Origin of the sequence: Lacibacterium aquatile, from assembly GCF_042683105.1 — a bacterium.
In the GTDB taxonomy this organism is placed as follows: Bacteria; Pseudomonadota; Alphaproteobacteria; order Elsterales; family Elsteraceae; genus Lacibacterium; species Lacibacterium aquatile.
Window position 1 is genome coordinate 230,583 of record NZ_JBHUIP010000012.1, and the last position, 54,745, is coordinate 285,327.

At 61.8% G+C, this 54,745-nt stretch carries 61 protein-coding genes (2 of these 61 only partly in view); 37 read left to right on the plus strand and 24 right to left on the minus strand.

All coding sequences use genetic code 11. The annotated features are described in order from the left end of the window. Positions 1-800, minus strand: the 5' portion of a protein-coding gene (locus ACFSM5_RS12665) for an FAD-binding oxidoreductase (protein ID WP_379876787.1). Its footprint begins 610 nt before the window's first position; 800 of the gene's 1,410 nt are visible here — the first part of the coding sequence; its start codon is at positions 798-800; its stop codon lies off the left edge, out of view. 111 nt (positions 801-911) lie between these two features. On the opposite strand from ACFSM5_RS12665, the gene ACFSM5_RS12670 reads away from it, so the two are divergent. Then, positions 912-1,799: a LysR family transcriptional regulator gene (locus ACFSM5_RS12670; RefSeq protein ID WP_379876790.1), complete on the plus strand. Its 888-nt coding sequence runs from the start codon at positions 912-914 to the stop codon at positions 1,797-1,799. A gap of 319 nt (positions 1,800-2,118) precedes the next feature. On the opposite strand, the gene ACFSM5_RS12675 is transcribed toward ACFSM5_RS12670, so the two are convergent. Next, complete coding sequence (locus ACFSM5_RS12675; protein ID WP_379876793.1) at positions 2,119-2,730, minus strand: DUF1013 domain-containing protein; 612 nt, start codon at positions 2,728-2,730, stop codon at positions 2,119-2,121. 75 nt (positions 2,731-2,805) lie between these two features. After that, a complete protein-coding gene (locus ACFSM5_RS12680) occupies positions 2,806-3,810 on the minus strand; it encodes an NAD(P)H-quinone oxidoreductase (RefSeq protein WP_379876795.1) in 1,005 nt (334 codons plus the stop codon). A gap of 70 nt (positions 3,811-3,880) precedes the next feature. Between ACFSM5_RS12680 and ACFSM5_RS12685 the strand changes: the two genes are divergently transcribed. The 3 genes from ACFSM5_RS12685 to ACFSM5_RS12695 all read left to right on the plus strand — a co-directional run bounded on the left by ACFSM5_RS12685 (position 3,881) and on the right by ACFSM5_RS12695 (position 5,783). After that, positions 3,881-4,057, plus strand: coding sequence for a DUF1192 family protein (locus ACFSM5_RS12685; protein WP_379876796.1), 177 nt, complete (start codon positions 3,881-3,883; stop codon positions 4,055-4,057). Between the two features lie 96 nt (positions 4,058-4,153). Next, positions 4,154-4,561 (plus strand): hypothetical protein, encoded by a 408-nt coding sequence (locus ACFSM5_RS12690; RefSeq protein WP_379876797.1) that lies wholly within the window; start codon positions 4,154-4,156, stop codon positions 4,559-4,561. A 4-nt stretch (positions 4,562-4,565) separates the two neighbouring features. Beyond that, a complete protein-coding gene (locus ACFSM5_RS12695) occupies positions 4,566-5,783 on the plus strand; it encodes a TIGR03862 family flavoprotein (protein WP_379876798.1) in 1,218 nt (405 codons plus the stop codon). On the opposite strand, the gene ACFSM5_RS12700 is transcribed toward ACFSM5_RS12695, so the two are convergent. Then, on the minus strand, positions 5,767-6,591 hold the full coding sequence (locus ACFSM5_RS12700) for a hypothetical protein (RefSeq protein ID WP_379876799.1): 825 nt from the start codon (positions 6,589-6,591) through the stop codon (positions 5,767-5,769). The genes ACFSM5_RS12695 and ACFSM5_RS12700 overlap by 17 nt on opposite strands. 144 nt (positions 6,592-6,735) lie before the next feature. On the opposite strand from ACFSM5_RS12700, the gene ACFSM5_RS12705 reads away from it, so the two are divergent. Continuing rightward, entirely contained in the window at positions 6,736-7,104 is a 369-nt protein-coding gene (locus ACFSM5_RS12705) for a nuclear transport factor 2 family protein (RefSeq protein ID WP_379876800.1), read from the plus strand. Positions 7,105-7,121: 17 nt separating this feature from the next. Continuing rightward, complete coding sequence (locus ACFSM5_RS12710; protein WP_379876801.1) at positions 7,122-8,042, plus strand: 2-hydroxyacid dehydrogenase; 921 nt, start codon at positions 7,122-7,124, stop codon at positions 8,040-8,042. Between the two features lie 99 nt (positions 8,043-8,141). Here the strand turns inward: ACFSM5_RS12710 and ACFSM5_RS12715 are convergent, their stop codons facing one another. Continuing rightward, the gene (locus tag ACFSM5_RS12715) at positions 8,142-9,173 is read right to left on the minus strand and encodes a metallophosphoesterase family protein (RefSeq protein WP_379876802.1); all 1,032 of its coding nucleotides are present in this window, start codon (positions 9,171-9,173) and stop codon (positions 8,142-8,144) included. A gap of 192 nt (positions 9,174-9,365) precedes the next feature. Between ACFSM5_RS12715 and gloB the strand changes: the two genes are divergently transcribed. Then, positions 9,366-10,130, plus strand: a complete 765-nt coding sequence (gloB, locus tag ACFSM5_RS12720; RefSeq protein ID WP_379877300.1) for a hydroxyacylglutathione hydrolase — start codon at positions 9,366-9,368, stop codon at positions 10,128-10,130. Positions 10,131-10,153: 23 nt separating this feature from the next. Continuing rightward, on the plus strand, positions 10,154-10,750 hold the full coding sequence (locus ACFSM5_RS12725) for a glutathione S-transferase N-terminal domain-containing protein (protein WP_379876803.1): 597 nt from the start codon (positions 10,154-10,156) through the stop codon (positions 10,748-10,750). Between the two features lie 312 nt (positions 10,751-11,062). Here ACFSM5_RS12725 and ACFSM5_RS12730 read toward each other — a convergent pair whose 3' ends face one another. Both ACFSM5_RS12730 and ACFSM5_RS12735 read right to left on the minus strand, forming a co-directional pair. After that, positions 11,063-11,752 carry a glutathione binding-like protein gene (locus ACFSM5_RS12730; protein WP_379876804.1) on the minus strand — a complete coding sequence of 230 codons (690 nt, stop codon included), beginning with the start codon at positions 11,750-11,752 and terminating at the stop codon, positions 11,063-11,065. Positions 11,753-11,823: 71 nt separating this feature from the next. Continuing rightward, a complete protein-coding gene (locus tag ACFSM5_RS12735; protein WP_379876805.1) occupies positions 11,824-12,294 on the minus strand; it encodes a MarR family winged helix-turn-helix transcriptional regulator in 471 nt (156 codons plus the stop codon). 239 nt (positions 12,295-12,533) lie between these two features. Between ACFSM5_RS12735 and ACFSM5_RS12740 the strand changes: the two genes are divergently transcribed. From ACFSM5_RS12740 to ACFSM5_RS12755, 4 genes are all read left to right on the plus strand, one after another. Beyond that, the gene (locus ACFSM5_RS12740) at positions 12,534-12,953 is read left to right on the plus strand and encodes an organic hydroperoxide resistance protein (RefSeq protein ID WP_379876806.1); all 420 of its coding nucleotides are present in this window, start codon (positions 12,534-12,536) and stop codon (positions 12,951-12,953) included. Between the two features lie 243 nt (positions 12,954-13,196). Continuing rightward, positions 13,197-14,174: a TRAP transporter substrate-binding protein gene (locus tag ACFSM5_RS12745; RefSeq protein ID WP_379876807.1), complete on the plus strand. Its 978-nt coding sequence runs from the start codon at positions 13,197-13,199 to the stop codon at positions 14,172-14,174. An 83-nt stretch (positions 14,175-14,257) separates the two neighbouring features. Beyond that, positions 14,258-14,752 carry a TRAP transporter small permease gene (locus tag ACFSM5_RS12750; RefSeq protein WP_379876808.1) on the plus strand — a complete coding sequence of 165 codons (495 nt, stop codon included), beginning with the start codon at positions 14,258-14,260 and terminating at the stop codon, positions 14,750-14,752. After that, entirely contained in the window at positions 14,743-16,038 is a 1,296-nt protein-coding gene (locus ACFSM5_RS12755) for a TRAP transporter large permease (protein WP_379876809.1), read from the plus strand. Before ACFSM5_RS12750 ends, ACFSM5_RS12755 begins: the two co-directional genes overlap by 10 nt. Positions 16,039-16,090: 52 nt before the next feature. Here the strand turns inward: ACFSM5_RS12755 and ACFSM5_RS12760 are convergent, their stop codons facing one another. Then, a complete protein-coding gene (locus ACFSM5_RS12760; RefSeq protein ID WP_379876810.1) occupies positions 16,091-16,891 on the minus strand; it encodes a DUF3658 domain-containing protein in 801 nt (266 codons plus the stop codon). 258 nt (positions 16,892-17,149) lie between these two features. Next, the gene (gene araD, locus ACFSM5_RS12765; protein ID WP_379876811.1) at positions 17,150-18,874 is read right to left on the minus strand and encodes an L-arabinonate dehydratase; all 1,725 of its coding nucleotides are present in this window, start codon (positions 18,872-18,874) and stop codon (positions 17,150-17,152) included. 153 nt (positions 18,875-19,027) lie between these two features. On the opposite strand from araD, the gene ACFSM5_RS12770 reads away from it, so the two are divergent. From ACFSM5_RS12770 to ACFSM5_RS12780, 3 genes are all read left to right on the plus strand, one after another. Further along, complete coding sequence (locus tag ACFSM5_RS12770) at positions 19,028-19,948, plus strand: dihydrodipicolinate synthase family protein (RefSeq protein WP_379876812.1); 921 nt, start codon at positions 19,028-19,030, stop codon at positions 19,946-19,948. A gap of 266 nt (positions 19,949-20,214) precedes the next feature. Continuing rightward, positions 20,215-20,634 carry a GNAT family N-acetyltransferase gene (locus ACFSM5_RS12775; RefSeq protein ID WP_379876813.1) on the plus strand — a complete coding sequence of 140 codons (420 nt, stop codon included), beginning with the start codon at positions 20,215-20,217 and terminating at the stop codon, positions 20,632-20,634. Continuing rightward, positions 20,631-21,434: an endonuclease/exonuclease/phosphatase family protein gene (locus ACFSM5_RS12780; protein ID WP_379876814.1), complete on the plus strand. Its 804-nt coding sequence runs from the start codon at positions 20,631-20,633 to the stop codon at positions 21,432-21,434. Before ACFSM5_RS12775 ends, ACFSM5_RS12780 begins: the two co-directional genes overlap by 4 nt. A gap of 3 nt (positions 21,435-21,437) precedes the next feature. Here the strand turns inward: ACFSM5_RS12780 and ACFSM5_RS12785 are convergent, their stop codons facing one another. Then, a complete protein-coding gene (locus tag ACFSM5_RS12785) occupies positions 21,438-22,151 on the minus strand; it encodes a FadR/GntR family transcriptional regulator (protein ID WP_379876815.1) in 714 nt (237 codons plus the stop codon). A gap of 79 nt (positions 22,152-22,230) precedes the next feature. After that, positions 22,231-22,953, minus strand: a complete 723-nt coding sequence (locus tag ACFSM5_RS12790) for a ribonuclease activity regulator RraA (protein ID WP_379876816.1) — start codon at positions 22,951-22,953, stop codon at positions 22,231-22,233. Between the two features lie 298 nt (positions 22,954-23,251). Here ACFSM5_RS12790 and ACFSM5_RS12795 point away from each other — a divergent pair, with 298 nt between their 5' ends. Further along, positions 23,252-23,887 carry a LysE family translocator gene (locus tag ACFSM5_RS12795; RefSeq protein WP_379876817.1) on the plus strand — a complete coding sequence of 212 codons (636 nt, stop codon included), beginning with the start codon at positions 23,252-23,254 and terminating at the stop codon, positions 23,885-23,887. Between the two features lie 108 nt (positions 23,888-23,995). Next, positions 23,996-24,784, plus strand: a complete 789-nt coding sequence (locus ACFSM5_RS12800) for an NAD-dependent epimerase/dehydratase family protein (protein WP_379876818.1) — start codon at positions 23,996-23,998, stop codon at positions 24,782-24,784. 306 nt (positions 24,785-25,090) lie between these two features. On the opposite strand, the gene kdgD is transcribed toward ACFSM5_RS12800, so the two are convergent. Then, positions 25,091-26,002, minus strand: coding sequence for a 5-dehydro-4-deoxyglucarate dehydratase (gene kdgD, locus ACFSM5_RS12805; protein ID WP_379876819.1), 912 nt, complete (start codon positions 26,000-26,002; stop codon positions 25,091-25,093). Positions 26,003-26,168: 166 nt separating this feature from the next. After that, positions 26,169-26,876, minus strand: a complete 708-nt coding sequence (locus ACFSM5_RS12810; protein ID WP_379876820.1) for a FadR/GntR family transcriptional regulator — start codon at positions 26,874-26,876, stop codon at positions 26,169-26,171. Positions 26,877-27,145: 269 nt separating this feature from the next. Between ACFSM5_RS12810 and ACFSM5_RS12815 the strand changes: the two genes are divergently transcribed. Further along, positions 27,146-28,033 carry an SMP-30/gluconolactonase/LRE family protein gene (locus tag ACFSM5_RS12815; protein ID WP_379876821.1) on the plus strand — a complete coding sequence of 296 codons (888 nt, stop codon included), beginning with the start codon at positions 27,146-27,148 and terminating at the stop codon, positions 28,031-28,033. 114 nt (positions 28,034-28,147) lie between these two features. Continuing rightward, positions 28,148-29,578: an aldehyde dehydrogenase family protein gene (locus ACFSM5_RS12820; protein WP_379876822.1), complete on the plus strand. Its 1,431-nt coding sequence runs from the start codon at positions 28,148-28,150 to the stop codon at positions 29,576-29,578. A 69-nt stretch (positions 29,579-29,647) separates the two neighbouring features. Here the strand turns inward: ACFSM5_RS12820 and ACFSM5_RS12825 are convergent, their stop codons facing one another. Continuing rightward, on the minus strand, positions 29,648-30,649 hold the full coding sequence (locus ACFSM5_RS12825; RefSeq protein WP_379876823.1) for a dienelactone hydrolase family protein: 1,002 nt from the start codon (positions 30,647-30,649) through the stop codon (positions 29,648-29,650). Between the two features lie 198 nt (positions 30,650-30,847). Further along, positions 30,848-31,822: an alpha/beta hydrolase family protein gene (locus ACFSM5_RS12830; RefSeq protein ID WP_379876824.1), complete on the minus strand. Its 975-nt coding sequence runs from the start codon at positions 31,820-31,822 to the stop codon at positions 30,848-30,850. 429 nt (positions 31,823-32,251) lie between these two features. Here ACFSM5_RS12830 and ACFSM5_RS12835 point away from each other — a divergent pair, with 429 nt between their 5' ends. After that, a complete protein-coding gene (locus tag ACFSM5_RS12835) occupies positions 32,252-32,620 on the plus strand; it encodes a group I truncated hemoglobin (RefSeq protein WP_379876825.1) in 369 nt (122 codons plus the stop codon). Between the two features lie 45 nt (positions 32,621-32,665). Further along, positions 32,666-33,655: an FAD-binding oxidoreductase gene (locus ACFSM5_RS12840; protein ID WP_379876826.1), complete on the plus strand. Its 990-nt coding sequence runs from the start codon at positions 32,666-32,668 to the stop codon at positions 33,653-33,655. A gap of 11 nt (positions 33,656-33,666) precedes the next feature. Here the strand turns inward: ACFSM5_RS12840 and ACFSM5_RS12845 are convergent, their stop codons facing one another. Next, complete coding sequence (locus ACFSM5_RS12845; RefSeq protein WP_379876827.1) at positions 33,667-34,440, minus strand: helix-turn-helix transcriptional regulator; 774 nt, start codon at positions 34,438-34,440, stop codon at positions 33,667-33,669. A 625-nt stretch (positions 34,441-35,065) separates the two neighbouring features. On the opposite strand from ACFSM5_RS12845, the gene ACFSM5_RS12850 reads away from it, so the two are divergent. The 9 genes from ACFSM5_RS12850 to ACFSM5_RS12890 all read left to right on the plus strand — a co-directional run bounded on the left by ACFSM5_RS12850 (position 35,066) and on the right by ACFSM5_RS12890 (position 42,918). Next, positions 35,066-35,242: a Flp family type IVb pilin gene (locus ACFSM5_RS12850; RefSeq protein WP_379876828.1), complete on the plus strand. Its 177-nt coding sequence runs from the start codon at positions 35,066-35,068 to the stop codon at positions 35,240-35,242. Positions 35,243-35,322: 80 nt separating this feature from the next. Further along, positions 35,323-35,778, plus strand: coding sequence for an A24 family peptidase (locus ACFSM5_RS12855; protein ID WP_379876829.1), 456 nt, complete (start codon positions 35,323-35,325; stop codon positions 35,776-35,778). Position 35,779: 1 nt separating this feature from the next. Beyond that, positions 35,780-36,568 carry a Flp pilus assembly protein CpaB gene (gene cpaB, locus ACFSM5_RS12860; protein ID WP_379876830.1) on the plus strand — a complete coding sequence of 263 codons (789 nt, stop codon included), beginning with the start codon at positions 35,780-35,782 and terminating at the stop codon, positions 36,566-36,568. Then, positions 36,565-37,875 (plus strand): type II and III secretion system protein family protein, encoded by a 1,311-nt coding sequence (locus ACFSM5_RS12865; protein ID WP_379876831.1) that lies wholly within the window; start codon positions 36,565-36,567, stop codon positions 37,873-37,875. The genes cpaB and ACFSM5_RS12865 overlap by 4 nt, the downstream gene beginning before the upstream one ends. Next, complete coding sequence (locus ACFSM5_RS12870; RefSeq protein WP_379876832.1) at positions 37,862-38,491, plus strand: CpaD family pilus assembly lipoprotein; 630 nt, start codon at positions 37,862-37,864, stop codon at positions 38,489-38,491. Before ACFSM5_RS12865 ends, ACFSM5_RS12870 begins: the two co-directional genes overlap by 14 nt. A gap of 4 nt (positions 38,492-38,495) precedes the next feature. Next, a complete protein-coding gene (locus ACFSM5_RS12875; RefSeq protein ID WP_379876833.1) occupies positions 38,496-39,686 on the plus strand; it encodes an AAA family ATPase in 1,191 nt (396 codons plus the stop codon). Next, positions 39,683-41,089: a CpaF family protein gene (locus ACFSM5_RS12880; RefSeq protein ID WP_379876834.1), complete on the plus strand. Its 1,407-nt coding sequence runs from the start codon at positions 39,683-39,685 to the stop codon at positions 41,087-41,089. The genes ACFSM5_RS12875 and ACFSM5_RS12880 overlap by 4 nt, the downstream gene beginning before the upstream one ends. Continuing rightward, positions 41,089-42,042: a type II secretion system F family protein gene (locus ACFSM5_RS12885; RefSeq protein WP_379876835.1), complete on the plus strand. Its 954-nt coding sequence runs from the start codon at positions 41,089-41,091 to the stop codon at positions 42,040-42,042. Before ACFSM5_RS12880 ends, ACFSM5_RS12885 begins: the two co-directional genes overlap by 1 nt. 3 nt (positions 42,043-42,045) lie before the next feature. After that, entirely contained in the window at positions 42,046-42,918 is an 873-nt protein-coding gene (locus ACFSM5_RS12890; RefSeq protein WP_379876836.1) for a type II secretion system F family protein, read from the plus strand. Here ACFSM5_RS12890 and ACFSM5_RS12895 read toward each other — a convergent pair. After that, positions 42,878-43,477, minus strand: coding sequence for a tetratricopeptide repeat protein (locus tag ACFSM5_RS12895; protein ID WP_379876837.1), 600 nt, complete (start codon positions 43,475-43,477; stop codon positions 42,878-42,880). The genes ACFSM5_RS12890 and ACFSM5_RS12895 overlap by 41 nt on opposite strands. Positions 43,478-43,572: 95 nt before the next feature. Here ACFSM5_RS12895 and ACFSM5_RS12900 point away from each other — a divergent pair, with 95 nt between their 5' ends. Genes ACFSM5_RS12900 through ACFSM5_RS12925 form a run of 6 tightly spaced genes read left to right on the plus strand, consistent with a single transcriptional unit; the run spans position 43,573 to position 47,662 of the window. Further along, the gene (locus ACFSM5_RS12900; protein ID WP_379876838.1) at positions 43,573-43,962 is read left to right on the plus strand and encodes a pilus assembly protein N-terminal domain-containing protein; all 390 of its coding nucleotides are present in this window, start codon (positions 43,573-43,575) and stop codon (positions 43,960-43,962) included. Then, a complete protein-coding gene (locus ACFSM5_RS12905) occupies positions 43,962-45,254 on the plus strand; it encodes a pilus assembly protein TadG-related protein (RefSeq protein ID WP_379876839.1) in 1,293 nt (430 codons plus the stop codon). The genes ACFSM5_RS12900 and ACFSM5_RS12905 overlap by 1 nt, the downstream gene beginning before the upstream one ends. Next, a complete protein-coding gene (locus ACFSM5_RS12910) occupies positions 45,251-45,676 on the plus strand; it encodes a TadE/TadG family type IV pilus assembly protein (protein ID WP_379876840.1) in 426 nt (141 codons plus the stop codon). The genes ACFSM5_RS12905 and ACFSM5_RS12910 overlap by 4 nt, the downstream gene beginning before the upstream one ends. Next, positions 45,666-46,175 (plus strand): TadE/TadG family type IV pilus assembly protein, encoded by a 510-nt coding sequence (locus ACFSM5_RS12915; RefSeq protein ID WP_379876841.1) that lies wholly within the window; start codon positions 45,666-45,668, stop codon positions 46,173-46,175. The genes ACFSM5_RS12910 and ACFSM5_RS12915 overlap by 11 nt, the downstream gene beginning before the upstream one ends. A 26-nt stretch (positions 46,176-46,201) precedes the next feature. Further along, positions 46,202-46,888, plus strand: coding sequence for a Crp/Fnr family transcriptional regulator (locus tag ACFSM5_RS12920; RefSeq protein ID WP_379876842.1), 687 nt, complete (start codon positions 46,202-46,204; stop codon positions 46,886-46,888). A 60-nt stretch (positions 46,889-46,948) separates the two neighbouring features. Next, a complete protein-coding gene (locus tag ACFSM5_RS12925) occupies positions 46,949-47,662 on the plus strand; it encodes a hypothetical protein (RefSeq protein ID WP_379876843.1) in 714 nt (237 codons plus the stop codon). 32 nt (positions 47,663-47,694) lie between these two features. On the opposite strand, the gene ACFSM5_RS12930 is transcribed toward ACFSM5_RS12925, so the two are convergent. From ACFSM5_RS12930 to ACFSM5_RS12960, 7 genes are all read right to left on the minus strand, one after another. Further along, on the minus strand, positions 47,695-48,450 hold the full coding sequence (locus tag ACFSM5_RS12930) for a substrate-binding periplasmic protein (RefSeq protein WP_379876844.1): 756 nt from the start codon (positions 48,448-48,450) through the stop codon (positions 47,695-47,697). 172 nt (positions 48,451-48,622) lie between these two features. Then, a complete protein-coding gene (locus tag ACFSM5_RS12935; protein WP_379876845.1) occupies positions 48,623-49,111 on the minus strand; it encodes an L-2-amino-thiazoline-4-carboxylic acid hydrolase in 489 nt (162 codons plus the stop codon). Further along, on the minus strand, positions 49,101-49,892 hold the full coding sequence (locus ACFSM5_RS12940; RefSeq protein WP_379876846.1) for an ATP-binding cassette domain-containing protein: 792 nt from the start codon (positions 49,890-49,892) through the stop codon (positions 49,101-49,103). Before ACFSM5_RS12940 ends, ACFSM5_RS12935 begins: the two co-directional genes overlap by 11 nt. Then, entirely contained in the window at positions 49,889-50,830 is a 942-nt protein-coding gene (locus tag ACFSM5_RS12945) for an ABC transporter ATP-binding protein (protein WP_379876847.1), read from the minus strand. Before ACFSM5_RS12945 ends, ACFSM5_RS12940 begins: the two co-directional genes overlap by 4 nt. Further along, a complete protein-coding gene (locus ACFSM5_RS12950) occupies positions 50,827-51,648 on the minus strand; it encodes an ABC transporter permease (protein WP_379876848.1) in 822 nt (273 codons plus the stop codon). Before ACFSM5_RS12950 ends, ACFSM5_RS12945 begins: the two co-directional genes overlap by 4 nt. Continuing rightward, positions 51,645-52,637, minus strand: a complete 993-nt coding sequence (locus tag ACFSM5_RS12955; RefSeq protein ID WP_379876849.1) for an ABC transporter permease — start codon at positions 52,635-52,637, stop codon at positions 51,645-51,647. The genes ACFSM5_RS12950 and ACFSM5_RS12955 overlap by 4 nt, the downstream gene beginning before the upstream one ends. A gap of 178 nt (positions 52,638-52,815) precedes the next feature. Further along, positions 52,816-54,426, minus strand: coding sequence for an ABC transporter substrate-binding protein (locus ACFSM5_RS12960; RefSeq protein ID WP_379876850.1), 1,611 nt, complete (start codon positions 54,424-54,426; stop codon positions 52,816-52,818). Between the two features lie 147 nt (positions 54,427-54,573). Here ACFSM5_RS12960 and ACFSM5_RS12965 point away from each other — a divergent pair, with 147 nt between their 5' ends. Further along, positions 54,574-54,745, plus strand: the 5' end (the start) of a protein-coding gene (locus tag ACFSM5_RS12965; protein ID WP_379876851.1) for an ANTAR domain-containing response regulator. Its footprint extends 419 nt past the window's final position; only the first 172 of its 591 coding nucleotides appear in the window; it begins with the start codon at positions 54,574-54,576; its stop codon lies beyond the right edge, outside the window.

Genomic DNA, 54,745 nt, shown 5'->3' on the forward strand with positions numbered 1-54,745 from the left:
TGGATATCGTCCAGCAGTTCCACGCGAGCCACCGGGATGCCGGACTGGATCGTCTCGATACAGGTCCGCACCGCCCCTTCGATGCTCTCGAACGCGACCACCGCCGCCGACACCGCTTCCGGCTGGCCATAGAGGCGCACGGTCACTTCGGTGATGATGCCGAGGGTCCCTTCGGAGCCGACGAACAGCCGGGTCAGATCATAACCGGCCGAGGATTTGCGGGCGCGCTTGGAGGTGCGGATGATCCGCCCGTCGGCCAGCACCACGGTCAGCGCCAATACATTCTCGCGCATCGTGCCATAACGCACGGCGTTGGTGCCGCTGGCGCGGGTCGCGCTCATGCCACCCAAGGACGCATCGGCGCCGGGATCGATGGGGAAGAAGAGGCCGGTGTCGCGGATATATTCGTTGAGCTGCTTGCGGGTGACACCCGCCTGCACCGTCACATCCATATCGTCGGGCGAGACGCGCAGCACCTCGTTCATCTGCGAAACATCGACCGTGATGCCGCCTTCCAGCGCCGCCACATGGCCTTCCAGCGAGGTGCCGGTGCCGAAGGGGATGATCGGCACGCCGTGTTCGGCGCAGATCTTGACGATGGCCGAGACTTCCTCGGTCGATTTCGCAAAGGCGACGGCATCGGGCGCATGGGACGGATGAAAGCTTTCGTCCCGCCCATGCAGATCGCGCACAGCCTGACTGAGGGTCAGCCGGTCGCCGATCAGCGCGGATATCGCCGCGATTGCGGCCTCGGTGGCGCTGCTGGATGCGCGGCGCTCGAATTTGACGGCGTGAGCCATGGTAACCCTCCCCAGAACATACTGGCCCCGAAACATACCGGGCGAGAATGGCCCCCGCCGCGCCTGGAAACAAGCCTTTCCCCCAGCAATCAGAGGCTTTACCGTCCGCCCATGGATTTGAAGGACCTCGACCTAAACCTGCTGAAACTCTTCGATGCCGTCTGGCAGGAGCGCCATGTCGGCCGCGCCGCCATGCGCCTCGGCCTGACTCAGCCCGCCGCCAGCAACGGCCTTGCCCGGTTGCGCACGGCCCTGGGCGATCCGCTCTTCATCAAGACGCCCTCCGGTATGGTGCCGACCACAAGGGCCGAGGAACTGGCGCCCATCGTGGCCGAAGTGCTGTTGCGTCTGCGCTCCGCCCTGCGCACATCGGCCGATTTCGATCCGGCATCGGCCAGCGGCAGCGTCACCTTCGGCCTGTCCGACCATGCCGAGTTCCTGCTGGCGCCCGAATTGGCGGCGCATCTGGCCTCTGCCGCCCCCGGCCTCGCCCTGCGGCTGCGCCATACCGATAAGCGCGACGCCCTGGATCTGCTGGAGCGGGGCGAGCTGGACCTTGCCATCGGCGTGCTGCCACCGGGTCCGGCCCATGTGACCCGGCAGATCCTCTATCGTGACAGCTTCGCGGTTCTGACCAGCGGCCCCGATGTCTCGACCCTCGACAGCTTCTGCGCGGCCGAACATCTGCTGGTATCGGCGGCGGGCTCATCCAAGGGAGCCGTGGATACGGTCCTGGAAGCCCAGGGGCGCAGCCGCCGGATCACCCTCACCGTCGCCCACTATGGCGTGGTGCCTGCCATCCTGAGGGCCCGCCCACTGATCTGCACCCTGCCCCGGCGTCTGGCCGAGAGGGTCGCCAGCGGCTGCACGGTTCATGACCTGCCGCCGGGGCTGGAGATATCGGCTGTCCCGCTGACCATGCTCTGGCACTCCCGCGCCGATGCCGATCCGCTGCATATCTGGATCCGACGCCTGATCGCGGAAATGGCGCGGGGGTAGCTTTTCCTCCAACCTCCGTCATCCCGGTGCTCGACACCGGGATCTCCAGTCATTTGTGTTTGTCGTCATCCCGGTGCTCGACACCGGGATCTCCAGTCATTTGTGTTTGTCGTCATCCCGGTGCTCGACACCGGGATCTCCTCCGGGAGATTGTCCAGAAGAATTGAGACCGCGTTGAAAGGCCCCCGGAGGGGATCCCGGGATCAAGTCCCGGGATGACGTGTCTTTATTTTGCTTTGGTCTCAAGCAGTGCAAAGCGCGGTAGGCCAACGCAAAAGAGTCACCAACAAAAAAGCCCAGGTTTCCCTGGGCTTTTTGGTTAGTCGTCGTTGCCATCGAAGAAGGGGCGGCGATCTTCCTCGACTTCCTCTTCCATCCCATGCAGCGAGATGTTGTCGGGGATGATCTTGCCCTGGCGGCGCAGGGTGTCGAGCGCTTCCTGCAGCTGCATCGCGGTGCAGAGACCCAGCTGAACCGGGTGACGCGCCTTGATGTTGGCGATGTTCCAGTGGCTGCGATCACGGATCGACGCGATGGTCGTCTTGGTCGTGCCGAGCAGCTTGGAGATCTGCGCGTCCGAAAGATCCACGAAGTTCCGCACCAGCCAGGCAATCGCGTCTGGCTTATCCTGACGCTTGGCGATCGGGGTATAGCGGCCGCCCTTGGTCTTGGGCTGGGGCTGCGGCAGGTTGGTGACCGTCAGCTTCAGACGCAGCTTGGTGTCACCTTCGCAACGCTGGATTTCGGCGCGGGTCAGCTGGCCGTTGATGACCGGGTCGAGGCCCTGCATGCCGGTTGCGACTTCACCGTCCGCAATCGCCTGGATCTCAAGCGAATGCAGGCCGCAGAATTCGGCGATCTGCTCGAACGTAAGCGACGTATTTTCGACCAACCAAACAGCGGTCGCCTTGGGCATCAACGGTAGCGCCATGGACCTCTCACCTCAGAATCGATTGGGCGCCGATCCCATCGGCGCCATTCGTGCGTTTGTCCTATACCAGTCAGATTACGGCAAACCCAAGACGATTTTACCGATATGACGACCATCTTCGAGTTCCCGATGGGCTTCAGCTGCCTTTTCAAGCGGTAAAACCGAATGAATCACGGGCTTTATCCGTCCTGCTTCGAAAAGCGGCCAAACTTTTTCTTTCAACGCTTTTGCGATGGCACCCTTGGCCGCGACCGGTCTGGCGCGCAGGGTCGATCCCGTCAATGTGAGCCGCTTCAGCATGATCGGCTGCAGATTGACCTCGACCTTGGCGCCTTCCAGGAAAGCGATATTGACGATCCGGCCATCGGGCGCCGCCACCTCGATATTCCGTGCGACATAGCCGCCGCCGACCATATCCAGGATCACGTCGGCGCCGCGCCCCTCGGTCATATCCTTGATCACCGCGACGTAATCTTCCGATTTATAGTCGATGGCGCGGAACGCCCCCAGTGTCTCCACCGCCTTGCACTTATCGGCCCCGCCTGCGGTCGCGAAGACCTTGGCCCCGAAGGCGGACGCAAGCTGGACCGCCGTGGTCCCGATGCCGGACGCACCGCCATGGATGAGGGCAACGTCCCCGGCAGCCAACCGACCGCGCTCGAACAGATTGGTCCAGACGGTGAAGTATGTTTCCGGGATCGCCGCGCCCTGGATCATGTCGAAGCCGTCCGGCAAGGGCAGGGCCTGCGGAGCCGGGACGGCGCAATATTCCGCATAGCCACCGCCCGCTACCAGGGCGACCACCTTGTCGCCGATCTTCCAGCCGGTCACATCGGGCGCCAGATCCACCACCTCGCCCGCGATCTCCAGGCCGGGGATCAGGCTGGCACCGGGCGGCGGCGGATATTTACCCTGGCGCTGGAGCAGATCGGGCCGATTGACCCCGGCGGCGGCGACTTTCACCAGGATCTCGCCCGCGCTCAAAACCGGCACCGGCTGGCGCGACGGGCGCAGGACATCGGGCCCGCCGGGAGCGGTGATTTCAATAGCGGCCATCGTGCTGGGTATTACGCGCGGCATGACATCTCCCTTTTATCCGGCATGCCAGTATGATGGAAATCAGGTCATTCAATGGCAAGAGGAGAGGCCGATGGTCTGGGACGCAGAAGACAAGCCGACACCAAAGCCCCTGAAGCTGGACATGCTGGGCGTTGAAGAACTGCGGGCCTTTATTGCCGACCGCCAAGCCGAGATTGCGCTGGCGGAAGCAGAAATCCAGAAGAAACAAGCACATCGCACTGGCGCGGAAGCGCTGTTCAAGCGATAGTCGGCCTATCTAATTTATGGCCTCAAGTAGGGCAAAGCCCGATAGGCCAACACTAACCCGGCCCCGAGAAGGGGCCTACGCCCGGAGAGCTTGCCCGTGACGCGAAACAGTGTCGTTCCCCGCTACGTCCCCGCCAATGCCGTCGAGGATAAGCTGGGCTTCCTGCTGACCGCCCTGACGTTAGAGGACAAGCGCGTCTATCTTTCGCGCATCGGCAAGTGGAGCGGGATCGGCGAGGCGCTGTTCTTCTTCGATCCAGTCGATGCCGCCGACAGCCTGAAGGCCGCCAAGGAAGCCAATATGGAAGAGCTGGGCATCAAGGCCGACTCGGTCCTGCTGGTGCGCTGCCACGGCTTCCTGATCCCGACCGAGATCAGCGAGGCGGACCTCCGGCGCAAGCGCCGCGAAAGCGGCATGAAGAAGCTGACCGAGGACGAGATCGAAGCCCTCGGCCTCACCCCCAAGGAAGACGACCGGGCTTCCTTCGCAAAGACCCCGCGCTGACACCATGACGGCAACACTCGCCTGCGACGTCGCCATCGTCGGCGGCGGTCCGGCGGGTTTGATGGCTGCCGACCGCCTGCTCAAAGCCGGTCGCTCGGTCCATCTGTTCGATGCCATGCCGTCGCTGGGGCGCAAGTTCCTGCTCGCCGGGCGTGGTGGACTTAACCTTACGCATTCCGAACCGCTCGACCGCTTCAAGACCCGCTATCGCGCAGCCGCCCCTATTGTCGGCGCCTGGGTCGAGGATTTTACGCCAGGCGACCTCCGCGTTTTTGCAGCCGATCTGGGCATCGAGACTTTCATCGGTACCTCCGGCCGGGTTTTTCCCAAGGAATTCAAAGCCGCTCCCCTGCTGCGGGCATGGCTTGCGAATTTGCGGGCGCGTGGTCTGCAGATCCATGTCCGCCATCGCTGGACCGGCGGCAGCCTGCCGAATACGGTGTCATTCGAGACGCCCGATGGTCCGCTGCAGGTCACGGCGAAGGCTCTGCTGCTGGCATTGGGCGGGGCAAGCTGGCCGTCGCTCGGCTCCGACGGCTGTTGGACCGCACCGCTTGCCGCCATCGGTATCCCCAGCACGGCGCTGCAACCGGCCAACTGCGGGTTCGAGGCGGATTGGTCCCCGCATCTCAAAGGATTTGCCGGAACCCCCTTCAAGAATGTCGCCCTGCGTGTCGGCGAAGAAGAAGCGCGCGGCGAGATGATTCTGACGGAAACCGGGATCGAGGGCGGGCTGGTCTATGCACTGTCCGGCGCCATCCGCGACCGGATCGTGACCCAGGGCATCTGCACCGCCTATCTGGACCTGAAGCCCGACCTGACGCCGGAGAATCTGGCCGCGAAACTGACGGCGCCGCGCGGATCGGCCTCCTATTCGACTTTCCTCAAGAAGGCCTTGCGCCTCTCCCCCGCTGCCATCGCCCTGGCGCGCGAGGCGGGGCCACTGCCAACCGATCCGGTTAGCCTGGCGGGTTGGCTGAAGGCGCTACCCCTGCCCCTGCATCGTCCCCGACCGATTGCCGAGGCGATCTCCACCGCCGGGGGTGTGCAGCTTGATGCCCTCACCCCGGATCTGATGGCGAAAGCGCGGCCGGGCGTCTTCCTGGCAGGCGAGATGCTGGATTGGGAGGCCCCGACCGGCGGCTATCTGCTACAGGCCTGTTTTGCCAGCGGCGTGCGTGCCGCGCGCGGCATCGAGGGGTTTCTTACTCCGGCAGTCTGATCCGGCGTCGCTGGCTTACGTTCAATTCGCTGATATCCCGCGCGAACTGGGTTCGAACCGTCTGGCGGATCGTGCCATCGGCCGCCAGCATCTCCAGCCCCTCCTGCAATCTTGGGCGCAACCCGACGGCGGACGGCGACAGGAAGGCATAGAGCGGCATATCGGTTTCGATCAGCAGCCTGGGCTCCACCGCCAGTTCCGGCAGCCCCACCTTGTGGGTGTCATATTCGGCAATCACTTCCATTACCGACCGCGACAGATGGTCGAAACGCCCACGCACCAGCATCGGGAACAGCGCCTCATAGTCGCCCGCTTCAAGCACAGTGACGCCCATCTTCTTGAAGCGCAGGGCGATCTCCCAATCGGCGCCAGCACCCGCGACGAACTTCTTCAGATCGTTGGGGGCCTCGACCGCCGCAAATCGGACAGCATCCTGTTCGCGGATCAGCGACACCCGTTGCCCCAGCAGCCCATCGGCAAGATCGACCTTGATTGGCAGGAGGCGGGTTTCGAGACCCGGATTGCTGGGCAGCACGGCCAGGGATATCCGATCCCCTTTTTCCACCGTCTGGATCAGACGCAGGCGGCTGTAGCGTTCGGCATCGACCCGCAGTTCCGCCGGTCCGTATTTCGCCGTCGTCCGTACCAGCGCCTGTTCGATCAGCGCTCTGGTATAGATACCGCGCCGATCGACGCCCGCCTCGTCGGCATTGATGACGTAAGTCTGCGCTTCCGCTCGCCCCGCGAACGCCAAGCCAAACACCGCCAGAACGGCTGTTTTTAAGGTTTTTTTAAAGCCGGAGGCCATTCTGAGGTCTCCCCTCCCCATCTGCCTCTTTGTATACCGGGATGTGCAAATAAACGGTTAAGCACCCGTTCCGGTAAGGGTTGAAGCGGTAACGCAGTCGGCTACACTGAACAGTGTCAACTTCCCCGCAGAAAAGGCCCCGACATGTCCGACGATCTCGCCCTTGTGACCGACCTCAACAGCCGCTTCATCGCCGCTGTGGCCGCCGGGGATCGCGACGCGCTGGAAAGCTTCTTCGCGCCCAACTTCACCTTCATGGCCGGAGAGACGGGGGAGGTCTGGGATATCGAGCGTTTCTTCGCCACGGTCTGTGTGCCGGGCAGCTACGACTATCTGACCTTCGATCAGCTCTATATCCGCATCGATGGGGATTGTGCGACGGTAAGTGCACGAACCAAGAGCCGCCGCACCATCGACGGGGTCAAGACCGAGGTTGAGGCGCGGTTCGTCGATAATTATGCCCGGCTGAACGGGCAATGGCGCTGCGTTTTCGCAGGCCTCTGGCGCCTATAGGAAGAGGGTTTCCAAGCATGTTGTTGATAGCGACCACCGGGGCCACCGACGTCTGGGCCAAGATTTTCAAGGAAGAGGCGAAAGACATGGCAGTCCATGTCTGGCCCGATTGCCCCGACCCCGCCGCCGTCGAATGGGTGGCCGCCTGGAAGCCGCCGTCTGGAGTTTTCGAGAAGCTGCCGAATCTCAAAGGCATCTTCTCACTCGGCGCGGGGGTCGATGCGCTCTTGAGCCGGGATGACCTGCCCAATGTTCCCCTGGTGCGGATCGTCGATGGCGGGATGGCCGCCCAGATGGCGGAATATGCCCTCTATGGCATCCTGCATGTCCATCGCAGCTTCGATGTCCTGCGTCGTCAGCAGATCCGGGCCGAATGGCGCGATCCCGGTATTGCCGATCCTGAAGCCCTGCGTGTCGGTATTCTGGGCCTCGGCGCCCTGGGCGGCGGTGTCATCGAACGCCTGCGCCCCTTCGGCTTTTCCCTGAAAGGCTGGAGCCGGTCGGCAAAGCAGGTCGATGGCGTCGATTGTTTCCATGGCCTAGATCAGCTGCCCAACTTCCTGGGACAGGTCGATGTGCTGGTGATCCTGATCCCGCTGACCGACGAGACGCGCGGCCTCATCTCCCGCGAACGGCTGGCGCTGCTGCCCAAGGGCGCCAGCATCATCAATCTCGCGCGCGGTCCGATCATCGATGAAGGCGCACTGATCCGCCGTCTGGATACCGGCGATATCCGCTTTGCGCTGCTGGATGTGTTCGAGGTGGAGCCGCTGTCACCCAAAAGCCCGCTCTGGCACCATGAACGGGTGATCGTCACCCCCCATTCCTCGGCGGCCACGCTGCCCAGGCCTGCCGTGCGCCAGATCCTGGGCGGGATCGCGGACCTTAAAAATGGAAAAACCCCCGCCGGGTTGGTCAACCGCAGCCGGGGTTACTAGAAGAATTCGTCACCCCGCACTCGATGCGGGGCCTATCCCAGGCGGTAGAGCCGGAGCGAGATCCCACATCAAGTGCGGGATGACGACCTTTGGGCTTATTTACTTTACCTCGCCGACCTCGGTGCGGCGTGCGCCCAGCGGGGCGGCGAGGTTGTCGACGATGGCACGCACTTCGGGATCTTCCGGCACGGTGCGATCCAGCAGCACGGGTTCGCCACTCCAGACCTTGGGCTTGCCCGCATTGTCGAAGGTCACGGTCAACTTGCCGAGGTACTGGCCGAAGCCACCGGCATGGGCCACCAGGACCTTCTGCCCGCCCGGACCATTGACCACGGCCGGATAGGCACCGGTCGCGCCCTTGCCCTTGCCCAGCAGCGTGCCGCCATTGGCCCCGATGATGACATCGATGCCCGGAACGGTACGCGCGATTTCCTTGTCGCGCTCGAACCCGGCATAGGAAACCGCGATGATGGTCTTCACGCCCATGAAGCCCATCTGCTTGATCCAGAAGGGCAGCTTTTCCGACAGCGTATTGATGCGGACGGTCGGCGCGGGATTGGCCTTGCTGATCGTATCCTCGGCCGCGATGCCCAGCATGCCGAAGCGATAGCCGCTGCGGTCGGTGACCAGCATCGGAAAGATCATGTCTTTGAGATACGGATCCTTATCCGTATTGACGTTGGCGCCCAGCAGCGGGAAGCGGGCCGAGCGAATAAAGGTGCCCAGCGTCTCGGACCCTTCGCGCAGTTCGGCATAACCGACACCCATGGCATCGAAGCGCAGTTGGTTCATCAGTTCGACCAGCGGCTGCTGGCGATGCTGGGTCCAGAAGGCGCTGCCGCCGAACTGACCGCCAGCATGGAGCAGCAGGGTCGTTGCCGACTTCGCCCGTTCGGTCGCGATCTGACCGGCGAGGCGCGCCAAGCCGCCGAAGCAGCCTTCACCCGCCCGCTCTTCGATCGTGCAGGGACGACCATCGGCGGCAACCGGCTCCAGACGCGAGGCATTATCGCCCGTATGCAGGATGGTCATGGTGAAATCGGCACTGGCCGGCGAGGCGATAAGAGCGGCTGCGCAGGTGAGACCGCTCAGGAGGGCAGCACGAAATCCGCGCTGATGAGAGCCCGTCATGCTTGTCCGTTTCCTTCTCGTAAACCACATCTGAAAAGAGAAGCGACAGGGTTGCCTTCGACCGCCCCCTGACTGCTATGGTCGTATTACCTAGCTCATACCGATCTGAAAGCCAAGAAATCCTTTTCAGTCAGAACGGTTAGAAGACGCTGTTGAGATGAAATTTTTGTCAGATAACCTGACCATGGTGGGATAGATATGCTCGTCGTCGAAGGAATTCCGCTACTCACCGACAATTATGGCTGGATTTTGACTTGCAGCGAAACTGGCACGATAGCTGCGGTCGACGCGGCTGAGCCCAAGCCTATCTTGGATCGCACCGGCGGTCGTCTTGATTTCATTTTAAATACTCACCATCACAACGATCACGTCGGCGCGAACCTCGCCCTGAAAGAAGCCACGGGTTGCACGATCATCGGGCCCTCCTATGACGCCGACCGCATCCCCGGTATCGATGTCACAGTCAGTGACGGCGAGCGGGTGCGGATCGGCAGCAGTGAAGCGCAGGTGATCTTCACCCCCGGCCACACGCGCGGTCATATCGCCTTCTGGTTCGAAGGGGACGCCGCCCTCTTCTGTGGCGACACCCTGTTCAGCATGGGCTGCGGGCGCCTGTTCGAAGGCACGCCAGAGCAGATGTGGACCAGCCTGCAGCGGCTGCGCGCCCTGCCGCCGGAAACCCGCGTTTTCTGCGCCCATGAATATACCGCCTCAAACGCCCGCTTCGCCTTGAGTATCGATCCGAATAACGCCGACCTACAGGCGCGATCCGCCGAAGTCGACCGGCTTCGCAGCCAAGGTCTGCCGACCGTTCCGTCACTATTGCAGCAAGAAGTTCTGGTAAATCCGTTTTTAAAAGCAGATAATGCTGCAATCGCAAGACAGGTTGATCTTGCCAACCGCCCGCCGGTCGAGGTTTTTGCCGAGATCAGACGGCGCAAGGATAACTATCGCTAATCGCCACTCAAGGAATCGGTACCATGATGAAGCTACGCTGGGCAGCGGCATCGCCGTTCGTCCGGAAGATCCACCTTGTCGCGCATGAACTGGGTCTGACTGACCAGATCGAACTGCTGCCCACCGACGTCCATGGCGAGGATGCCGCGCGCGGCGACAATCCGCTGGGCAAGATCCCCTGCCTGCTGCTGGACGAGGGCGGCGCGCTCTATGATTCGCCGGTGATCGCCGAATATCTCGACAGCCTGCACACCGGACCGAAGCTGCACCCCGACACCGGCCCCGCCCGCTGGCAGGCGCTGCGTCTCCAGGCCCTGGGCGATGGTATCTGCGATGCCGCCGTTGCCCGCCGCATGGAAAGCAACCGCGCGGATGGCCAGAAGTCGCCCGCCTTCATGGATCGCCAGAAGAAGGCCGTCGACACCGCACTCGATTACCTCGACAGCCATCCGGAGTATTTCGCAGGCCCCGTCAATATCGGCCATCTGGCCGTGGGTGCCGCGCTCGGCTATCTCGATTTCCGCTTTGCCCATGAGGAATGGCGTACCGGCCGCCATAAGCTCAAAGAATGGTTCGACGGTTTCTCGCAACGCCCGTCGATGCTGCAGACCAAGCCCTGACCAAGAAAGCCCGGCCTCAACGCCGGGCTTTTTCTTAACTCTCCATCGTCATCCCCCGACTTGATCGGGGGATCTCAAATCCTTTTTGTTTTGTCGTCATCCCCCGACTTGATCGGGGGATCTCAAATCCTTTTTGTTTTGTCGTCATCCCCCGACTTGATCGGGGGATCTCCTCCGGGAGCCTGCCCAATAGAGTCTAGGGCCGTGTGGATACTCCCCCGGAGGAGATGCCCCGGATGAACCGGGGCATGACGGGAAAAGGGGGATCGCGGAAAACAAAAACGGCGACACTTTCGTGCCGCCGTTTTTCTCTTATCTGGCCGTCTGGCCGAAGAGAACCTTTTTTGCCTCTTCGCTCATCGGGGCCGGGTTGCTGAGCGGCTGGCCTTTTTCGTAGGCGCGGATCACGGCCGGGCGGGCCTTGATCGCCTCGAACCAGCGCTTCACGTTCGGGAAATCCTCGAGCTTCTGGCTCTGGCGTTCGTGGGAGACGATCCAGGGGTAGCTGGCGAAATCGGCAATCGAAATCTCCTCCCCCGCGATGAACGCGCGGCCTTCCAGGCGCTTGTTCAGCACGCCATAGAGACGGCCCGTTTCCTTGACATAACGGTCGATGGCATAGGGGATCTTTTCAGGCGCATAGACCGAGAAATGATGGTTTTGCCCGGCCATCGGACCCAGGCCGCCGATCTGCCAGAAAAGCCATTCCTTGACGACGGTCTGCGCGCGCAGGTCCTTGGGCAGGAACTTGCCGGTCTTTTCGGCCAGATATTCCAGGATCGCACCGCTTTCAAAGACCGAGATAGGCGCGCCGCCATCGTTGGGAGCCTGATCGATGATCGCCGGCATGCGGTTATTCGGGCTGAAGGCCAGGAACTCGGGCTTGAACTGATCGCCCTTGCCGATATTCACCGGATGGATCGTGTAGTCCAGCCCGGCCTCTTCAAGGAAAATCGAGATCTTGTGGCCGTTCGGGGTGGGCCAATAATACAGATCGATCATGGATAAGGCTCTTTTCGCTATCGGTGGGTGGCCCTTCTCACATGCGACAGCGGGCGAGAAATTGCAACCCTCTAGGTTACCGATCCCGCCTCACCCCCATTGCGTCGCAGATTGTCGCCCAGCACCGCGAGCTTCTGCTTCAGGTCGATCAGCGCGTCGAGGTCCATGGCGATGATGCAGCCCATGGCGGCGGGGATTGCCCCAGCCTTCTCCCGCAAGGCCTCGCCCGCCTCTGCCAAGGTAATGCGCACGACCCTCTCGTCCTCGGTATCGCGACGGCGGGTTATGAGTCCCGCAGATTCCATACGTTTCAGCAGCGGCGTCAACGTGCCACTATCCAGGTGGAGAGGTTCGCCGATCTCGGACACGGTGCGGTTGTCACGTTCCCATAACAGGAGCATGACCAGATATTGCGGGTACGTCAGTCCCAGCGGCGCCAGGACCGGCTTATACGCCCGCGTGAAGGCCATGCTGGTGGCATGCAGGGCGAAGCAGAGTTGGTTATCGAGTTTCAAAGGCACGTCACGTGCGGGGGTGTTCATCGGTTGGCCTCCTTCAGGCCAGGGCTCATCGCCGTTTTCATCGTTGATAATTAAATAGCGCACAATCTTGTTGACATCAAGTTTTGCGCAATTATATTGAGCACAACACAACGACGAACCACCGGCCTGAAGCTGCGAAGCAGCAGGCCAACCCAACCCGGCCTCAAGTAGCGCAAAGCGCGGTAGGCCAACGCAATCCGGCCCGATAGGCCATAAAACAGAGCAAGAGGATCATCACCATGGACATTCTTTACACCGCAGAAGTCACCTCCACCGGCGGCCGTGAAGGCGCAGCCAAGTCGAGCGACGGCATCCTGAACGTCGCCCTGCAGCCCCCGAAGGAACTGGGCGGCAAGGGTGGCGCGACCAACCCGGAACAGCTGTTCGCTGCCGGCTACTCGGCCTGCTACATCGGCGCCATCAAGTTCGTCGGTGGCCGCGACAAGATCGCCGTCCCGGCCGACACCTCGGTCAAGGCGGAAGTGAGCATCGGCAAGCGTGACGATGGCGAAGGCTTCGGCCTTAAGGTCAAGCTGACCGTCAGCCTGCCGGGCCTGAGCGCCGAAGACGCCAAGACCGTCACCGAGCGCGCCCACAAGGTCTGCCCCTACAGCTACTCGATCCGCGGCAACGTCGACGTTGAGACCGTGCTGGCCTAATACCAGCCTTAAGCTTCGCTCCAAAGCCAACGCCCCGGCAGGTTGTCCTTGCCGGGGCGTTTTCTTTTGCGAGCCTGTCGGACATGCTGACGAACACAAAAGCGTCTGTATCAGCAAAAGTGGCGCTTTGAACCGTCTTGACTTGTCTTCTCGCTTGCAACTACCTTCCACTTGTCAGACAACACAGAACCTGACATCGGATCAACCGGTGCACTCACAAACCCTATGTCCAGGGAGGACAGAATGAAGTCTCTCGTTAAGGGCCTGCTCGGCGCTGTTTTTGTCAGCGCTATTGCCGCGACCGGCGCACAGGCACGCGATTTCCGCTCATCCGACGTTCATCCGGCCGACTATCCGACCGTCCAGGCCGTGAACTACATGGGCAAGCTCATTTCCGAGCGCACCAACGGCAAATACAACATCAAAGTCTTCCCGCAGTCCGCCCTGGGTTCTGAAAAGGACACCGTCGAGCAGACCAAGCTCGGCGCGCTCGACATGGTGCGTGTGAACACCGCCGTCTTCACGGCGATTGCGCCCGCCACCCTGGTGCCGCAGCTGCCCTTCATCTTCAATTCGACCGACCATATGCGTAAGGTTCTGGATGGCGCCATCGGCGAAGAAATCCTTGCCTCGGTCGAAAGCCAGGGCTTCATCGGTCTGGCCTTCTACGACTCGGGCTCGCGCTCGATGTACACCCCGTCCAAGCCGATCAAGTCGGTTGCCGACATGAAGGGCATGAAGGTCCGCGTTCAGCAGTCCGACCTTTGGGTCGATCTCATGAAGGCACTGGGCGCCAACGCAACGCCGCTGCCCTACGCCGAAGTCTATACCGCGCTGAAGACCGGCGTTGTCGATGCTGCCGAAAACAACTGGCCGTCCTACGAAAGCTCGCGCCACTTCGAAGTCGCCAAGTCCTACAGCCTGACCGACCATTCGATGGCCCCGGAAATCCTGGTCTTCTCTAAGCGCATCTGGGACACGCTCTCGGACGAAGAGCGCAAGATCATCCGCGCCACCGCCAAGGAATCGGTCCCCTACATGCGCAAGCAGTGGGACGACCGTGAAGCCGCTTCGCGCAAGATCGTCGAAGCCGCTGGCTCGACCATCGTGACCGATGTGGACAAGAAGTCGTTCCAGGATGCGGTCAAGCCGGTCTACGACAAGTATGCCGCCGACCCCAAGCTGCAGTCGCTGATCCAGCGCGTTCGCGACACTAAGTAGCCATCACAAAGATCAACGCCGACAGCCCATCCGCTGTCGGCGTTTTTCGTCCTGGGTCCTGCTTTTTTCGGAATATTCACAGCATGGATTTGCTGACCCGTTTCAATGCCACCATCGCCCGCTATTGCATGTATGGCGTGGTCGCAGGTGTTTTCGTCCTGGTCGCCGTCGTCACGTGGCAAGTCTTCGGGCGATACGTCCTGAACGATACCCCCACCTGGGCCGAAGCGGTCGCCCTGGTTCTCGTGCTCTATGTCACCCTGATCGGCGCCTCGGTCGGGGTCCGTGATTCGGGTCATATCGGGATGGAGAGTTTCCTCGTCCTGCTGCCCGAGCGCGCCCGCCATGGGTTCGAGATCCTGATCCATATCCTGACCGGCACCTTTGGCGCCGTCATGGCCTGGTACGGCTATGACCTCGCCGCCGCAGTTGCACCCTACAAGATGCCGCTGCTGGGGATTTCCGAGGCTGTGAACCATGTGCCGCTCGTGATCGCCGGGATCCTCATCACCCTCTTCTCCATCGAGCATGTCATCGCGCTTGTGCGCGGCATCGAGGTTGAACCGTCGTGGCACTGATCATTCTTGCTGTCTGCTTTCTCGGCTTCCTGCTGATCGGGGTTCCCGTCGCGTTTGCCATCGGTCTGTCGGCCATCGCCACTATTCTGTATGAGGGCCTGCCGCTCGCCGTCGTGTTCCAGCGCATGAGCTCGGGCATGAACATCTTCTCGTTCCTGGCGATCCCCTTCTTCATCTTCGCCGGTGAACTGATGCTGTACGGCGGCATCGCCGACCGTATCGTCAACCTTGCCAAGAACATGGTCGGCCACATCCGCGGCGGCCTCGGCATGTCGAACGTCGTCGCCTGCACCCTGTTCGGCGGCGTGTCGGGTTCGCCCGTCGCCGACGTTTCGGCCATGGGCGCCGTCATGATCCCGATGATGAAGAAGGAAGGGTACGACGCGGACTATGCCGTCAACGTCACCACCCACGCCTCGCTCGTCGGCGCGCTGATGCCCACCAGCCATAATATGATCATCTATTCGCTGGCGGCGGGCGGTAAGGTTTCCATCGCCGCCCTGATCGTCGCGGGCTTGGTCCCGGCTGCGATCCTCACGCTCTGCATGCTGGTCGCCGCCTATTGGGTCGCGGTGAAGCGCGGTTATCCGGCGGGCAGCTTCCCCGGCTGGAACGCGGTTGCCGTCTCCGTCGTGGCGGCGATCCCCGGCCTGTTCGTCGCGGTCATCATCATCGCGGGTATTCTGTCCGGCGTCTTCACGGCAACCGAGTCAGCCGCCGTTGCCGTGGTCTATGCGCTGCTGGTGACGACGCTGCTCTATCGCTCGCTGACCTGGACCAACCTCGTCAAGGCCGCTGCCAAGGCTGCCAAGACCACCGGTGTGGTGCTGCTGCTGATCGGCGTGTCGGGCGTCTTCGGCTATCTCATCAGCCTCTATGACGTGGCGACCCTGGCGTCGGAGACGCTGAAATCGATCTCCACCCAGCCGTGGGTGATCTTCCTGCTGATCAACATCATCCTGTTTGTGCTGGGGACCTTCCTCGACATGGCAGCGACGATCCTGATCTGCACACCGCTGTTCCTGCCGATTGCCATGCAGTTCGGCATGGGGCCGGTGCAATTCGGCATGGTGATGCTGATCAACTGCGCCCTGGGCCTGAATACGCCCCCGGTCGGCACCACCCAGTTCGTCGGCTGCGCCATCGGCGGGGTCAGCGTCGGGACCGTCATGAGGACCATCTGGCCGTTTTATCTGGCCCTGGTCGCAGCCCTGATGTTCGTGACCTACGTCCCCGACTTCTCGCTGTTCCTGCCCAAGCTGATCCTGGGCACGACAGGGGGTTGATCGATCTATCTGACTCATGAGTCGCCTCGACTCATGAGTCAGACTAATGAGTCTAATGTACCAGCGCCGCAGCCTTCACTTCGCCTTCGTGCAGGTTGAGCAGATCGCCGCGCCCGTCGAGTTCACCCTCTTCGATCAGGCGATAGAGACGGGCCATCAGGAACAGATCGCCCGAGGTGCGGTGAAGATCGCCCTGCTGGGCAGCCTCGATGGCTTCGATCAGCACCCCGGCCATGGAACGCCATTCAATCCCGGCGCAGGACAGCAGCAGAGGGTCGAAGCCATCGATCGGCGCCGACAGGATACCCTCGTCGCCCAGCACCCGCAGCGGGGCATTATCGGCCTTCAGCTCGTTCCATTCCGCCAGATAGCGCGTGCGTTCTTCGGCGGTCAGCGGACGGGCCTGCTCCAGCAGTTTGCCGTCCAGGATCGATTCCGCCGTCAGCAGCGACGGGCTGATCACCAGCAGCGATACGCCCAGATCGTCGACCTCCACCTCGGTCAGATCGACGATGGCGCAGGGAGCATCGCCCTGGCCGCCCAGCCAGGCGAGAAACCCCATGTAGGACTGGACGTCCCGGCGCGAAAACCAGGCTACCGGCAGCACGTCGGGATCGCGGGATGCCTTGAAAGCTGCGTCGGTGTCGATGGCGGCATCGACCCAATCGCTGAAGCCCAGCTCTTCGGCCACCCAGTCGCCGCGCTCGACCGGATCAAGGGGATCCAGGGGACCGAAGCTGAAATCATCGCTGGCCGTCACCACCTTGTCGGCACGCCCTGCAGCGTTCAATGCCTCACGCAGGCTCAAGGCCGCCGAGGGATGGAAGGTCACATGCAGAAGAGGTTTCGTCACGGATCGGCTCTCTAGGGCTTAAGGAGATCGCCCTAGATAGCGCGATACGCCGCCGCCGCCAAATGAGAAAGGCGAGGTCTGCCCCCATCACAGATCTCGTCATCCCAGGGCTTGACCCTGGGATCTCCTTCCGTTGAGTGCTCTACGCGGCGTGGCCACACGAGATCCTATAGGGAGCCCCGGGCCTCAAGTAGCGAAGCGATAGGCCAACACCAAACGGCCTCAAGTAGGGCGAAGCCCGGTAGGCCAACACAAATATCAATGAATCTCCGGCTCGGGAATCTGCTCTTCGGTTTCATGCAGATAATCGAAGTCGCAGCCCTTGTCGGCCTGGGTCACATGCTGGGCATACATCCAGCCATAGCCGCGCGGATAGATGACTTTCGGCTGCACCCACTCGCCCTTACGGCGGTTCAGTTCGGCCTCGTCCACCAGCAGATTGAGCTTGCGGTTCGGCACATCCAGTTCGATCAGATCGCCATCCCGCACCAGGGCCAGCGGCCCGCCGAGGTGGCTTTCCGGTGCCACATGCAGGATACAGGTGCCATAGGAGGTGCCGGACATGCGGGCGTCTGAGATGCGGACCATGTCGCGCACGCCCTGCTGCAGCAGCTTCTTGGGCAGCGGCATCATCCCCCATTCGGGCATGCCGGGGCCACCCAGCGGCCCCGCCTGACGCAGCACCAGCACCGAGTCCTTGGTCACCGGCAGATCGGGATCGTCGAGGCGCTTGGCCATGTCGTTATAATCGTTGAAGACGATGGCAGGGCCAGTATGGGTCAACAGTTCGGGGCTGGCCGCCGAATGTTTGATGACCGCGCCGTTGGGAGCCAGCGTGCCTTTGAGCATCGCAAGGCCACCTTCGGGCGACATCGGTTCTTCCAGCGTCTTCACCACGTCGGGGATATGAACCTCGGCGCCCTTGATATTCTCGCCCAGCGTCTTGCCGTTGACGGTGACCTGATCGAGGTCCAGCAGCGGCGACAGCCGGTTCAGCACCGCCTTGAAGCCGCCCGCGTAATAGAGATCTTCCATCAGATAATCGCCCGAGGGGCGCAGGTTGAGGATCAGCGGCATTTCGCGCGACAGCTGGTCGATGCGCTCCAGATCGAGCGGTAGCCCCAGGCGCCCGGCGATGGCCAGGAAATGCACGACGGCATTGGTCGACCCGCCACAGGCCATCACCGCGCGCACGCCGTTCTCAAGCGCGGCCTGGGTCATGATGTCCCGTGGCTTCAGATCCTCCCACACCATCTCCACCGCGCGGCGGCCCGAGGCCGTGGCAAGACGTGAGTGGCTGGCGTCGGGCGCGGGAATGGTCGAGGCGCCGGGCAGCGTCATGCCAAAAGCCTCGGCCGACATGGCGAGCGTCGAGGCGGTGCCCATGGTCATGCAGGTGCCGAACGAGCGGGCGATGCCGTCTTCCATCTCGCCCCATTCGGATTCAGAGATGTTCCCGGCGCGCTTTTCCGCCCAATATTTCCAGACATCGGAGCCGGAACCCAGTTGCTGGCCCTTCCAATTACCGCGCAGCATCGGCCCGGCGGGCACGAAGATCGACGGCAGGTTGGCGGAAATCGCGCCCATCAGCAAAGCAGGCACCGTCTTATCGCAGCCGCCCAGCAGCACAAGCCCGTCGCAGGGGTTGGAGCGGGCCAGTTCCTCGGTCTCCATCGCCAGGAAATTGCGATAGAGCATGGTCGTCGGCTTCTGCATGGTTTCGCCCAGCGACATGGCGGGCAGTTCGACCGGGAAGCCCCCCGCCTGCCAGACGCCGCGCTTCACCTCTTCGGCCCGGGTACGCAGATGGATATGGCAGGGATTGAGTTCCGACCAGGTATTGATGATCCCGATCACTGGCTTACCTGCATAATCCTCCGGTGAGAGGCCCATCTGCTTGGCGCGCGACCGATGCCCGAACGAGCGGAGATCATCGACCCCGAACCAGCGGTTACTGCGCAGATCTTCCGGTTTACGGCGCATGAGATCCTCCCTCGGGCCATTTTTTGCTTGTTGTAATTGTCTTACAACATTCCCATTCGACTTGACAAGTCGACGCCAGGGGAGCCTATCATCCAGCCTGTGTGATACGCAAAAACCAATAAGCCAACCATTGGCCATACGGGGAAGAAACCGATGAAAACCGATAAGCCCACGCTCGCCGACATCACGCGCTCGGTCATGTCGGTGCCGCCGTTGGCAGCGACCGCAGATTTGTCAATCGACACTGCCCAGAACCACAAGATCATCCGGCATATCGAAGCGGGCGGCATCCGCACCCTGCTCTACGCCGGGAACGCCAATGTCTATAACCTCGACATCGCGCGCTATGAGGCGATGCTGGATGTGATCGAAAGCGGCGCGGGCGCCGACAGCTGGGTCATCCCCGGCATCGGTCCCGATTTCGGCAAGGCGCTGGATCAGGCCCGCCTGCTGGCAAAACGCAAATTCCCTGTCGCCCTGACCCTGCCGACCAACGCCGCCGTCAATCCGAGCGGCGTGGAAAAGGGCATGAAGCTGGTGGCCGACGCCATGGGCAAGCCGCTGATCCTCTATGTGAAAACCGAGAATTACATCACGCCCGCCGCCATCGGCCGTATGGTCGAGAGCGGTCATGTCTTCGGCATCAAATACGCCATCGAGCGCAAGGATCCGCAGCAGGACGCCTATCTCGCCGAACTGGTGAAGACCATCGACCCGAAGCGGATCGTCAGCGGCATGGGCGAACGTCCGGCTGTGGCCCATCTGCAGCGTTTCGGCGTCGGCGGCTTCACCTCCGGCCTCGTCTGCGTTACCCCGGCTGTTGTGCTCTCGATCCTCCAGGCTGCCCAGGCCGGGGATTTCGATAAGGCGAACCGGATCGCCGCCGCCTTCAAGCCGCTGGAGGATATCCGCGAGAAGATGGGCTTCATCCGCGTGCTGCACGCAGTGCTTCGCATGGCGGGCGTTGCCGACACCGGCCCGGTTATTCCAATCCTGGGCGAGCTCGACGCCGCTGAGGAAGCGCAGGTCGCGCCGCTGCTGGAAACTTTCCTCGGCACGGCCAAGGCGGCTTAATTTTATGTCGTCATGCCCCGGTTTATCCGGGGCATCCCCTCCCGCCCCCGTCATCCTCGGGCTTGACCCGAGGATCCATGGCGGTTGCCGAACTCCCATGCTACGCGGTCTGCTGAAAGATGGATCCTCGGGTCAAGCCCGAGGATGACGATCTGCGGTATGGTGGCATCTCGTGTTGCCACACCGCGTCGAGAATGCTTGATGGAGATCCCGGATCAAGTCCGGGATGACGTAACCTATTTAAGGTTTCTCCAGGAAAGCTTCCCATGACAGCCTCGGTCGCCCTCGAAACCGCCCCGCAGAAAGCGGACTACGACGTCATTCTGAATGGCCTGCGGGCTTTCAACCGCTCGCTCGTCGGCCCCTATACGGTCGAGCCCATCGCGGCCCTGATCAAGAATGAGGCCGGGGACACCATCGGCGGCGCCCATGGCTATACGCTGCTGGGCTGGCTGTTCGTCGAGATCTTCTTTGTCCCCGAAGAGCTGCGCGGCCAGGGCATGGGCCGCAAGGTCCTGACCGAGATTGAGGAAGGTGCCAGGGCGCGCGGTTGCCATTCGGCCTGGCTCGATACCTACAATCCCGATGCCAAGCAGCTTTACGAGAAGCTGGGCTACCGCGAGTTCGGCGCCCTCGATCCGTTCTATGACGGGCGCGGACGCTTCTGGATGCAGAAGAAACTATGAAGATCCTCTGCCTGAATACCTGGGGCAGCAAACTGCATGGGGCTTTGATCCCCTATCTGACCGCCACCCGACCGGATGTTCTCTGCCTGCAGGAGATAACCCATACGCCCGGTGCGCCGCAGGATTGGCTCAGCTATCGCGATGGCGGTGCCGATCTGCCGCAACGGGCGAACTCCTTCACCGACATCAGCGAAGCCCTGCCCGACCATGTCGGGATCTTCTGCCCCGCCGCGCAGGGGGATCTGTGGGACGGTGATCAGCGCTACGCGTCACAATGGGGGCTCGCGACCTTCGTCCATAAGGATCTGCCGATCATCGCCCAGGCGCAGGGGTTCGTGCATGGCAGTTTCTCGCCGGATGGTTATGGCGAGCATCCGCGCTCCCGCCCCGGCCACGCTATCCGCATCTATGATTTCGCACGCGGCTATCCGGTCACCATCGCCCATATGCATGGGCTGCGCGACCCCACCGGTAAGCAGGATACGCCGGAGCGGCTAACTCAGGCCGAACGGCTGAAAGCCCTGGTGCGGTCGGTTGCAGCGCCGGAGGACCGGCTGGTGGTTTGTGGGGATTTCAACGTCACGCCGGACAGCGAGACTTTCCGAATTCTGGGCGACATCGGACTAAGCGATCTCGTCACAGCGCGGGGGCATACGGACACGCGGACGTCCCACTATGACAAGCCGGGCCGCTTTGCAGACTATATGCTGGTGAACGGAATTCTGCGCGAGGCGACGTTCGACGTGGTGGCGGAACCGGAAGTCTCCGACCACCGGCCGCTGGTTCTCACCCTGACCTGAGTCCTAGGGCTCCAGGCTATCCGTCAGAACGCGGGCTCTGGCGTTTTCGATGTGATTGCGCATAGCCTCGCGTGCCCGCTCACCATCTTCGGCCCGGATGGCGTCGACGATCACCAGATGTTCGGACTGCACCCGATAGAGCCGAGCCTTCGAGCGTTTGAGCGACAGGGACCGGGCCAGCCGCATGCCTTCGGACAATTGCGCGAAGACAGCGGTGAGCGAGCTTTCGAACATACGGTTCCGGGCGGCGGCAGCAATCGCCATATGCAGGCGCATATCGGCCGAGGCACCGACCTCGCCGCTTTCGATCACCTTATCGAGCTCAGCCATCGCCTGATCGATCTTGCGCATATCTTCAGGCGTCCGGCGCACGGCAGCAAGCGCCGCTGATTCGCCCTCCAGAGCGATGCGATATTCAAAACACCGCATCAGATCGGCGATACCGCCTGCGGGGGCGATATTGATCAGATCGCTCGACGGGCGGCGCTGGACATAGGAGCCGGAGCCCTGGCGCGAGACAATCAAACCGTCCGACTGCAGGCGCGACAGCGCCTCGCGCACCACCGGACGCGAGACGGCAAATTCCTCGCACAGCTTGATCTCGGAGGGCAGCCGCTGCCCTTCGGGATATTCGCCGCTGACGATCTTGGCGAGAATCCGCTCATAGAGCTGATCGCCTAAGCGCTGGGATCTGACGCCTCGTTCCAATGGCAGCATTGCCGATGCCCGCTCGTTCCTTGCATAAACCCGTGACTGGACTGACACCAGCTTGGGCGCTGGTGTCAAGAGCAGACGGTTAAAGGCCTTTAGCAGCCCGCCATTCTTTATAGCGGTCCAGGGTTGCAGGATTGGTCGCCGGATAGAGACCGACGATAGTATCGCCCGCCGACACCCGCTCCATCACGAAGCGCTCGAAGATCTCCTGTTCGGCGGCTTCGTTGGCGATGTCTTCCAGGATATGGGCCGGAATGACGACCACGCCATCCTCGTCCCCCAGCATGATATCGCCCGGAAAAACCGGCACGCCACCGCAGGCAATCGGCAAGCCGATATCGACGCAGTGATGTTTATTAAGGTTGGTCGGCGCCGACGGACCGGCGCAATAGACCGGAAAACCTTCCATCTGGCTGATTTCGCCGCTGTCCCGGATGCCACCGTCGCTGACCACACCGGCCGCGCCGCGCATCTTCAGGCGGGTGATCAGGATACCGCCCGCCGAGGCCGCCGTGGTATCGCCGCGGCAATCCATGACCAGGACATGGCCTTCGGGAATGCTTTCGACCGCCTTGCGCTGGGGGTGTTCGGGATTACGGAAGGCTTCGAGCTTATCGAGATCCTCACGCGCCGGAATATGCCGCAGCGTATAGGCCGGACCGAGGATGCGCTGGGCCTTGCCGGTCAGCGGGCGTACGCCCTGGATGAAGAGATTGCGGAAGCCGCGCTTGAACAGCAGCGTCGTCAGGGTCGCCGTGCTGACCGTTGCCAGCTTCTTGCGGATTTCTGGTGTCAAGGCACTCAAGCGACGTCTCCCCCAATCGAGTTTATAGCGATGGCGCTCCTGGCCACCTTGGGTACCAGACTAACCCATGGGGTATTTTTGTCAAACAACTTACCTGACCAACTTTTGGCGTTTGCCGATCTAATTTTTTCTAACATATTGAAAAATATAAATATTCAAAAACTCGATCAAAACAACGTCCTTACATCATGTCAGACAGCATGCCTGCATTCTCCTCAAGGCAGCCGCGCGCGCACCCCACTTCCTGCCGCACGCTTATCCGCCAGCATGGCCCCTCGACCCTTCAGGAGAGACCGACATGACACCCTGGGATCTGGCGCTGCCCGCCGTTCTGACCGCTTTGACGCTTTGGATGGCGGCCGTGATTTCGCCGGGGCCAAGCTTCATGCTCGTCTCGCAGCTGGCGGCCAGCCGTTCGCGTCCCGCCGCCTTTGCCGCCTGCCTGGGCATCAGCACGGGATCGGCGATCTATGCGAGCCTGACGCTCTTTGGCCTCAGCTTCCTCATCACCGGGTCGGCCCTGGTGGTGGAGGGGGTGCGGATCGCCGGGGGCTGTTATCTGATCTGGCTCGGCATCCAATCCTGGCGGCGGGCCGGAAACAAGGCGGCAGCCCGGAAGATGGCGGAAACCACGATCTTCGCGGGCTACCGTTTGGGACTGGCCACCGCCCTGACAAATCCCAAGGCTATCGCCTTCTTCCTGGGCCTGTTCGGCGCGATCTTCACGCCCGAAATGGGAACAGCTCCCAAGGTCGCCACCCTGATTGCGGGCTTCACCATCAACATCACCTGGTACGCCCTGGTCTGCACCCTGTTTTCGACCGAGGCTGTGCGCCGCCGCTATCAGGGGATGAAGGGCTGGCTTGACCGGATTTTCGGTAGCATCTTCATCCTGTTCGGCCTGCGGCTCACGTTCGGCGGGCGGCTTTCCTGACAAGTTATTCTGCGCATTAAATCAGCGGGATAACCCCAAAATCGCTAGGCGTCGGGCAGCAAAATCAGTATAACTTGCCTGACAAATTGCCTTTTGGGAGGAAACAAGATGAGCGCGAACAAGCCGGTGCTGCTGACGGGTGCTGCGGGTAACCTTGGACGCTGGCTGCGCCCCCGTCTGATCGAGAAATATGGCAGCCTGCTGTCGACCGACATCGTGGACGGTGGCCCCGTCAATCCGGGCGAGGAATATGTCCTTGCCGATCTGGCCGACGGCACCGCGATTGACCGCCTCGTCGCCCGCTCCAGCAAGATCATCCATCTGGGCGCTGTCTCGATCGAGAAGTCCTTCATGACGATCCTGAGCGCCAACTACATGGGCACGTTTCATGTGTTCGAGGCAGCAAAGCAGCATGGCGTGAAACGCATCGTCTTCGCCTCTTCCAATCATGTGATCGGTTTCCACGAGACGACGACCGAGCTCGATGCAGAATCGGTGATGCGCCCCGACGGCTTCTATGGCGTCAGCAAGGCGTTCGGGGAGAATCTCGCCTCGCTCTATCACGACAAGCACGGGCTTGAGATCGCCTGCCTGCGCATCGGCTCCGCCCTGCCGGAACCGCTTGATATCCGCCATCTGTCCACCTGGCTCAGCCTGCCGGATCTGCTGCAACTGATCGACGATTGCCTGACCGCGCCGAACCTGGGTTTCGAGATTGTCTATGGCGCCTCGAACAATGACCGCGGCTGGTGGGATAATTCCAAGACCAAGGCCGTGAAGTTCCAGCCCAAGGATAACTCCGAAATCTTCGCCGAAAAGCTGATGCCGGGCGGCAAGGATCCGCGCGACCAGAGCGATCCGGCAGTGAAGTTCCAGGGCGGCCCGTTCTGCAAGTAGCCCGCGTTCCCGATTAAGGGATCCCGTCAGGCGCGGCCGGGTCAGACCGCGCCTTCTCTCTTCCGTTAAGCATGCCCCCGCTTGGAAAGAGGCCGCCGGTTCGCAAGGATCGGCGGCGACGGGCGTTTTTTGAAACTACCCGTCCCCGCAATTTCGTGTCATCCCGGATCAAGTCCGGGATGACAACTTCTATATCAAAAAAAGAGGCCCCGTTCGGGCGAACGGGGCCTTTTCAAGTCCGGCGCACCGAGGGGAGCGCGCCGGGGAAAAATTTATAGTCAAGCCCCCGCCGGGCGGGCGCCCCGCTTATTGCGGGCCGAGCTTGTCCAGCAGCGCCTTCAGCATCTTGTCTTCCTCGGGCGTGCAGTCGACCAGCGGCGGACGTACCGGACCGGCGGAACGGCCCACGAGGCGCGCGCCAGCCTTCACGATGGAGACGGCATAACCCTGACGACGGTTGCGGATCGCCACATAGGGCAGGAAGAACTCGTCGAGCAGCTTGGTGGTGGTGGCGCTGTCCCCGCTGCGCAGGGCATTGAAGAACTGCATCGCTGTCTTGGGAATGAAGTTGAACACCGCCGAGGAATAAACCGGCACGCCCATGGCCTTATAGGCTTCGGCATAGAGTTCCGCCGTCGGCAGGCCGCCGAGATAGGAGAAACGGTCGCCCAGACGACGGCGCACATTCACCATCGATTCGATTTCGCCCACGCCGTCCTTGAAGCCGATCAGGTTCGGGCATTCGTCGGCAAGACGCAGCAGGTGATCGACGCTCAGGCGGCAGACATTGCGGTTATAGACGATGACGCCGATGCCGACCGACTTGCAGATGGCGGCCACATGGCGGGCAACGCCTTCCTGATCGGTTTCGGTCAGATAGTGCGGCAGGATCAGGATACCGGCAGCACCGGCCTTTTCCGCGGCCTTGGCCATCGAGATCGCGATACGGGTCGAATAACCGACACCGGCGATGATCGGCACGCTGTCCTTGCAGGTTTCGACCGCCAATTTGATGATGTCTGCATGTTCGGCTTCGGTCAGGGAGAACAGCTCGCCCGTGCCGCCCGCTGCGAACAGAGCCGAGGCGCCATAGGGGGCCAGCCATTCCAGACGCTTCTGATAACCTTTGGGATCAAAATCACCGTCAGCGGTGAAATCAGTCAGCGGGAATGACAAGAGGCCGTCGCTGATAATCGCCTTAAGTTCTGCCGGTGTCATGGGTCCCCCCTGGTTTCTTCCACTATGGGTTTTTGAACAATCTGTCTAACAGGTTGTCCGTTTTCTTATCATGGCGTCTGTCATCATACAAGTGCGATCGGCTTAATTTTTGGCCAGGACCGCCCTCCTGCACAAGAGGGATACGGCCTTAAAAAAAATCGAAGACCTATTCCTCGGTCGGAGTCAGGCGTTCCCGGCTGCCGGTGAGATGCACGCGCATGGCGGCGCGGGCAGCCTCGGGATCGCGGCGACGGATCGCCATATAGACATCATGGTGTTCGCGGTTGACGCGCTGGAGGTATTCCTCCCGCGACCCTTCATGCAAACGGAAGGTCTGGATGCGGGTGCGGGGAATGAGCATCGCACCCAGGTAATTGAAAAGGTTCAGGAAATTGACGTTAAAGGTCGCTTCGGCAATCGCGCGGTGGAAGTCGAGATCCGGTTCGACCGCATCGGTCCCGGCACTGATCGCCGCCTCCATGCGCTCCAGGGCCTTCACCATGCGCTCCAGATGGCGATCATCGCGGCGCAAGGCCGCCAGGGAGGCCGCCTCGGCCTCCAGGCCGATGCGCAACTCCAGCACGGCACGCACTTCGTTCACCAGATCCAGGCTGGCTTCTTCGACCCGGAAAGGCTGGCTTCCGGCCGATTGCGTGACAAAGGCCCCGATCCCCTGCTGGGTGGTGATCATGCCGCCCGCCTTCAGGGTCGCGATCGCCTCGCGCACCACCGTACGGCTGACGCCGAACTCGTTGATCAGCTCCTGCTCGCTCGGCAGCTTCTCGCCCAGCTTATAGCTGCCACCGCCCACCCGGTCCGCCAGCACCTTGACGAGCTGACTTGCCAAGGTTTCCCGCCGTTTCAGCTCTGCCATCGCCTGCCCTCTCCAACCCTGATCGGGTTATCATCCAAGTTCCGGGCGCACTCTAACGCACACCCCACCTGTACGACAAGGCATCAAGCTTGCTGCGGACTGGCCATATTCGAAAAGATATCCCTTGCGGCTATAACGGAAACGCCACTCAAAAAGCTGATAATTTGTTTGACAAGTCACAGGGCCACACCCCACCTAACCGGCTAAGAAGACCGTATGCCGGAAGGCCTTAAGGCATCTTCAGGCGATCAAACGAAGCCGGAGGACCCATGAGTTATCAGATCGATTGCCTCGTCGACAGCCGCGACGGCACGGGTGAAAGCCCGGTCTGGGATGCGCGCAACAACCGTCTCTTCTGGGTCGATATCCCCGGCAAGAAGGTCCAGATGCTGGATCCGGCGAGCGGCGCCACCCGCACCTGGATGATGCCGAAGGTCATCGGCTGCCTCGCGCTGTTTGAAGAAAACAGTCTCGCGGTTGGCCTCAAGGACGGTGTCTATCGCTTCGACCTCTCGACCGAACAACTGACCCTCATCGCCGGGATCGAGACGGATAAGCCCGACAATCGCGTCAATGACGGCAAGGTCGGCCCCGACGGCGCCTTCTGGGTCGGCACCATGGACGATCTGAACATGCCCAAGCTGCCGCTGGCCGCGCTCTATCGCGTCACGGCTGACGGCAAGGTCGAAAAGAAGGTTAGCGACCTCAAGGTCTCCAATGGTCTTGCCTGGAGCGGCGACAAAAAGACCATGTTCCATTCGGACTCGCGCGGCCCCTGGGTCGACCGCTACGACTTTGATGCCGCCACCGGCGATATCTCCAACCGCACCCGCATCCTGGAGCTGACGGAAGCCGAAGGTCGGCCCGATGGCGGCGCCTGCGATATCGAGGGCAATTATTGGAGCGGCGGCATTTCGGCCGGTGTCATCAATAAGTTTTCTCGGGACGGTAAGCTTCTGGAGAAGATCCCCCTTCCCTTCCCCACCCCGACCATGCCGTGTTTTGGCGGACCGGATATGAAGACGCTCTACATCACCTCCGCCCGTGGCGGCCAATCCGACGAAACGCTTGCGAAGGCACCGCTGACCGGCGGTCTGTTCGCAATGCGGGTCTCGGTTGCAGGCGCGCCTGTGGCCCGTTTCGGCCAGCCCTTGTAGGCTGGCCGCGAAATTTGCCCGTGGCGCCCCTAACGGGGCCGCTCAGACGCCGCGCGGGCTTTCACATTTTTTGACCCAAAAGGTCGGGTCAAAAACTGCTCCAGGGAGATACACATGAAAAAGAATCTGATCGGCGGCAACTGGGTCGAGGGCGCCTCGGCCACCAAGAACATCAATCCGTCTGACATTTCGGACACGATCGATGAATTCGCCGCCGCAGATGCGGCTCAGGTCAATCAGGCCATCGATGCCGCTGCCGAAGCGGGCAAGACCTGGGCTCACTCGACCCCTCAGCAGCGTTTCGATCTGCTGGACAAGGCCGGCGAGCTGATCCTGGCCCGCCGCCAGGAACTCGGCACCCTGCTGTCGCGTGAAGAAGGCAAGGTTCTGGCCGAGGGTATCGGTGAAGCCACCCGCGCTGGCCATATCTTCAAGTTCATGGCCGGTGAAGCCCTCCGCATCGAAGGCGAAGCCCGCGCCTCCGCCCGCCCCGGCATCGAAACCTACATCACCCGCGAGCCGGTAGGCGTCGTCGGCCTGATCACGCCCTGGAACTTCCCGATTGCCATTCCGGCCTGGAAGATCGCCCCAGCGCTGGCGCACGGCAACACGGTCGTTGTGAAGCCCGCCGATCTGGTGCCCGCCTCCACCCATGCGATTGCCGAAATCCTGGTCGAAGCCGGCCTGCCTGCAGGCGTGCTTAACCTCACCATGGGTCCGGGCCGCGTGGTCGGCGAGGCGCTGGTGAATTCGCCCAAGGTGAAGGCCATCAGCTTCACCGGTTCGGTCGGCACCGGCATGTCGATTGCCCAGAAGGCCGTTGCATCAGGGAAGAAGGTCCAGACCGAGATGGGCGGCAAGAATCCGCTGATCGTTCTGGACGACGCCGATCTGGAAAACGCGGTCAATTCGGCCCTGAACGGCGCCTTCTTCTCCACCGGTCAGCGCTGCACCGCCTGCTCGCGCCTGATCGTCACCGCCGGGATCTACGACAAGTTCGTCGCCCGCATGAAGGAGAAGATGGCCGCCCTGAAGATCGGCCATGCCCTGGAAGCCGGCATCGACATCGGCCCGGTCGTCGACCAGAAGCAGCTGGATCAGGATCTGAAGTATATCGAGATCGGCCAGAAGGAATCCGGGTCGCTGGTTGGTGGCGGTCTGGTCGAACGTCCGACCAAGGGCTTCTTCCTGGCCCCAGCCCTCTTCACCGACACCACCAACCAGATGCAGATCAACCGGGAAGAGGTCTTCGGTCCGGTTGCCTCGATCATCCGCGTGAAGGATTACGAGGAAGCCCTCGCCGTTGCCAACGACACCGAATTCGGTCTGTCGGCAGGCATCTGCACCTCGTCGCTGAAGTATGCCACCCACTTCCGCCGCCACAGCCAGGCGGGCATGGTCATGGTCAACCTCTCGACCGCAGGCGTCGACTATCACGTCCCGTTCGGCGGCACCAAGGGCTCGAGCTACGGTTCGCGCGAACAGGGCCGCTACGCCCAGGAGTTCTACTCCACGGTCAAGACGGCCTACAGCTACGCCCTCTAAGTCCGGGCGCAGAGAAACGCAAAAGGGCGCAGGATCACTCCTGCGCCCTCTTCGTTTCAGCAGATCCGATTACGGAGCCGCCTTCAGGGTCGTCACATAATCGCCGATCTTCTTGCGCCAGTCCTCGTGGATCGCCTTGTTCACGGCATCGGTCTTCGATTCCCAAGTATGGACGCCATTGGCGTAGAGCCAATACTCGAAGGCATAGAGCGAGGGATTGAGGTTGGCGACCGAAACGGATTCGGCCTGTCGGCTGGTGCAGTAAGCAGGCGATACCGAGGCATCGGCGCTGCCGATGCCAATGATGGCCGGAACCACCGACGCCGACCCCTTGTAGTTGTTCAGGCTATCCATGCCGCAGCCCGGATAAGAGATGAACAGCTTTTTGAACAGTCGACCACCACCCTGGGGATTGTCGATATTCACCGGATGCTTCGACAGTGCGGCGCCCAGGAAAGCCGTACCACCGTGCGAATAGCCAACCCCCACCAGCTTGTCGGCATCAACCCAGGGCAGATTTCCCGCTCTTACATATTCAGCAGCGCCAACAACGTCGTAAGGACGAACTTTATGGTCCGACGCTTCGGGCGGACGCTTTGTGCGGTCGTCATTCAGACCGGGGACGATCGTGAAGTCTGCCGGATATTTGGCGACATTCAGGACATAGTCGTTTCGATAGCTGGAGAAGCTGTTCACCAGCATGACGCCGACGCCGAGGTCGATCATCTGCTTGGCCAGGGTCTGGAACTGGGTAGAGGGGCTGGCGTAGGTGCCCGAGCCACTATGCCCATGGGCAACGATCACCAGCGGCACCTTGGCCGAGGCGGTCGCAGTGGCTGGCTTCCAGATCCAGCCTTCGACCTTATCCTTGGAATCGTTGCTGAGCTTGCTCTGGAAAGTGACGAGCTGGTCGGGCTTCTGCTTGGCCCAGGTGGCAATGGTGCCCGCCGGGATCGAGATCGTCTGCGCGGGCGACGGCGGCTGCACCGAAGCCGTGGTTTGCGCCTGAGCCGCGATCGGCAGAGCCAGAACCGGCAGGAGAGCAATGAGGGAGGCAGCGCGGAGAGTCATTGATGAATTCCTTATGTACCTAGGCCTTCATTCAAATATGAACAGAGTATTAAAATCAAATTCTTCTCCAAGATATTATTATCTTCATCTATTACCTTTTGTAATCACATACGTGATTATTTTATCCGCAAAACAATTGAGGCACGATTTCGACCAACCGAAATCGTGCCTCTCGCATCCTGACCGGGGGGAAGACGGTCAGGGAGCGTTCTTAAGATCCTTCATGTAAGTGGCGACCTTTGTGCGCCAATCGAACTTGGCTGCCAAATTTGGGGTTGTCACCGTCGATTCCCAGGTATGGCCGGCGCTCTTATAGAGCCAATATTCAAAGGCATAGAGCGATGGGTTAGTCGCTGCGGCTGCCACCGACTCCGCCTGACGTCCCGTGCAATAAGAGGGGGAGACGGATGTATCATCGCTACCGATACCAATCACTGCGGGAACAACAGCAGCCGAGTTTTTGTAGTTATTCGGGCTGCTCATCCCGCAACCTGGATAGGTAATGAATATCTTTTTGAACAGACGGCCACCACCCTGCGGATTGCTGAGATTCACGGGATGGTTGGACATGGCAGCCCCTAGAAAAGCCGTTCCGCCATGCGAGTAACCTATGCCGACGAGCTTATTTCCATCGACCCAATCCATGCTTTTAGCCGCATATTCGGCCGCCCCGACCACGTCCCAAGGACGGACCAGATGATCCGACGCTTCAACCGGCCTGAAACTACCCAATCCCGGAATTATCGCGTAGTTGGACGCATAATTCGCAAGCACATAGGCATTGCGAGATGCTGAGAAACTATTCACGAGCATGACGCCTATGCCGAGATCCGTCATCTGCTTGGCCAGAGTCTTGAATTGCGTAGAGGGATTGGCATAGGTGCCTGCGCCGCTGTGCCCATGGGCAACGATCAGCAACGGAACCCTTGCCGAAGCGCTTGCAACGGCGGGCTTCCACACCCACCCCTCAATCTGGTTTTTACTTTCATTGCTGAGCTTGCTGTAGAAGGTAACCAGCTGGGTCGGGACACTGGATGCCTGCACCGTGGAGGCAGGAGCCGGAATCGCCACAACCTGTGCGGGATTAGGAGGCCGAACCTCTGCTGTCGTTTGCGCCTGTGCGGTAACGGCGACGCCCCCCAACAGAGCGGCAAATGCCAGCTTTTTTGACACCTTCCGAACCAAACACATGATAAACCTCTTAATATTAACTTTTTTTACTATCTTTAAGCGATTTATTAATGTCAACACCAAATAAAACATAAATAAGAATCTCGAATTACAATTGGCGCGACACTCGCGCCCAGGCACGCAAACAGACGCTCCCCACCTGCCCCCGACCCGAAAACCGCCAGCGCGACATTGATGAATCATTGAATGATTAAGATTAAGCCAGACGCAAACGCAGAGTAAAAATTTAAAAACGCGAATAAAGCATGATAATCTAGCGTATATTATTTAAAATATACTCACATCACCCTTCAAGGGTGATTCTTAAAATTCAATCATCCATGCAAAATTCAGATCAGATTTGATGATCATTCGCCCTTCTGGATCGAATGGCTTCCAATGCGTCATACCCACGGCCAGCCGGAGAGTTTTATGTCTTCCGTATTCGAGAAAATCGGCGGCGCCGCCGCAGTAAATGCCGCTGTCGACATCTTCTATGCCAAGATTCTACGAGATCCCCTGCTCGAGCCATTCTTCGACGGCATCGACATGGACAAGCAACGCGCCAAGCAGGTCGCTTTTCTGACCATGGTCTTCGGCGGACCGTCGGCTTACGCTGGCAAGGATTTGCGGGCAGCCCACAAACATATGGTGGAGCAACGCGGCCTCGGGGATGCACACTTCAACGCAGTGGCAGGCCATTTGCAGGCAACTTTGCAGGAGTTGAACGTTCCGGCCGATCTGGTTTCTGCAATCATGACCACTGCTGCCAGCACACGCGACGACGTTCTCAATCGCTAACCGGCTCAACTGCGAAAAAGCGGCGGCCAACCCAGGGGCATTGGGGTGAAGGAACTGATTTTTGAGGGCCGCCCGGTTGCGGCTCTTGATGGCGAAACTGTGCTGGAGGCTTTGCTGCGTGACGGCATTGCTATCGCACACCAGTGTCGCAAGGGGGTTTGCCTCAGCTGCGCAGTACACTCCATTGGCCGTTGCCCCCCGCCCATGGAGGCGCAGATGAGTCTCCCCCTTGCGGCCAGAAACCAGAATCAAGCTCTGGCCTGCCAATGGCGCATTGGTTCCGACCCCATCGAGATCGCTGGCGCCGGAACCATCAATCGCCCCCAGTCCGGGCGAATCGAGCAGATCGAACTACTCAGCCCCTCCGTTGCACGCGTCTTGCTATCCGTGCCACGAAGCTTCGAAGCTGAAGCGGGACAATATGTCGTTGTCCGGCGGCGCGATGGTCTGGAGCGCCCCTACTCGATTGCCAGCCTTCCAACACAAGCCCGCCCCTTCTTGGAACTGCATGTCCGGCGATATGATGGCGGGCTGATGAGCCCCTGGCTTTGCAACCGTGAAACCGCAGGGAAACGGGTCGACCTCTTCGGACCTTATGGCGCAACCACCTATCGGCCCGATAAGCCGGAGGCCAATCTGCTGCTCATCGGCACAGGTACCGGCCTTGCACCGCTCTACGGGATCCTGCAGGACGCCTTGGCTCAGGGCCATCAAGGCCAGATCGCTCTCTACCACGGGTCGCGGGCACGCGACGGCCTCTATCTAGATGCCGAGTTGAGCGAGCTTGCGACAGAGTCGCCCAACTTCTCCTACACAGCCTGCTTGTCCGATCGTGAGAATACCTCTACAGGCACGGCCATTGGCAGGGCGCACGAGATCGCCTTTATGCGGCACGCGGATCTTAAAGGTTGGCGCGTTTATCTGTGCGGTCTACCGGCGATGGTAGCCAGCGCTCGTCGCAGTGCGTTCCTGGCCGGGGCGGCTTTCGATGATATTTTCATCGACCCCTTTCACCCGGCCCCGGCCACAGCCTGATAGAAAACCGCCTAAAGAGACATCGACGCGAAGGCCGCGCGATTACTGACACCCAGCTTCCGATAGGCATTTTTGCGGTGGGTTTTTACCGTATTCGGGCTAACCCCCAACAGGCGCGCGATGGTTTTTTCGCTTCGCCCCAGCGCGATCATCCGCACCACCCGCTGCTCCGCGGGAGTAATGGCAGCCCAGGAACGCTCAAGAGTAGCCGGCGTCCAAAGCTTGCGCTCTATCGTCAATAGAAGACGCGTTTCCGCACGCGCTTCTTCATCAACCAACGTGGCGATAGGGTAGAGCGCTATCTCAAGACGCGCCTCCCCCACGACTGCATCGACAGTCAGGGAGCTTGCCAGAGTCAAAGGCGCCACACCGGGCCGATCCGACGCCATCATCATCTTCAGAATCAGAGCCGTAACCTGCAGATCCGTTTTGCGATCCGCAAAAGCAACCCGACGACCAACCCAACGCAATTCTCCGACACCTTCGATCAGGTCGGTCGCAATCGCGTTACAGGCAGTCACTTCACCAAGATGATTCAACAGGAAAGCGCCCTTGCCCGCCTGTTGCAATGCCCCGAGCTGGCTTTCAACAGACTGCCCCTGCATCAGCAAGGCAATATCATCATGCTGACGTCGAATGACAGCCAAGTGCGCAGAGAGATCTCGCTCGATCTCCGGACGAACGCCGAGGCCCAACCGGGACAGGCACTCTTCGAATGCCGCATGACTAGCGGCCGATTCGTAAAGATCTCGCAAGTTTTTCCAAAGTTGATCTTCGTCCAGCATCACGGCCCCACCGATTCATTTTTTGCCCCGCCCCTCCCGTTCGGAGAGGTCGATTGCATCGAAATTTAAGATGCATGATTCGTATATGTTCAATTGGCAAAGGTTGACAATAGATTAATTTTCTCCAAACCTATTTTTAATAGATTAACGATAAGAAGGAAAAGAGAACGGCTTAGCCGTCTTTAGGCGGACGCATTGTTGAAGCGATCAACCGCCAGGCAATCTATGTTTTCCGCAATCCATAACCTTTTGACATGAAGCTACCTTGGGTGATGCTGCCTCAGCCTTACGTTAATATTTTCTAATGAATAATTTCATAAAGATTAATGTGAGGTAAAACGTTGGTACCATTAGCTTTTGTTTTTTGGATTGCCTTTCTGGTTCAGACAACACGATAAACTCACGTGCAGCGAAGGCCTCCGCCCTAAAAGACGTTCACAGCACGTTGCGTCGCTCACCGGAATCAACAATAATTATAAAATAAAAATTACCCGCATATGACCTTGATATCTATTTTGAATTCATATAATTGGGATTTTCACGGATACTTACTTATTTGTACTGATATCGACTCGATATCAATCATAGAAACAGATGGAAGCAGACACCAAGGAGATTGACGGAAATGTTGAAACTTCTCTGCACCCAGTTGCGCGCATTGAAACAAGACGACGATGGCGCTACCGCGATCGAATACGGGTTGATCGTCGCAGGCATCGCCGTCGCGATCATTGCCGCTGTCTCGATGGTCGGTGACCAGTTGATAGAGACCTTCACCCGCATTGCCGACGGGTTGAAATAAGCCGGGCCCGATCCCCGTGGCCGGACCGGATGGGGTGTCGGAACTTCACCTGCACCACACAGCTCGTTCCCAGGAAGCCGATGTTTGTGACTCTCTGCCTCTGCCTCTGCATGACAGCCCTCGCCTGGGCCGCGGTCAGCGATGTGTTGCATTATCGAATCCCCGATGCTGTCCATCCGCTGATCATTCTAAGTTTTCTGATCATGGCGGCCGCAATACCGTTGCCCTGGGTGGAAATCGGGTGGCGTCTGATGATGGCAGGCGTGGCCTTTACCGCCGGTTTGGTGCTTTTTGCCGCGCGAGCGATGGGGGGCGGTGACGTCAAACTGCTCAGTGCGATCCTTCTGTGGTTCCCCCCAGCGCAGGCCCCGGCATTTCTGCTACTGATGAGTCTCCTCGGGGGGGCGGCGGCTTTGATCGTTCTGGCCCGCGCCCGGACCTTGCAGATTGAAGAACGGCGTGTGCCCTATGGCGTTGCAATCGCTGGCGCCGCGGCAATGCAGTTGCTGACCCCTGCTGCGGCGGGGGCAATCTGAGATGCGCATCGGACTATTCATTCTTGCCATCGTTCTAGCCTTTTCGACGGCTTTGGTCGCAACACTGACCACCCGCCCCCCCCGAAACGAGATTGCAACAGAGGACATTCTGGTGCTCACGGGGGATGTGGAGGCGGGGGAAGCCATCGGCGCCAACAGGCTCGCCTGGCGCCCCTGGCCGACCAGCAGCATTACACCCGGACATATCCGCAAAAGCGGCACCGCCACAGGCCTGACGGACTGGAGCGAGCGCATCCCCCTGACCCGCATGGTGGCAGGCGAACCCCTGCTGGCGGGCAGGGTCGAAGCACGGAGCGGCGGCGCATTGGCGGTCATGATCGACAAGGCCAGCCGGGCGGTCACGATCGAGATCAATGATGCGGGCGGTGTCGGCGGCTTCGCCCTGCCCGGTGACCGGGTCGACGTTCTGTTTGTTCAGCGCGACCAACGGGGCCAGTCGGGTAGCGGACGGGTTCTGGTTGCTGCCGCCCGCGTGCTGGCGGTCAATCAGGCGATGTCGGTCAAGGGTGCCACCCTGGGTGGCTCGGTCAAGACAGCAACGCTGGAGGTCACCCCGTCCCAGGCCAGCGATCTCGCCAGCGCGGCGTCTTCGGGCGATCTCTCTTTGAGTCTCCGGCCGCTTGGCGCCGCCAAAGAAACGCCCGCACCGCCACCGCCTCCCCCATTGGAAACACCTGCCGCAGCCCCTGCGCCCGAGCCAGCCATCGAAGGCCCGGCGGTCACCATCTATCGCGGCTTTGCCAAAGAATCTATCCGGATCGAGCGATGATCAACCTGCGCCAGGGGCTGCTTGCCCTCATCTTTCTCGTGTCCCCCGTCCTGGCCAATGCCCAGGTTCTGGAATATGTGATTCCACTGGGAAAAGGGCGCTCGGTTGAGCTGAAACGGGATGCCCGGGATGTTTTTGTCGCCTCCCCCGACATCGCAGACGTGACAGCAAACACGCCCCGACTTTTCTATATCGTGGCGAATAAGATCGGCACGACGAACGCTTTCTTCTCCGATGCGGCAGGCAAGCCCATCCTGGAAGTCTCGATCCGGGTCGAAGCGGACGTTCCGGGGATCCAGAACGCCTTACGTCAGGCGCTGCCGGACGCCCAGTTCCAGGTCTATGCGGCTGGCGATAAAGTTTTCCTGGCCGGAACCGTCGTTTCTGCCTCCGCCGCCGATCAGGCCGAACGCATCGCCCGCCTCTACGTCAAAGACGACAAGGGGCTCGTCAATCTGCTGAAAGTGACGGGCGGCGATCAGATCCTGCTGCGGGTCCGGGTGGCGGAGATGCGCCGGTCGGTCGCCCGCCAGCTCGGCATCAATGCCCTCAAGGCGGATGGATCGAGCATCGGCCTCAGCGCCGGGCGCGCGACCACCGGGGCGTTCGGTCAGGTCAATTTCTCGATCAACACCAATGCCTTCGATACACTCTCCGCCTCGATTGACGCGCTCGAAGATCAGGGGCTGGTCAAGACGCTGGCCGAACCGAATGTCACCGCCATTTCCGGCGAGTCGGCAGGGTTCCTGGCGGGCGGCGAATTCCCGGTGCCGATCTCCCGCGATCAGCAGGGAAATTCGGTCGTCGAGTTCAAGCCGTTCGGTGTGGGGCTGAATTTCACTCCGGTCGTCTTAAGCTCCGGGCGGATCTCCCTCAAGATGTCGACCGAGGTCAGCTCCCTGACGGATGAAGGCTCACAGGTCGTCGGTCAGCTGCGCATTCCAGGCCTCTCGGTGCGGCGGGTGGAAACCACCGTCGAAATGCCAAGCGGCAGCAGCCTGGTGGTCGCAGGTCTGTTGCGCAACGACCTCAATACCTCCAGCAGCGGCCTGCCGGGCCTGATGGAGATTCCCATTCTGGGCAGCCTGTTCCGCTCGACCTCCTTCCAGCGCAACGAGTCCGAACTGGTGGTGCTGGTCACCCCCTATGTGGTCCGCCCGACCCAGGACGGCCTGCTGACTCTGCCGACCGCTGGGCAGCAGCCCCCCGACGATATCGACCTCTTCCTCTTCAAGCGCCTCGGCTTCACCAATCCGAACGAGGCCCGCGCCAGCGTCAAGGGACCGGTTGGCTATGTTTTCGATTGATCGCCTGACAGCTATCACCCTGGCTTGCCTGCTGGCGGCCTGCACCCTCCCCCCGGCCCCGCCGAGCGACCCGCGCCTTGCCCATCCGATTACGGTCAAACCCGTATCGGTGGCCCTGGCCCTGAAGGGTGTACAGCCCGACGGCAGCCTGTCGCCGCGCGACATCTCCCAGGCTGGTGCGCTGTTCGACCGCTATGCGCGGGTGCGGCGAGGACCACTGAGCCTCGACCCCGGCCCGCTGGCGCCCATCGCCTGGGAACGCTATGCCGCCGAACTGCGCCTCATCGCCCAGGATCGCGGTGTTGCGGCGGATCAGATGATCGTCGCCCGGACCACTAGCGAAACCCCGGCTCTGCGCTTTACCGATTTCGTGGCGGAAGGGCCGGACTGCGTGGCGCCCCCGAACAATACGCCGGGTTGGGCCTTTGGTTGTGCCCAGCAGCGCAATCTGGCGGCGATGATCGCTGACCCGCTCGATCTGGTGCAGCCGGGTGAACTGGCACCGGCCGATGCTGCCCGCCTGAGTGTCGTGATGGACAATTACCGCAAGGGCAACAGCACCACCTCCAAACGGTCCGAAAACGAACGCGCCATCGTGTCCGGCGGCAATCCGTAAACCCATGCAGAAAGCCGCCATCCATTCCCATCTGGCCACCGCCGAGACCCAGCAGAGCCTGCGCGCGGCCCTGCAGGACCGGCGTCTGTCGCATCTGAAGGTCGGCGAATACGGCGGCGGCATCGCAGCAGCCGTGGACCAATATGCGGAAGCCGAAACGCCCGCGCTGCTGATCGTCGAAGCGCCGAAAAGCCTGTCGGTCGAGGGGCTTCTAGCCCATCTGGGTCAATTGGCGAACCGCTGCAGCCCGCAGACCGCCGTGCTGGTCATCGGTTGGTTGAATGATGTGGGCCTCTACCGGACCCTGATCGACATGGGTGTGGCCGACTATTTTGTGCAGCCGACGCCACCGGAAGCGCTGATCCCGATTCTCCATCGCCTCACCGCAGGCGATACCAATCAGCCGAAGGGCAAGGTCACGGTCTTCCTGGGCGCTGTCGGCGGCGCAGGCGTATCGACCCTGGCTTTCGAACATGCCCAGGCCCTGGGCCAGCGAGCGCCGGACGGCGTCTGGCTGCTCGATCTCGATCTTGCCCATGGCACCCAGGATCTGCTGGCCGACCGTCCGGGACGCGAGGCTGTGCGAACAAGCATCCAGTCACCGCAGCGGCTGGATGCGGGCAGTCTGGCCCGTCTGGCAGAGAGTAGCGGCCCTGTCCGACTCTTAAGCGCCGGGGGGACTCTTGCCTCCTCCGATCTCGACCCAGCCATGGTGCAGACACTGGTGGGTCAATTGGCCCAGACGGCCGAGAATCTGGTGATAGACCTGCCGCACCTCTGGTTACCCTGGACCCAGGCCGTGCTGAAACAGGCAGATCGTGTGGTTCTGGTTACGCGCCCGACCCTGGCTGGCTTCCGTAATGCCCGCAATCTGATCGCAGCCCTGGCAGGCCTGCGTCCTTTCGACCCGCACCCGCTGCTGATCCTGAACCAGATTGCGCCTCGGCAGGCGGCGCAGCCGTTCATGAAGGATCTCATCAAGGGTCTCGCCCCTCTGACCCCGGCCCTGATTGCCGACTGCGCGCCCGCACTCGAAAAAGCCCAGGCCGCAGGAAAGCCGCTGGTCGTCGCCGCTCCTTCGGCCTCGATCTCCAAGGCGGCCCAAGCCCTCTGCGGCGCTGGCGCCACCAAAGCGACATCAAAGCCTGGGCTGCTGGCAGGACTCCTGAGACGACTTCCGGGGCGGGCCGGATGACGGCATTCGGCAAGCGCGCGCAGGTCAATACCGACAGCCCAGCACCGGCGATAGCTGCCACGGCGCCGGTGCCCACGGCTGCACCGATACCGGCCCCGCGCCCTGCCGATCCCAGCCCGCCGCTCCTGGCCAACGACAGTTCCTACGGCATCAAGACCGGCATTTTCGCGGCCCTGATCGAGACCATCGATCTTGCCGAACTGTCGAAGATGGATGCGGAAAGCACCCGCTCCACCCTGCATGACATCATCTCGGAAATCATCGCGGTCAAAGGCTATATCCTCGGCCCCGACGAGCAGGAGGCGATCAGCGCCGAGATCCTGAACGATATCCTGGGTCTGGGACCGCTGGAGCCCCTGCTGGCCCGCGACGATATCGCCGACATCATGGTGAACGGCTGCGATCAGGTTTACATCGAAGTCGACGGCCTCATCCAACTGACGCCGGTCAAGTTCCGCGACAATGCCCAACTGATGAATATCTGCCAGCGCATCGTCGCCTCGGTCGGTCGGCGCGTCGATGAGGCGAGCCCGATCTGCGATGCCCGTCTGGCGGACGGCAGTCGCGTCAATGTGATCGTGCATCCGCTGTCGCTGAAGGGGCCGACCCTCACCATCCGCAAATTCAAAAAAGACAAGCTGACGCTGGATCAGATGGTTCAGCGTGGCGGTCTGTCACCCGAAGCGGCGAGCCTGCTGCGGATCCTGTCCGCCGCCCGCTGCAATATCCTGATTTCTGGCGGCACGGGGTCGGGCAAGACGACCCTGCTGAACTGCCTCACCCAATTCTTCAGCCCCGGCGAGCGCATCGTCACCTGCGAAGACGCGGCGGAACTGCAGCTTCAGCAGCCCCATGTGGTCAGCCTGGAAACCCGCCCGCCGAACCTGGAAGGCAAGGGCGAGATCGCGATGCGGGATCTGGTGCGCAACTGCCTGCGTATGCGCCCCGACCGCATCGTGGTGGGCGAGGTGCGCGGCGCCGAGGCCTTCGATCTGCTGCAGGCGATGAATACCGGCCATGACGGGTCGATGGGGACCCTGCATGCCAATACCCCGACCGAGGCGCTGGGGCGGCTGGAGAATATGATCGCCATGGGCAATCTGCCGCTGTCGCCCGGCGCGGTGCGCAAGCAGATCGCCGACGCCCTCAATATCGTGGTCCAGACCCAGCGTCTGCGCGACGGATCGCGCCGCATCACCCATGTGACCGAGATCCTGAGCTATGAGGACGACCGGATCCAGAGCGTGGATCTGATGACCTTCCTCTATACCGGCGACAGCCCCGATGGTCGGATCCAGGGGCATCACGCCTTCCTGGCCCCGCCCCGCGACTGCATGGAGAATATCCGCGCCTATGGGCTGGAGCGGGAGTGCATGGCGCTCTTTACGCGAGGAGACGGCTGATGCTCCTCTGGCTGTGGACGTCCTTCATTCTGACGATCCTGGCGTCAGCGGGCCTGGAGATCCGGCATCGCAACCGGAACGCCCAGCGGCGGCGACTGGCTGCCCTCATCCGGCAGCAACCGGCGCCGAGCGATGGTGACGGCACAGCCCTGGCCGATATGCGGCGGCGGGTTCAGAAGCTGGCGGAGGCTCCGCCGACCGGCCTCAAAGCCTGGACCCTCCGGCTGGCCCAGCGGGCGGGGATGGAGATTTCCCCCCTGGGCTACTGGATGTTGACTGCTGCTGTCGTGATCGCGCTGGGCGCTTTGCTGATCGGTCCCGCCAGATTGCAGATACCGATGGCATTGTCCATCGCCCTGGCTTTTGGAGCGGGGCTGCCCTGGTTCGTCCTGAGCCTACTGGCCGCCCGGCGTCAGAATGCTTTCACAACTGCCTTCGCTGATGCGACCGATGCCATCGTCCGCAATATCAAGGCCGGACTATCCCTGGGCGAGGCTCTGCGCATGGTAGGGCGCGAGATGCCGCCAGTGGTGGCCGATGTCTTCCGGAAACTGGGGGAAGAGCAGGATCTGGGCGTTCCCCTCGATCAGGCCCTGACCCGCGCGGCCGAACGCGTCGGCACGCCGGAGATGCGGTTTTTTGCCGTGGTTCTGTCGATCCAGCGCCAGACTGGCGGCAATCTGGCCGAGACACTGGGCAACCTGTCGGGCCTGCTGCGGTCACGCAAGAAGCTGCGGGACCGGGTGAAGGCACTGTCCGCCGAAGCGCGCGCCTCAGCGGCGATCATCGGATCGATGCCCTTCATCATCGCAGGCCTGCTGTGGTTGACCAGCCCCGATTATCTCGATCCGCTGTTCGACAGTTCGGGCGGGCGGGCGCTGCTGGTGGCGGGACTGGTCTGGATGGCCATCGGTGCCTTTGTCATGCGCCGCATGGTCGATCTGAGGATCTGAGCCATGGGCGTCCTGATCGCATGCGGCTATTTCCTGGCTGCTCTGGCCCTGTTCCTGGGACTGCTCTGGCCCCGCCTGAAAACGGATCCGCTACAAGGCCGGTTCGCTCGGCTGGCCGGACAGGCGCCTGCACCGACGGCAAAGCCCTTCACGTTCCGCCTGCCCCAAGCTGGCGGCAAACGCGCCGCCCAACTGCGGCGCAAGCTTATTCAAGCAGGGCACCGCGAACCGGGCGCGCTGGCCGATCTCGTACGGCGGCAAATTATCTATGCAGCCGGTTTCTGCGCAGCTGCGGGACTGCTGATGCTGATCGGCAAAGGCGCGCAACTAGCGACCCTTACTCGCCTCTGTGTGCCGCTGGTGGCGCTGGCCGCCGGTTACTTCCTGCCGGTTCTGCTGGTGGAGAACGATATCCAAAAACGCCGGGAGCAGATCGCGCGCGGCTTTCCCGATGCCATGGACCTGATGCTGATCTGCGCTGAAGCCGGGCTTGCCGTCGATGCCTCCTGGCGCCGTGTCGCATCAGAACTGGGCGCCGATCATCCTGCCCTTGGCGATGAGCTGGAAATGACCGCCGCCGAACTCTCCTATCTGCCCGAGCGACGCCAAGCCTTCGAGAATCTGATCGAGCGCACGGATAGTCCGGCCGTCCGGATTGTTGCCCAGGCCCTGATCCAGGCGGAACGCTACGGCACCCCCGTCGCCACCACCCTGCGTGCCGTCGCCCAGGATGTCCGGGACGAGCGGGTCGCTATCGCCGAAAAAGCGGCGGGCGCCCTGCCCGCCAAGCTGACCGTGCCGATGATCGTGTTTTTCTTACCCGCGCTGCTGGTCGTTATTCTTGGACCGGCAGTAATGACGATGACCCGGGGCTGACCCTATGAGCAGCTTCATCCAGCAATTTCAGGTTATTCGCCGCCTGAACCGGAGCCTGGGGCAGGGTGACCGCACGGGCCAGCAAGGCGCGGGCCTCGGCACTCCGACCGGCCTGCGCCAGCGACAGGCCCCAATTGTTGAGAACGACCGGATTGTTCGGACCGGCGGCATCCGCCCGGCGATGCCAGCTCTCGGCAATCTGAACAGCCCCCTGCTGGTCGAAGGCGCTGCCCATGGCGGTCAAAAGGCGCCAATCGTTCGGTGTCGCCTGAACGGCAGCCTCCAGATAAGGCATCGCTTCGCCCGCTTTTCCGGCCAGCACCAGGGATTTGCCAAGTTCGCCCTTGAGCGCAGCATCTCCCGGCCGCTCGGCAAGTCCGTTGCGCGCGACGGTGATCGCCTGATCGGGCTTGCCCGACCGGCGCAATTGAGCCGCCTCGGTCAAGGCGCGCTCCGAGGATCCGCCAGTCAGCCCATCCAAAGTAACGCAACCGCCAAGAGTAAGAGCAACACCCACGAGGGCAAGGCGAGCAGTTTTCGCCAATACAAAGGCACCCATAAAGAGATCATCCTCAGATGAGAAATTTTCCGAACTATAGAGGCGCGACCGCATCGATACTAGCATTATTGCTATTTATACTTATGGCGATAATGATGAATGCACATGCTGCAGAAATACAACAGAGACCCATCAGTCTCTCCCTCAATACCGTTGCGATTCTACCCTTAGCCCAGGATGCAGCTACGGTCATCGTCGGCAATCCTGGCGTTGCCAATGTGCAGATCGAGGAATCGCGCCGGATCATGATCCTCGGGCAATCTGTAGGGCAGACCAACCTCATCGTCCTGGACGGCGAGGGGAAAGCCTTCCTGTCGGCTGCCTTGATCGTCGTCCCCGCCAATGCCGGGCGCGTCACCGTGCGCCGGGGTGGGAAACCTCCGGCAGACTATGTTTGTTCCGGCCGCTGCTTCCAGATCGAAGGCGGCGAGGCGGGCGGTGGACGGCTGCCGTCCGCACCGCCAGCGGCAGTGCCGGTCGATTGATGGATCTGCTCCGGCGCCTTCTTCGGGATCGACGCGGCGTTTTCGCCGTGATGACAGCGCTGCTGCTGCCGCTTGTGCTGGCCTTGCTGTTGATTGTCGTCGATTTCGGACGCGCCATGAGTGCCCGTACCCAGAGTCAGGGCATCGCCGATACCGCCGCCCTGACCGCTGCATCCCATCTCGACCGCCGGGCCGATGCCCTGGACCGGGCCACCCTGGCTGCGCGCGAGATGGTCGAGCGGGCGCAGGCCACGGGCGGAACGCTGCTGCCGCCGCGCCTGGAGCGGATCGACTGGTGGACCGCCGATGGCCGGGCGACAAACGATCCGCACCGGGCCGCAGGCGTTTCCGTGGCCCTTGAGCCCGAAAGCTTGCCCTCCTTTTCCGCCGGCCTGCTGCGGACCTTCGCGGGCAGCGTTCCTGCCGCTTTCAGCATCGCACCCAAGGCCCGCGCTGCCAACGAAGCCCTGACCTGCCGGGCCGAACCGCTGGTGCTTTGCCGTCCCGAGGACTTAAGCGACGATCCGGCCGCCGCCCGCTGGGCCGGACGGCAGATGCGCCTGACCTCCGTCGGGCGCAGGCCCGGCCAACTGCTGCCGCTCTGTCTGGCCGATGGGCGCTGCGGCGTCTCGGCGGTTCTGGCAGCCTTGCGGAATCCGGCGGATGCCCCCTGTGCTTCGCCGGATGCGGAGATCGCCCCCCTTACCTTCCCTGACATTAAGAACGCGATCACCGAGCGGCTGGGACCACCGGACCTCTGGACGCCGAACGCCCATCCAGCCCTCAGCCGTTATCCCCGTGACCTAAGTCTGGCCACGGGGGATGATAGCGGGTTCGGTAACGCCTTCTGGGACCGGGCCTATTATTGGCGCGCCGTGCGCGGCAGCGTTCCCCCGACCGATCTGGTGCAGGCCAGCCGCTTTCAGACCCAGCTTTATGAGCGGGAGAGGGCCTATGCCGCCCATCGCCTGGAAACCCTAGCACCACCGCCAACCGCTTTGCCGCCGGAGTTCGAACGGGTCAATCCTCCCCATGTGGTGCGGGCCTACCCGCCCGTCGCCCGCGACCGCCTGCCGTCTCCCACCTATCTCAGCGACATACGCCACCGGATACTCACGGTCGGCCTGGCCGATTGTCGGGACGAAGCCCACGCCCGCACCCTGACCGTCGGCAATCGGCTGCGGATGTTCCTGACCGAGCCGCCCGACCGCACCGCGATCTATGCCGAAGTTATCGGACCAGTGCCGAACGGCGATCCCGAGCGGGTGTCACAGGGACGGCTGGTCGAATGAGCAAGCTCGACACCGAAGGCGCTGCCGCCGTGGAATTCGCCCTGATCGCGCCGGTGCTGCTGATGGCCGTGCTGATCGGGGCCGATCTGGCACGCGCCTGGATGCAGCGGGCGGAGGTAGAGCATGGCACCCGTCTTGCCGCCCGCCATGTCGCCGCGCTTGCCGACCCCTTCGGCCCAGATGCTGTCGTCGCTGCGCGACTGATCGCGCAATCGGCAGGCAGCAGCCGCGCCCCGCTGGCCGGGTGGGAGCGCCGGGAGGCCCTGTTCGCCGTCCGTCTTCACGAGGAGAACGACCGACGCTGGCTGGAGGTGGAAGCGGCGATTCCCTATGTCCCGCTCCTCTCCGCCTTCTCCCGCTTTATGCCGGACGGGATCGACCTCAAGGCCAAGGTCGAGGAGCCATTGCTGAATGGCCGCTAGATCCCTGTCTCGGCTCGACAGGTCGGGCGCCACCGCTATCGAAGTGGCGCTGCTGCTGCCCCTGTTCCTGATGATCGTGCTGGGAGGCCTCGATATCGGGCTTTGGCTGCTGCAGTCCGCGCGCCTGTCGGAGGCAGCCCGCCGTGCAGCCCGCGCTGCCGTCATTACCGCGCCTGTGGCGTCGCTCTCCGACCAGGGGACGGTCAGTTGCCGTCGTGTCTCCGGCATCACTTGCAGCGGCGGTTCGATCATCGCGCCGGACAGTTTCGACCGTATCGAGCGCGCCGCCGACATGGCACTGGCCGATGGGTCGATGATCGTTACCTACCGGCTTCTGCCCGATGGGTCATCGAACTCGAAACACCCAATAGTTGTTATTGATATAAAAAATGCAACTCACACTCTGATTTTCATGCATATCATTCCCGGCATCGGCCGGACCATCACCTTGGCCACCGCGACTGCCAGCGGCAGCCTGCCCCGAAAAGCCTACCGCTGAGATCCGCCATGGAGACACCTGCCCACATGACGACCGATCTGCTCGCCCTGCTGCGCACCAACCCGTTCCTGACAGGTATCGGTGCCGATGCTATCGACCGGCTGATCGCTGCCGGGCAACTGCGGCCCTGCAACCCTGAAGAGGTCCTATTTGCTTCTGGCGATTTGTCCACATCCGTGTTTTTCCTGCTGAAGGGCACGATCCGCATCCTGTCGCGCGATCAAGGCCGCCCTGTCCCCCTGGCCGACCTAGCGCCAGGGGAGATCTTCGGTGAACTGGCCGCCATTGATGGGCTCCAGCGTACCGGCGATGCAGTGGCCATCGATGCAGTCGAGGTTTTCGAATGCCCGCGTGAGGCTTTCCTGGCGCTGATTGTCGAAAATGCACCCCTGGGCCTACGGCTTCTGGAGCGTTTTTCCGCCGTCATACGCCGCGCCGACACACGGATCAGCGCGCTCTCCAACCTGTCACCGGGCCAGCGGGTGTTCTTTGCCTTGCTCAACCTCGCGACCCCCGACACGGCGGGCAGCGGCACCTGGACCATCAGCCCCGCCCCGCCGCACCGGGAAGTCGCAGGCTGGGCAGGCACGACCGAGGAAGTGGTGGCAGGCGCCGTCGCACAGCTCATGCGCAACGGCCTGCTGCGCCGCCGCAACATGGATCTCCAGATCTTCGACCGTTCCAAGATCGAAGCCCTTATCCAGCAAAGCTGAAGCGTCGCAGGAAAGCCGCAATCTCCAGCTGTGCTGGCCGCATCTTTTGGGAGATCGAAGATGCGGCGTTTGAAATTATTAGCGTTATTGGCCGCCCTTAGTGCGCTGCCCGCATCAGCAACGATGCTCTACAGAGACAAGCTCACCTGCCCTTATGACGGCACCCAATTCGTCGAGACCTGGGCAACCATAATGCCCTACGATGGATACATGCATGGGGAGCCGTTCCCAGGGCTTTTCTGGCGCACCGCCGTCTGCCCCACCAACGGCTTTCCGATCTTTAAAGACAGTTTTTCTGACGAAGAGTTGGAGCGCCTGCGCCCCGCTATCTTTTCACCCGAATTTCAGACGATGAGAAAAGCCGACGCCTATTCTTACAAGGTTCTCTGGTTGGCAGAGCGCCTGGGGACGGTCGATCGGGCGAAAAAGATCGACTATCTGTTCAAAGCGATCTGGGAGTCGGATCATAGCAATCCGCGATTTCCTGCCTATACGGCTATGCTGCTGCCTCTTCTGGAAGAAGATCGTCAGCAGCGCGTAGCGGGCGGTCAAATCGCCATCGAGCGAGAAGATCTTTATCACGGTGACCTGCTCAGACTGATGGGCCGCCATGATGAAGCCCGCAGTCATTTCACCGAGCTTCAGCCCGCCCTATCTGTAACCAAGTGGCCACAATGGATGAGCGAGTTCATCGACGTCGAACTCAAACTCATCGACGCGGGCGACACCGCGCCGCGCCGTGAATCTGAAGTCCTGCCGTCCCGCAAAAAATAGAGAAGGCGGCCTATGCCGCCTTCTCCGTTCGCCTACTTCAGCTTGGCGTCCCAGTCCGCCTCGATCTTCTTGAAGGTGCCGTCCGCCTGGATCTTGGCGAGACCTGCGTCGAGGGCTGCTGCCAGTTCGGCCGCCTTCGGATGGCGCTTGGAGATCGCCACATAGAGCGGGGGGAAGTCGTCGACATAGCCGACAACCTTGAGACCGCTTTTGAATTCGGGCGTTTTGCCGATCAGGGCCGTCGCCACCTTTTCCGCCGCCAGAGCGTAATCGACGCGTTGGGCGATGGCTTTCTTGAAGCTCATTTCGGTCTGCGGGGCGGTGTCGCGCTTGATGCTGGTGTTCTTGTCGACGGTCGGGCCGTAGTCGTACCCCAGGGTCACGCCGATGGTCTTATTGGCGAGGCTGGCGCCGGTCAGGCCGCTTTCCGCCGATCCGGCATGGGCCAGGATCGCGACGCGGGTCGTGAAGATCGGCGTCTTATGGAACACATAGTCGGCCGCATAATCTTCCGAGAAGTTAGTGTTGAAGCAGCCCAGTTCTTCGGCCGACTTCACAACTTCCATGCAGCGCGCATAGGGCATGGTCTTGAACTCGACGCTCTTGCCGGCCGCCTGCATCGCCGCCGTGATGACGTCATAGGCAAAGCCGGTATAGCCTGGCTTCCCCTCGGCCTTGGCGGCATAGGGGAACCAATCATCCTCGCCCACCAGGGTGAAATCAGCCGCCCAGGTCGGGCCCGCCAGGGTCACGAGGGCCGCCGCACTCAACAGAATTTTTTTGATCATCTGAATGCTCCAGAAATTACTTAACTGAATTCAGATAATTCGAATTATTCATCCGATCAAAGTAATAATGAACTATATATAGATATATCCTCCGCACATATTTCAATATTATTGTTAATCTGCAGTCAAATTGTGCAAGTTGATTATATTTTACTCAAAATCCAAAGAAAACCTAGCTGCCATCACGCAGATGGATATGGCAGCAGCCCTTGTGTCCCTCGGTCCAGGTTTCGGCGGAGAATTTCAGCCCCACGCCTTCGAACAGGCCTTTGTCGAAAGCACCCGCGAGCTTGCAAAGAGTGGCAACTTCCTCGGCGTCGGCACCGCTGGACTGCCAGGCATCGAGCAATGGGCAGCGCTGGACACAGATATCGATGCCATCGGCATGTCGCGTCACTTCGGTTGGATACATGGCGCCGCCATTGGGGCTGACCGCCAGGAACGCCTCGCCCACTGCCAGGGCATCCTTGGGACCGAAGTTCTTGAATGCCGCCGCCGCGACGCCTTTGCCGCGCCGCTCAATCGCCTTTGCCAGCAGCTCCAGCGCCTTTTCGCGCCCCAGATCGGCACTGAGTTCAGCCAGCAGATCCTGGTAGAGAAAAGCGCGGTTCTTGAAGGCATCTTCGAGTTCACGGGCCAGCCGTTCGTTACTAACCGTCATGGTGTGTCCTTCCGGGTTCGATCAGTCGCGGTACAGCCGCGATCAGGCTTTGGGTATAGGGATGCCGGGGATCGGCGAGCACGGTTTCTGTGTCGCCTTCCTCCACGATCCGGCCCTGGTGCAGGACCAGGATGCGGTCGGCGATGGCGCGCACGACCGCCAGATCATGGCTAATGAAGAGATAGCCGCAGCCGCGATCCCGTTGCAGGCGGCGCAGCAGGTTCAGGATCTGGGCGCGGACCGAGACATCCAGGGCCGATACCGGCTCGTCCAGGATCAGCAGCTCCGGTTTCGAGGCAAGCGCCCGCGCAATCGCCACCCGCTGCCGCTGCCCGCCGGAAACCTCGTGAGGCAGGCGGTCGAGCAGCGTGTCGGGAAGTCCCACTTCTTGGAAAGCATCGCGTACCCGTGCGGCGATCTCTTGCCGCCCCAAGCCTTGCAGACGGAAAGGATCGCTGAGCAGACGCCGCAAGCTGGCGCGTGGATTGAAGGCGGCGATGGGATCCTGAAAAACCATCTGCAGGCGACCACGCGCGTGACGCAGCGCCTCCCCCCGCATCGCCAGCCAATCGACACCCCCGAACTGCACCGCGCCGCCTTCGGCTTCGATGAGACGGGTCAGCAGCCGGGCGCAGGTGGTTTTGCCGGATCCGCTTTCCCCCACCAGCGCCACGGTCTCCCCGGCTGCGACCGAGAAGCTGACCCCGTCCAGCCCGACAGAGCCAGTCCCCCGGCTATAGAGCTTGCGCAGATTCTGCACGGTCAGCAGGGGAGTGCTCATGCCGCTGCTTCCGCATTATGGCAAGCGACGCCATCGCCGATTGTGCCGCGCCAGACAGGCATCATCTCCCGGCACGGCAGTCCGGCTTTCGGGCAACGGGGGGCGAAGGGACAGCCGTCGCGCTGCTCCCCCGGTTGAGGCAGGCTGCCTGGAATCTCGGGCAGCAGGTCGGTACGCGGCCGCCCCAGATCCAGACTGGTCGCGATCAGCCCTGCCGTATAGGGATGGCGCGGGTTATCGAGCAGGCGGCGCAGTGGCCCCGCCTCCATCACCCGCCCGGCGTAGAGCACCACGATGCAGTCGGCAAGCTGGGCTGCCAGGGCCAGGTCATGGGTGATCAGCAGCAGGCTCAACGACCGCTCGCGCCCGATGGTTTTCAGCAGCTCGACGATGCGCCCCTGGGTGCGCACATCCAGGGCGGTTGTCGGCTCGTCGGCGATCAATAGTTCAGGATCACCCGCCAAGGCCATCGCGATGGCGACCCGCTGGCGCATGCCGCCGGAAAACTGATGCGGATAGGCAGCAAGCGATGTAGCGCCATCGATCCCGACCCGATCCAGCAGGGCGCGCGCGCCCTCGCGATGATCCTGCCAGCGCCTCTTGCCGTTCGGCCTATGGGTGGCCAGAACCTCCGCCACCTGCTCACCAATGGAGAGGATGGGATGCAGGCTCGACATCGGATCCTGGAATACAAGGCCGATATCCCGCCCTGCCTGGGGGGCTTCGGTGCGGCCCGGCCAGCGGATATCGCCCGACACCTCGGCCTCTTTGGGCAGCAGTCCGGCCAGCGCCAGGGCGGTCAGGCTCTTGCCCGAGCCACTTTCCCCGATCAGCGCCGTGACCTTGCCTGCGGGCAGATCGATATCGATATCGCGCACCACCGCGACCCCGGCGAACCCCAGGGTCAGCTTGCGGATTTCAACGAGGCTACCGCTCACGATCCCGCCCCCACGGCCCGGCGAGGGGCCAGCCGCTCGCTCAAAGCATCCGCCAGGATATTGACGGAGAGGGCGGCAGCCACCACAGCGACACCGGGAATGGCCGATAAGGTCCAGTTCGAGCGCATGACCGCGCGGCCCTCGGCGATCATCTGTCCCCAACTGGCACTGTTCGGATCGCCCAACCCCAGGAAGGACAGCGCCGTTTCGATCAGGATCGCACTCGCCACGGTCACGGCGCCCAGGGCAATGGCGGGGGCAACGGCGTTCGGCAGCACCTCCACCAGGGCGATGCGCCAGCCCGGCATGCCGAGCACCCGGCAGGCATCGACAAAATCGCGGGACTTGAGGCTCAGCACCTCCGCCCGCACCAGCCGCGCCGGCCCGGTCCAGGAAGAAAGGCCAATGGCGATGACAAAACTGCTCAAGGACGGCCCGAAGACCGAGACCAGGGCCAGCGCCAGCACGAAGTTCGGCACCGTGCGGAAAGCATCGGCAAGGCGCATCAGCAGGATATCGACCCAACCGCCGACATAGCCCGCCAGCGTGCCGACAATCGATCCCACCAGTGTCGCCGCCAGGGCTGCCGCCAAAGCAACCGACAGCGAGACCCGCGCCCCATGGATCAGCGCCGCCAGCACATCGCGCCCCAGCCGATCCGTTCCCAGCGGCCGGGCCCAATCCTCGAACGGCGGCAGCAGGGGCCGTGCCACCATCGCCAGCGGATCGCCCGGACTGAACCAGGGCGCCAGAAGTGCGGCGAGCGTCAGCGCAAGCAGAACCAGCGCGGCCAAACAGGTCAGGATGCCGGTTCTCATGCTGCCTGCCCTATGCGCGGGTCCAACCGCCGATAGACGATATCGACCGCCAGCGACGCCAGGATCACCAGCAGCGTATTGGCCAGCACGATGCCCATCAGCAGCGGCATGTCGCGCTGGGTGACGGATTCAAAGGCCAGCCGCCCCAGGCCAGGGATCGCGAAGACACTCTCGATCACCACGCTGCCCCCCAGCAACGCCCCGGCCTGCAAGCCGACCAGGGTGAGCACGGGCAGCAGCGCGGCGCGCACCACATGGCGCATCAGCAGGCGGCGGGACGCGATTCCCTTGGCTTGGGCCGTGCGGATGAAAGGGGCTCGCCAGACCTCTACCATGCCTGTCCGCATCATGCGGGCATAGAGCGCCAGATACAGCAACGCGAGCGAGCAGGTAGGCAGGACCAGGTGCCGGGCGATATCCAGGACGCGGGCGACGCCGGTCAGATCCGACGCGATGGTCTCGACCCCACCCAGGGGGAACCACGCCAGCTTGACCGCAAACCCCAGGATCAGCATCAGCCCGACCCAGAAACCCGGCAGGGCATAAAACAGCAGCGTCGCCCCCAGCACCGCGCGATCTGCCGGTGACCCCGGACGGCGACCGGCAAAGATTCCCAGTGGCACCCCGATGGCAATCGCCAGGGCATTGGCACCCAGGGTCAGCAGCAGCGTATTGCCCGCCCGCTCCAGGATCACATCGACCACCGGCCGGTTGAAGGCGACGGAAAAGCCGAAGTCGCCGGTCAGGATGCCCCCCAGATAGGCCAGCAGCCGGGTCGTCCAATGGCGATTGAGCCCCCAGTCGGCGCGCAATTGCGCGACCAGCCCGGCATCACCGCCCGTCTTGGCCAGATAGGCATCGACGGCATCGCCGGGTGCGGCCTCCATCAGCAGGAACGTCCCAACGGCAACGATCAGCAGTACCGGCACCGCCTGCGCAAGGCGATGCAGCAAAGCCGCGGCCAGGGGATTCTGGGGAAGAAACGCCATGGGTTTACTGGATCACGGGAGGGGAGTCGGGGGCAAGTGACCCGCAAAAACTCGTCATCCCGGGACTTGATCCCGGGATCTCCTCCGGGAGCGCGTCCCCACTGTCTTTGACACATCCCAAGGGCCGTCGGAGGAGATCCCGGGATCAAGTCCCGGGATGACAAAAGGATGGAAGGTCTTAGCTCGCCAGCCAGACATCCGCCCAGTTGGATGTCGCCCAGCGCGGATTATTGGCCAGGTTCTTCACAGAATCGCGCGCAACCGTGATGAAGGTGAATTCCGCCACCACCAGCAGCGGCACCTGATCCTGGGCCAGTTTCTGGAAGTCCTTGTAGAGCGCGGTGCGGGCCGCCGTATCGACCGTCTCGGCCGCCTTGGCGATCAGCTCGTCCATCTTCGGATCGGCATAGCCATATTGGTTGCTGAAGGGCACCCCGGCGGGCAGACCGCCCTGATAGAGGATGGTGGTCGAAATGGCCGGATCGTTGCGATAGACGGGCGAGCCGACCGCGAGATCGAACTCATGATCCGTATAGACCGCCTTCTGATGGGCCGCCGGATCCCGCGACACGATTTCCGCATCGATGCCGACTGCCTTCAGGGCCTGGCGGGCATAATCGCCAAACTGCTTGGTCTGTTCGAACCAGGGTGCGGGGAACAGGCGCAGTTTAAAGCGCGTACCGTCGGCACCGCGCTTGTAGCCCGCCTCGTCCAGCAGCGCTTCAGCCTTCTTGGGATCGAAGCCATAGGTCGGTACATCGGCCGTGTAGAATTCCTTGGCCGACTTCGGCACCGGCCCGGTGGCGGCAGCGGCATAGCCTAGGAATATGGTCTCAACCACGAACTTCTGATCGATGGCATGGGCGATGGCGCGGCGCACCCGCACGTCCGCCAGTTCCTTGCGGCGGTTGTTGATCTCCAGCGTCAGCTGATAGGTGATGCCTTCATAGCCCTTGGGCTCCACCACCACGCCCTTGACCGCCCCGATGCGCTTCAGATCGCTCAAAGGTACGGCAGAGAAAGCGGTGAGCTGGATCTCGTTGGCCTCGATCGCCGCCGCCTTGGTCGCGGCATCGGGCAGGACACGATAGATGATCCGGTCGAGATAGGGCTTGCCGCTGTCCCAATAGTCCGGGTTGCGGTCCAGGCGATAATATTGCCCCGCCTTATATTCCCCGAACGTGAAGGGTCCGGTGCCGACCAGATTGGCATTGACCGGGTTGGCATTGATGTCGGTGCCCTCATAGAGATGCTTGGGCAGCACCGCCGTCACCGAGGGCAGCGCGTTGCGGATCAGCTGGATCGGGGTCGGCTTGGAGAAGCGGAAGATCGCGGTATGAGCGTCAGGGGTTTCGACGGCGTCGAGATCCTTGAAGATCTGCCGGCCGAGATTCTGCAGCTTCTTCCAGACCTCCAGCGCGGAGAAGGCAACGTCAGCCGAGGTGAAGGGCTTGCCGTCGTGCCATTTCACACCCTCGCGCAGTTTGAAGGCGATGCTCTTGCCATCTGCCGACCCGGTCCAGGACGTGGCGAGCAAGGGCCGCAGCCCCTCGCCGTCATAGGACATTTCGGCCAGAGGCTCGATCACCTTGCTCGCGACATAGAAGATGCCGTTCGAGGCTACAATGGCGGGGTTGAGGTTCCGCGGCTCGGTATCGGCCGCGACGGTCAGGGTCCCGCCGCGCTTGGGTGCCGTCTGCGCGAAGCCTTGGCCCGGCAGTGCCGCTGCAAAGGCAAGACCGGCCGTGCCGCCCAGAAGCTGACGCCGCGAGATATCGAAGTGACCCATGCCGATCTCCTGAATTCACAAACAATCTTCGTTTAATAGAAGATTTGACGATGAAATGAATAAGAATACCGACGTTGCACGCGGTCAATCTATATTTTGTCCCAGTCCGCCCGATTGATTGTCCCTATCAATGGCAAGGTTATTGCGATGCAACGCGCCATGTCCTTGCGGGTCCTTCTGGTCGATCATCACAGCGAACGTGCAGCCGCCATGGCGGACCTGCTGGGGCGCGAGGGATTCTCGATTGTCGCCACCGTCACCGGCCCCACCTCGCTCGCCGCCAAGATCGACGATCTGAAGCCCGATGTCGTCGTGCTGG

Coding starts and splice junctions, on each gene's coding strand:
- ACFSM5_RS12670 (WP_379876790.1), top strand. CDS start 912: ATGGATTTGAAGGACCTCGACCTAAACCTGCTGAAACTCTTCGATGCC.
- ACFSM5_RS12675 (WP_379876793.1), bottom strand. CDS start 2,730: ATGGCGCTACCGTTGATGCCCAAGGCGACCGCTGTTTGGTTGGTCGAA.
- ACFSM5_RS12680 (WP_379876795.1), bottom strand. CDS start 3,810: ATGCCGCGCGTAATACCCAGCACGATGGCCGCTATTGAAATCACCGCT.
- ACFSM5_RS12685 (WP_379876796.1), top strand. CDS start 3,881: ATGGTCTGGGACGCAGAAGACAAGCCGACACCAAAGCCCCTGAAGCTG.
- ACFSM5_RS12695 (WP_379876798.1), top strand. CDS start 4,566: ATGACGGCAACACTCGCCTGCGACGTCGCCATCGTCGGCGGCGGTCCG.
- ACFSM5_RS12700 (WP_379876799.1), bottom strand. CDS start 6,591: ATGGCCTCCGGCTTTAAAAAAACCTTAAAAACAGCCGTTCTGGCGGTG.
- ACFSM5_RS12705 (WP_379876800.1), top strand. CDS start 6,736: ATGTCCGACGATCTCGCCCTTGTGACCGACCTCAACAGCCGCTTCATC.
- ACFSM5_RS12710 (WP_379876801.1), top strand. CDS start 7,122: ATGTTGTTGATAGCGACCACCGGGGCCACCGACGTCTGGGCCAAGATT.
- ACFSM5_RS12715 (WP_379876802.1), bottom strand. CDS start 9,173: ATGACGGGCTCTCATCAGCGCGGATTTCGTGCTGCCCTCCTGAGCGGT.
- ACFSM5_RS12725 (WP_379876803.1), top strand. CDS start 10,154: ATGATGAAGCTACGCTGGGCAGCGGCATCGCCGTTCGTCCGGAAGATC.
- ACFSM5_RS12730 (WP_379876804.1), bottom strand. CDS start 11,752: ATGATCGATCTGTATTATTGGCCCACCCCGAACGGCCACAAGATCTCG.
- ACFSM5_RS12735 (WP_379876805.1), bottom strand. CDS start 12,294: ATGAACACCCCCGCACGTGACGTGCCTTTGAAACTCGATAACCAACTC.
- ACFSM5_RS12740 (WP_379876806.1), top strand. CDS start 12,534: ATGGACATTCTTTACACCGCAGAAGTCACCTCCACCGGCGGCCGTGAA.
- ACFSM5_RS12745 (WP_379876807.1), top strand. CDS start 13,197: ATGAAGTCTCTCGTTAAGGGCCTGCTCGGCGCTGTTTTTGTCAGCGCT.
- ACFSM5_RS12750 (WP_379876808.1), top strand. CDS start 14,258: ATGGATTTGCTGACCCGTTTCAATGCCACCATCGCCCGCTATTGCATG.
- araD (WP_379876811.1), bottom strand. CDS start 18,874: ATGCGCCGTAAACCGGAAGATCTGCGCAGTAACCGCTGGTTCGGGGTC.
- ACFSM5_RS12770 (WP_379876812.1), top strand. CDS start 19,028: ATGAAAACCGATAAGCCCACGCTCGCCGACATCACGCGCTCGGTCATG.
- ACFSM5_RS12775 (WP_379876813.1), top strand. CDS start 20,215: ATGACAGCCTCGGTCGCCCTCGAAACCGCCCCGCAGAAAGCGGACTAC.
- ACFSM5_RS12780 (WP_379876814.1), top strand. CDS start 20,631: ATGAAGATCCTCTGCCTGAATACCTGGGGCAGCAAACTGCATGGGGCT.
- ACFSM5_RS12785 (WP_379876815.1), bottom strand. CDS start 22,151: ATGCTGCCATTGGAACGAGGCGTCAGATCCCAGCGCTTAGGCGATCAG.
- ACFSM5_RS12795 (WP_379876817.1), top strand. CDS start 23,252: ATGACACCCTGGGATCTGGCGCTGCCCGCCGTTCTGACCGCTTTGACG.
- ACFSM5_RS12800 (WP_379876818.1), top strand. CDS start 23,996: ATGAGCGCGAACAAGCCGGTGCTGCTGACGGGTGCTGCGGGTAACCTT.
- kdgD (WP_379876819.1), bottom strand. CDS start 26,002: ATGACACCGGCAGAACTTAAGGCGATTATCAGCGACGGCCTCTTGTCA.
- ACFSM5_RS12810 (WP_379876820.1), bottom strand. CDS start 26,876: ATGGCAGAGCTGAAACGGCGGGAAACCTTGGCAAGTCAGCTCGTCAAG.
- ACFSM5_RS12815 (WP_379876821.1), top strand. CDS start 27,146: ATGAGTTATCAGATCGATTGCCTCGTCGACAGCCGCGACGGCACGGGT.
- ACFSM5_RS12820 (WP_379876822.1), top strand. CDS start 28,148: ATGAAAAAGAATCTGATCGGCGGCAACTGGGTCGAGGGCGCCTCGGCC.
- ACFSM5_RS12825 (WP_379876823.1), bottom strand. CDS start 30,649: ATGACTCTCCGCGCTGCCTCCCTCATTGCTCTCCTGCCGGTTCTGGCT.
- ACFSM5_RS12835 (WP_379876825.1), top strand. CDS start 32,252: ATGTCTTCCGTATTCGAGAAAATCGGCGGCGCCGCCGCAGTAAATGCC.
- ACFSM5_RS12845 (WP_379876827.1), bottom strand. CDS start 34,440: ATGCTGGACGAAGATCAACTTTGGAAAAACTTGCGAGATCTTTACGAA.
- ACFSM5_RS12850 (WP_379876828.1), top strand. CDS start 35,066: ATGTTGAAACTTCTCTGCACCCAGTTGCGCGCATTGAAACAAGACGAC.
- ACFSM5_RS12855 (WP_379876829.1), top strand. CDS start 35,323: ATGTTTGTGACTCTCTGCCTCTGCCTCTGCATGACAGCCCTCGCCTGG.
- cpaB (WP_379876830.1), top strand. CDS start 35,780: ATGCGCATCGGACTATTCATTCTTGCCATCGTTCTAGCCTTTTCGACG.
- ACFSM5_RS12865 (WP_379876831.1), top strand. CDS start 36,565: ATGATCAACCTGCGCCAGGGGCTGCTTGCCCTCATCTTTCTCGTGTCC.
- ACFSM5_RS12870 (WP_379876832.1), top strand. CDS start 37,862: ATGTTTTCGATTGATCGCCTGACAGCTATCACCCTGGCTTGCCTGCTG.
- ACFSM5_RS12875 (WP_379876833.1), top strand. CDS start 38,496: ATGCAGAAAGCCGCCATCCATTCCCATCTGGCCACCGCCGAGACCCAG.
- ACFSM5_RS12880 (WP_379876834.1), top strand. CDS start 39,683: ATGACGGCATTCGGCAAGCGCGCGCAGGTCAATACCGACAGCCCAGCA.
- ACFSM5_RS12885 (WP_379876835.1), top strand. CDS start 41,089: ATGCTCCTCTGGCTGTGGACGTCCTTCATTCTGACGATCCTGGCGTCA.
- ACFSM5_RS12890 (WP_379876836.1), top strand. CDS start 42,046: ATGGGCGTCCTGATCGCATGCGGCTATTTCCTGGCTGCTCTGGCCCTG.
- ACFSM5_RS12895 (WP_379876837.1), bottom strand. CDS start 43,477: ATGGGTGCCTTTGTATTGGCGAAAACTGCTCGCCTTGCCCTCGTGGGT.
- ACFSM5_RS12900 (WP_379876838.1), top strand. CDS start 43,573: ATGAATGCACATGCTGCAGAAATACAACAGAGACCCATCAGTCTCTCC.
- ACFSM5_RS12905 (WP_379876839.1), top strand. CDS start 43,962: ATGGATCTGCTCCGGCGCCTTCTTCGGGATCGACGCGGCGTTTTCGCC.
- ACFSM5_RS12910 (WP_379876840.1), top strand. CDS start 45,251: ATGAGCAAGCTCGACACCGAAGGCGCTGCCGCCGTGGAATTCGCCCTG.
- ACFSM5_RS12915 (WP_379876841.1), top strand. CDS start 45,666: ATGGCCGCTAGATCCCTGTCTCGGCTCGACAGGTCGGGCGCCACCGCT.
- ACFSM5_RS12920 (WP_379876842.1), top strand. CDS start 46,202: ATGACGACCGATCTGCTCGCCCTGCTGCGCACCAACCCGTTCCTGACA.
- ACFSM5_RS12925 (WP_379876843.1), top strand. CDS start 46,949: ATGCGGCGTTTGAAATTATTAGCGTTATTGGCCGCCCTTAGTGCGCTG.
- ACFSM5_RS12930 (WP_379876844.1), bottom strand. CDS start 48,450: ATGATCAAAAAAATTCTGTTGAGTGCGGCGGCCCTCGTGACCCTGGCG.
- ACFSM5_RS12935 (WP_379876845.1), bottom strand. CDS start 49,111: ATGACGGTTAGTAACGAACGGCTGGCCCGTGAACTCGAAGATGCCTTC.
- ACFSM5_RS12940 (WP_379876846.1), bottom strand. CDS start 49,892: ATGAGCACTCCCCTGCTGACCGTGCAGAATCTGCGCAAGCTCTATAGC.
- ACFSM5_RS12950 (WP_379876848.1), bottom strand. CDS start 51,648: ATGAGAACCGGCATCCTGACCTGTTTGGCCGCGCTGGTTCTGCTTGCG.
- ACFSM5_RS12955 (WP_379876849.1), bottom strand. CDS start 52,637: ATGGCGTTTCTTCCCCAGAATCCCCTGGCCGCGGCTTTGCTGCATCGC.
- ACFSM5_RS12960 (WP_379876850.1), bottom strand. CDS start 54,426: ATGGGTCACTTCGATATCTCGCGGCGTCAGCTTCTGGGCGGCACGGCC.